Source organism: Hydrogenophaga sp. FG152 (genome assembly GCF_057809615.1).
Window position 1 is genome coordinate 167,311 of sequence record NZ_JBMDKH010000008.1, and the last position, 55,016, is coordinate 222,326.

Genomic DNA, 55,016 nt, shown 5'->3' on the forward strand with positions numbered 1-55,016 from the left:
GGTGGTGATGAGCCAGCACGACACCGCGCGCGGCGCCGCGCTCAACCTCATGCAGTTCTTCGAGCACGAGTCCTGTGGCCAGTGCACGCCCTGCCGCGCCGGCACCACCAAGGCCGTGCAGCTCATGCAGGCGCCGGTGTGGAACGCGCCGCTGCTCGGCGAGCTCTCGCAGGTGATGCGCGACGCCAGCATCTGTGGCCTGGGCCAGGCCGCGCCCAACCCGGTGGACAGCGTGCTGCGGTTCTTTGCCCATGAAGTGAACGCCGGAGGTGCGGCATGAAGACCGACGACCTGCCCCTGGACGCGACGCCGATCGCCTTCACCCTCAACGGCCGCGCGCTGGAAGCCGCGCCCGGCGAGAGCATTCTGAAAGCCGCGCAGCGCGCGGGCGTGGACATCCCGCACCTGTGCCACAAGGACGGCCTGCGCAGCCCCGGCAACTGCCGCGCCTGCGTGGTCGACATCGAAGGCGAGCGCGTGCTTGCGCCCTCGTGCTGTCGCGCGCCCAGCGCCGGCATGGTGGTGCACAGCGACAACGCCCGCGCCAGCGCCGCGCAGAAGACGGTGCTGGAGCTGTTGCTGTCCGACGCGCCCGACACCGCCGCGCTCAAGTTCGACAGCGAGCTGGCGCATTGGGCCGAGGTGGCCGGCGCGTCGCCCGGGCGCTTCCCCGCGCGCGCCGCCGCCGTGCACGACCTGAGCCACCCCGCGATGGCGGTGAACCTCGATGCCTGCATCCAGTGCACGCGCTGCATCCGCGCCTGCCGTGAGACCCAGGGCAACGACGTGCTGGGCCTGGCTTTCAGGGGCGGCCACGCGCAGATCGTGTTCGACCAGAACGACCCCATGGGGGCGAGCACCTGCGTGGCCTGCGGCGAGTGCGTGCAGGCCTGCCCCACGGGCGCCATCGCCCCGGCCAATGGCGCCTTCGCCAAACCCTCGCAGCAGCAGGTCGATTCGGTCTGTCCCTTCTGCGGCGTGGGTTGCCAGCTCACCTACCACGTCAACGACGGCAAGATCGAACACGTCGAAGGCATCGCGGGGCCGGCCAACGAAGGCCGCCTGTGCGTCAAGGGCCGCTTCGGTTTCGACTACGCGCACAGCCCGGAGCGCCTCACGCGCCCGCTGATCCGCCGCGCCGGCGTGCCCAAGGACCCGCACGGCGAGCTGCGCCGCCTCACGCCCGAGCAGGTGCGTGAGCGCTTCCGCGAAGCCAGCTGGGACGAGGCGCTGGACGCCGCCGCCGAAGGCTTCCGCAAAGCCCTGGCCGCCACGCAGGCGCGCGGGCGCCAGGGCCCGGTGGCCGGCTTCGGTTCGGCCAAGGGCACGAACGAAGAGGCCTACCTGTTCCAGAAGCTGATCCGCACCGCGTTCGACACGCACAACGTGGACCACTGCACGCGCCTGTGCCACGCCTCCAGCGTGGCCGCGCTCATGGAAGGCCTGGGCTCGGCGGTGGTCACCAACCCGCTGCGCGACGTGCAGCACGCCGATTTCGTGCTGCTGATCGGCGCCAACCCGGCGCAGAACCACCCGGTGGGCGCGACCTGGATCAAGAACGCGGTGAAGCAGAGCGGCCTGAAGCTGGTGCTGGCCGACCCGCGCCGCACCGAGCTCGCGCGCCACAGCTGGAAGCACCTGGGCTTCAAGTCCGGCACCGACGTGGCCCTGCTCAACGCGCTGCTGCACACCATCGTGTTCGAAGGCCTGACCGACCCGGCCTACATCGAAGCCCACACGCTGGACTTCGCGCAGCTCAAGGCCCACCTGGTGGACTTCTCGCCCGAGGCGATGGCGCCGGTCTGCGGCATCGACGCGGCCACGCTGCGCGAGGTCGCGCGCGCCTACGCCACGGCGAAGAACGCCATGATCCTCTGGGGCATGGGCATCAGCCAGCACACGCACGGCACCGACAACGCGCGCTGCCTGATCGCGCTCGCGCTGGTCACCGGCCAGATCGGCCGCCCCGGCACCGGGCTGCACCCGCTGCGCGGCCAGAACAACGTGCAGGGCGCGAGCGACGCCGGGCTCATCCCCATGGTGCTGCCCGACTACCAGCGCGTGGCCGACGGCCCGGCGCGCGAGAAGGCCGAGCGCCTGTGGAACCTGGCGCCGGGCACGCTGCGCAGCGAAGCCGGCCTCACGGTGGTGGAGATCGTCGACGCGGCCTACCGCAAGGAGATCCGCGCCATGCTGATCCAGGGCGAGAACCCGGCCATGAGCGACCCCGACGCGGCCCACGCGCGCGAAGCGCTCGCGGGGCTGGACCACCTGGTGGTGCAGGACATCTTCCTCACCGAGACCGCCAGCCTGGCCGATGTGGTGCTGCCCGCCACCGCCTGGCCCGAGAAGACCGGCAGCGTGACGAACACCGACCGCTGCGTGCAGCTCGGCCGCAAGGCCGTGCCCGCGCCGGGCGAGGCCCGCGCCGACGCCTGGATCACCGAACAGCTCGCGCGCCGCCTTGGCCTGGGCTGGACCTACGGCGTCGCCGCCGACGGCAGCGGGACGGACGACGCCGCGCAGGGCATCGGCGCGGTGTTCGAGGAAATGCGCGCCCTCATGCCCAGCATCGCCGGCCTGTCGTGGTCGCGCCTGTGCCGCGAGGGCGCGGTCACCCACCCGGTGGTGGACGAAGCCGACCCCGGCCAGCCGGTGGTGTTCACCGACGGCTTCCCCACGCCCAGCGGCCGCGCCTCGCTGGTGGGCGCGGTGCTCACGCCGCCGGCCGAGCAGCCCGACGCCGAATTCCCCATGGTGCTCATCACCGGCCGCCAGCTCGAACACTGGCACACCGGCAGCATGACGCGGCGCAGCGGTGTGCTCGATGCGCTCGAACCCAGCCCCGTGGTGAGCTTGCATCCCGAGACCGCCCAGCGGCTCGGGCTGTGGGCAGGCGCGCAAGCGCAGGTGCGCTCCCGGCGCGGCGAGGTCGCCCTGCCCGTGCGGATCGACGAAGGCATGCCACGCGAGACCGCCTTCATTCCCTTCGCCTACGCCGAGGCCGCCGCCAACCTGCTCACCAACCCCGCCCTGGACCCGGTGGGCAAGATCGCGGAATTGAAGTACTGTGCGGTGGACGTGCGGCCTGTTGTGGCCGCGCGTGATCCGGCCCGGCATTGACCTGCCTCAACGCGGCAGTTTGACGGGACTCCTACGATGAACCCTCCGCCCGACGGGTGGGGCGGTTCACATCTCATGCAAGGAGCGCCACCATGTTCAAGAAAATTCTCGTGCCCACCGACGGTTCCACGCTGGCCGCGCAGGCCACCACGGTCGCGTTGGGGCTGGCCAAGAGCCTGAACGCGCAGATCATCGGCGTCAACGTGATCGACCCGTTCCCGTACATCGGCATCGGAGACGCCTCGGCCGTGGGCCTGCAGGCCTACCTGACCGAAGCCAAGAGCGCGGCCGGCCAGGCGCTGGACGCGGTGCGCCAGGCCTGCGAGGCCCAGGGCGTGGTGTTCGCGGCGGGTGACACCATCGAACGCAACGTGGTCTACGAAGGCATCATCGAAACGGCCGAGGCCGAAGGCTGCGACCTGATCGTGATGGGCTCCCACGGCCGCCAGGGCGTCAAGGCCCTCATTCTGGGCAGCGTGGCGCAGAAGGTGCTGACGCACGCCAAGGTGCCGGTGCTGATCGTCAAGGGCTGAGGGCCGACCGTTCGGCGCCTGCCCATCGGGGTGAACCCTTGGATGGGCCCCCTGCCTGACCCGCTGACAGCGAGTTGACAGCGGGGCTTCCTAGCATCTCTTCCACAGATGGCGCGCCGTGCCGCGCCACACCGGAGGAGACATGCGGCGCAATCAATTCCTCATGGCACTGGGTGGCTGGGCGGCGGCGTCTTGCCTGCCCGCGCGCGCCAGCGGCGCGGATCGCCTGTCCGTGCTGATCCCCGCGAGCGCGGGGGGCGGCTGGGACGCCACCGGCCGCGCGCTCGGTGCGGCGATGGTCGCGACCGGGCGCTACCGCGAGGCCCTCTACGACAACAAGGGCGGCGCCGCGGGCACCCTGGGCCTGGCCGCCTTCCTCCAGGAGGCGCGGGGTCAGCCGAATGCCCTGCTCATCATGGGCGCGGTCATGATCGGTGGCCTGGTGTCGTCGAAGACCCCGCTGCGCCAGCTGCAGCAATGCACGCCGATCGCGCGCCTCACCAGCGAGTACAGCGCCTTCGCCGTGGCGGCCGGCTCCCCGATCCGGTCGCTGGGCGCCGTCGCCGAGCGGCTGCGCCAGGCCCCCGGCAGCGTGCGCTTCGGAGGCGGCTCCAAGGCCTCGACCGAGCACATCGCCGTCTCGATGTTCGCGCGCAGCCTGCGCGTGCCGCCCCGGGAGATCCGCTACCTGCCCCATGGCGGCGGCGCGGACGCGGTGGCCGCCCTGCTCAAGGGCGAGATCGATGTGGTGGGCGGTGGCTACGGGGAACTGGCCCAGGGCATCGCCCGGGGCCAGCTGCGCCTGCTCGGTGTGACCGCGCAACGGCGCCTGCCCGGCTTGCCGGACGTGCCCACGCTCAAGGAGCAGGGGTACGACGTCACCATCGGCAACTGGCGCGGCGTCTACGGCGCGCCCGGCATCAGCGACGCTCAGCGCGCCGCGCTCACGCAGGCGGTGGCCGAGGCCGTGAAGTCGCCGGCCTGGCGGCAGGCCGCCGAGCGCCATGGCTGGACGCCTGCGTTCACCACGGGCCGGGACTTCGAGGCCTTCGTCGAATTCGAGTACGCCGCCACGGCGGCGATTCTGTTCCTGTCGGGCATGTTGTAGCCCGGCGCGCAAGGGGCCCGTTGTGGGGTGTTGACGCGGCGCCGCCCGGTGCCGCGTCTTTTTTTTGGGGGTCAGCGGCGGAATTTGCCGCTGGCGTCCACGATGGACAGGTCGGCGAAGTCCAGCCCGGTGTGGTTGCTCGGGCTGTAGTGCACGGTCAGGCCACCCAGGTCGTAGCTCTTGAGGTTCTCCAGCGCATCTCGCAGGGCCACGGGCGTGGGGTTCGGGCCGGCGCGGCGCAGGCCTTCGGTCAACACCTTGGCGGCGGCGTAGCCTTCCATCATGGCGGGCGACACGCCCGCCAGGCCCTTGGCCTTGGCGAACTCCTGCGCTTCCTTGATCAGACCGTAGGCCACCGAGCGCTCGTTGGGGAACACCTGCGTCACGATCACGCCGCGCGCGTGTTCGCCCAGCAGCTTGATGAAGCCGTCCGAGGCGTTGTTCGAGAGCGTGACCATCTGCGCGCGCGAACCGGCGGCGCGCACCGCCTTGACCGCATTGGCGGTGTTGCCGGCCGAGCCGATCACCATCACCGCCTGCGCGTTGCTCTCGTGGACCCGCTTGGACAGCTCGGTGAAGTCGGGTTTGTCGCGCGGGAACTTTTCATGCAGCACCGGCTTGAGCTTGGCCTTCTCGAAGCCCTTGAGCGCCCCGGCCGCCGAATCGGCGCCGAAGGAATCGTCGGTCTCCAGCACCGCGATGCGCGTGATGCCGATGCTCGCCAGGTGTTCGATGGCCTTGGCGGCCTCGCGCTGGTAGGTGGCGCGCACGTTGAACACCCAGGGGTTGACCGGCTGGTGCAGCGCCATGGCGCCGGTGCTCGGCCCGACCAGCGGCACCTTGAGCTCGGCCAGCATGGGCAGCAGGGCCTGCGAATGCGGCGTGCCGCGGTTCAGGAACAGGGCCAGCACCCGCTGTTTCGTGATCAGTTCGCGCGCCACCTCCACCGTGACCTTGGGGTCGAACTTGTCGTCCACCGTGATCAGTTCGATCTTCTGGCCGTTGACACCGCCGCGCGCGTTGATGGTGTCGAAGTACAGCTGGGCACCCTCATGGTTCTCCTTCACCCCGGCCGCCACCGAGCCTGTGAAGCCCGAGGGCATGCCCACGCGCAACTGGGCCCAGGCGGGGGCCGCAAAAACCAGCAGCCCGGCCAGCCCCCAGGCGGTCCAGACCGGGCTTGAAAACAAGCGAATCCGTTTCATATAGGCGTCTCCTTGGGTGAGCCGAGTCTATGCAGCCCGCGGGCGCGGGAAATTGTGGATATGACTTACCGCACCGATGCTTTGTCACACCCCTCCGTAGAATCTTTGCGTCCCCCTCTGGAGCCCATGCATGTCCGATGCCTTTCTGCCCGCCGATCCACCCGTGGGCGCGATTTCAACCGTGTCCGAGGCCGAAGGGCGCGACCACCCGACGGAAGGCGGCTCCGGGCTGATCCGCATCCGGGGCGCGCGCCAGCACAACCTCAAGAACCTCGACCTCGACATCCGCACCGGTGAGCTCACCGTGGTCACCGGACCCAGCGGCTCGGGCAAGTCCAGCCTGGTGTTCGACACCCTGTTCGCCGAAGGCCAGCGCCGCTACGTCGAGACCTTCAGCGCCTATGCGCGCCAGTTCCTGGACCGCATGGACAAGCCGGCCGTCGACCGGGTGGACGGCGTGCCACCGGCGATCGCGATCGACCAGACCAACCCGGTGCGCTCCTCGCGCTCCACCGTGGGCACCATGACGGAGCTCAACGACCACCTCAAGCTGCTGTTCGCTCGCGGTGCCGACCTGTTCGACCGCGAGACCGCGCTGCCGGTGCGGCACGATTCGCCCGAATCGATCTTTGCCGAGCTCAAGGCGCGCGCGGCCGGTTTCACCGCCGGGCCTGATCCGCGCCTGGTGCTGACCTTCCCGGTGGAGTTGCCGGCCAGCACCACGCCCGAGGAAGTCGAACAATGGCTCTCGGCCAGCGGTTACACCCGCGTGCAGGCCGAGCGGGTGGTGCAGCGGGCCGCGCCGCAGGAGGGCGCGCCCGAAAAGGTCGGCAAGAAGGCCAAGCCGGTCATCGAGTCGGTGAAGGTGCTCGATGTGGTGGCCGACCGCTTCCGCATGAGCTCGGTCGAACCGGCGCGCGCCATGGAGGCGATCGAAGCCGGCCTCAAGCGCGGCGGCGGCAAGCTCATGGTGTATGTGCTGGCCGAAGAGGGCGAGCCCGAGATCTGGCGCTTTTCAACGGGCCTGCACTGCCCGGAAAGCGACATCCGCTACAGCGAACCCACGCCCTCGATGTTCTCGTTCAACTCGGCGGTGGGCGCCTGCGAGGCCTGCCGGGGCTTCGGCCGCGTGATCGGGGTGGACTACGGCCTGGTCATCCCCAACGACAAGCTCACGCTGCGCGCTGGCGCGGTCAAGGTGTTCCAGACACCGGCGTGGAAGGAATGCCAGGACGACATGATGCGGCACGCCGAGGCCGCCGGCATCCCGCGCGACACGCCCTGGGCCAAGCTCACGCCCGAGCAGCAGCACTGGGTGAAGGCCGGTTCGCCCCTGTGGAACGGCAAGTGGAACCAGCAGTGGTACGGCGTGGACCGCTTCTTCGAGTACCTGGAGAGCAAGGCCTACAAGATGCACATCCGCGTGCTCTTGTCCAAGTACCGCAGCTACACCGAGTGCCCGAGCTGCCACGGCGCGCGCCTCAAGACCGACAGCCTGCTCTGGCGCATCGGCAGCAAGGCCCAGGCCGACGCGGTGCTGCCCGCGCAGAAGCGCTACCTGCCGCAGGGCGTGAAGTGGAGCCGAGCGCAGCTCGAAGCCATGCCCGGCCTGTGCCTGCACGACCTGATGCTGATGCCGCTGGACAAGCTGCGCGGTTTCTTCGCCTCGCTCGATGCCACGCTGACCCCGGCCGGCAGCGACACCACCGCCGCCGGTCAGGCGCAGGCATTGCGCCTGCTGTTCGAGGAAATCAACACCCGCATCCGCTACCTGTGCGAGGTCGGCATCGGCTACCTCACGCTGGACCGCCAGAGCCGCACGCTCAGCGGCGGCGAGGTGCAGCGCATCAACCTCACGACCGCGCTGGGCACCTCGCTGGTGAACACCCTGTTCGTGCTCGACGAGCCCAGCATCGGCCTGCACCCGCGCGACATGGCGCGCATCAACGACGCCATGCTGCGCCTGCGCGACGCCGGCAACACGCTGGTGGTGGTGGAGCACGACCCGGCGGTGATGCTCGCGGCCGACCGCCTGATCGACATGGGCCCGGGGCCGGGCGAGCGCGGCGGGCAGATCGTGTTCGACGGCACACCCGAAGCGATCCGCTCGGCCGACACGCTCACCGGTGCCTACCTCGGCTCGCGCAAGACCATCGGCATGGGCTTCAAGCGCATGGTCACCGACAGCACGCCGCGCCTCATCCTCGAGGGCGCGCGCGAACACAACCTCAAGGACGTGTCGGTCGAATTCCCGCTGCAGCGCCTGGTGGTGGTCACCGGCGTGTCAGGCTCGGGCAAGTCCAGCCTGATCCAGGACGTGCTCGCGCCGGCACTCCTGCGCCACTTCGGCAAGTCCACCGAGAGCCCGGGCGCGCACGACCGCCTGCTCGGGGCCGACCACCTGAGCGAGGTCGTGTTCGTCGACCAGTCGCCCATCGGCAAGACGGCGCGCTCCAACCCGGTGAGCTACGTGGGCGCGTGGGACGCGATCCGCTCGCTGTTCGCCGAGGCGCCGCTGTCGCGCCAGCGCAGCTACACGCCGGCCAAGTTCAGCTTCAACAGCGGCGACGGGCGCTGCCCCACCTGCGGCGGCTCGGGTTTCGAGCACGTGGAGATGCAGTTCCTGAGCGACGTGTACCTGCGCTGCCCGGACTGCGACGGCAAACGCTACCGGCCCGAAATCCTGGAAGTGAAGATCCAGCGCGGTGGCCGTTCGCTCAACGTGGCCGACGTGCTGGACCTCACCGTGAGCGAGGCCGCCGCGCTGTTCGCGGGCGACCGCGAGGTCATCCGCGTGCTGCAGCCCATCGTGGACGTGGGCCTGGAGTACGTGAAGCTGGGCCAGCCCGTGCCCACGCTCTCGGGCGGCGAGGCACAGCGCCTCAAGCTCGCGGGCTTCCTGGCCGAGGCCTCGAAGAACAGCAGCGCCAGCCGCCAGGCGGTGGCGCGCAAGGGCACGCTGTTCCTGTTCGACGAGCCCACCACCGGCCTGCACTTCGACGACATCGCCAAGCTCATGCGCAGCCTGCGCAAGCTGCTCGATGCGGGCCACTCGCTGGTGGTGATCGAGCACAACCTGGACGTGATCCGCGCGGCCGACTGGCTGATCGACCTCGGCCCCGAAGGCGGTGACGCTGGCGGACTGATCGTGGCCGAGGGCCCGCCCGAGACGGTGCGCGAGCACGCCGGCAGCCACACCGCGAAAGCGCTGCGCGACTACGCGCTGGCCATGGGCGAGGTGCACGAAGTGCGCGAAAGCCGGGCCCGGGGGCTGCAGCCGGCGCGCGCGCGCGCCGAGGGCGCGCACGCTCATGCGATCCGCATCGTCAACGCCAAGGAACACAACCTCAAGCAGCTCAGCGTGGACATCCCGCGCGGCAAGTTCAACGTCATCTCCGGCGTGAGCGGCTCGGGCAAGTCCACGCTGGCCTTCGACATCCTGTTCAACGAAGGCCAGCGGCGCTACCTGGAAAGCCTGAACGCCTACGCGCGCAGCATCGTGCAACCCGCGGGCCGGCCCGAGGTGGACGCGGTCTACGGCATCCCGCCCACGGTGGCGATCGAGCAGCGCCTCTCGCGCGGCGGCCGCAAGTCCACCGTGGGCACCACCACCGAGGTCTGGCACTTCCTGCGCCTGCTCTACGTGAAGCTGGGCACGCAGCACTGCATGCACGACGGCGCGGCCGTGATGCCGCAGAGCGCCGACAGCATCGCTGCCGCCATCCTGGCGCGCTACAAGGGGCAGCACATCGGCCTGCTCGCGCCGCTGGTGGTCAACCGCAAGGGCGTCTACACCGAGCTGGCGGACTGGGCGCGCCCGCGTGGCCACACCCACCTGCGGGTGGACGGCGAATTCCTGCCCACCACCGGCTTCCCGCGCATCGACCGCTTCAAGGAGCACACCATCGAACTGCCGGTGGCCGACTTCGTGGTGAATGCGGACGACGAGGCCGCGCTGCGCCGCGAGCTGAACAAGGCGCTGGAGATCGGCAAGGGCGTGGTGCACGTGCTCACCCCGCTCGACGGTCTGGCCCAGGCGCTGGCCGACGGCGCGTCCACGCGCGACCTCGGCACGCTGGAGGTGTTCTCCACCACGCGCGCCTGCCCGGTCTGCGCCACCAGCTACCCCGAGCTCGACCCGCGCCTGTTCTCGTACAACAGCAAACACGGCTGGTGCCCGGACTGCGTGGGCACCGGCGTGAAGCTGTCGAAAGACCAGCGCAAGGCGCTGGACGACTCGGTGCGCGACGACAAGGAAAAGGGCCGTGAGCAGAGCTTCGCCGAACCCGAGGTGGACGACCTGGTGGACGAGGCCTGCCCGGCCTGCGCGGGCACGCGCCTGAACCCGCAGGCGCGTGCGGTGCGTTTTGCCGGCGTGGGCATCACCGATGTCGCATGCCTTTCCGTGCGGGAGGTCAGGACCTGGGTGCAAGGCCTGATGAAGGACCTGGCGCTCAGCGCGCGCGAGGCCGACATCGCGCGCGACCTGCTGCCCGAGATCGAAAGCCGCCTGGCCTTCCTGGAAGAGGTGGGCCTGAACTACCTCACGCTGGACCGGGGCGCGCCCACCCTCAGCGGCGGCGAGGCACAGCGCATCCGCCTGGCGGCGCAGCTGGGCAGCAACCTGCAGGGCGTGTGCTACGTGCTCGACGAGCCCACCATCGGCCTGCACGCGCGCGACAACGCCATCCTGCTCAACGCGCTGCACAAGCTCGGCGACCAGGGCAACACCCTGGTGGTGGTGGAGCACGACGAAGACACCATCCGCCGCGCCGACCACATCATCGACATCGGCCCGAGCGCGGGCAAGCGCGGCGGCCGCGTGGTGGCCCAGGGCTCGGTGGACGACCTGTCGGCCAACGCCGACTCGGTGACCGGGCGCTACCTGCTGCACGCCATGAAACACCCGCTGCAGGCGCGTCGCGCCGCGCCCCCGGCCGACGAGGGCGCGCACTGGCTGCGGGTGAGCCGCGCCAACCTGCACAACCTGAACGAGCTCGACGCCGCCGTGCCGCTGCAGCGCCTGGTGGTCATCACCGGCGTGTCGGGCTCGGGCAAGTCCACGCTCGCACGCGACGTGCTGCTGACCAACGTGGCCGCCGCCGTGAGCCAGCGCAGCACCAAGGCCGGGCGCGATGCCATGGACAAGGGCAAGCACCCCGCGTGGAGCGGCTGCGCCGGCCTGAGCGGTTTCGAGACCGTGGACCGCGTGCTCGAAGTCGACCAGACCCCGATTGGCAAGACGCCGCGCAGCTGCCCGGCGACCTACATCGGCTTCTGGGACACGGTGCGCAAGCTGTTCGCCGACACGCTGGAAGCCAAGGCGCGCGGCTACGGCCCGGGCCGCTTCAGCTTCAACACCGGCGAAGGCCGCTGCCCGGCCTGCGAAGGCCAGGGCATGCGCACCATCGAGATGAGCTTCCTGCCCGATGTGAAGGTGCCCTGCGAGGTCTGCCACGGCGCGCGCTTCAACCCCGAGACCCTGGCCGTGACCTGGAAGGGCAAGAGCATCGGCGACGTGCTGCAGATGGAGGTGGACGAGGCGGTGGGTTTCTTCGCCAGCATGCCCAACATCAGCCATCCGCTGCAACTGCTCAAGGACGTGGGCCTGGGCTACCTCACGCTGGGCCAGCCCAGCCCGACGCTCAGCGGCGGCGAGGCGCAGCGCATCAAGCTCGTGACCGAGCTCAGCAAGGTGCGCGACGACGTCACGCGCCGGGGCCAGAAGGCGCCGCACACGCTCTACGTGCTCGACGAACCGACCGTGGGCCTGCACATGGCCGATGTGGAGAAGCTGATCCGCGTGCTGCACCGCCTGGTGGACGGCGGCCACAGCGTGGTGGTGATCGAGCACGACCTGGACGTGATGGCCGAGGCGGACTGGATCATCGACCTCGGGCCCGAAGGCGGCAACGGCGGCGGGCGCATCGTGGCGGCCGCGCCGCCCGACGAGGTGGTGCGCCTGGGCACCCACACCGGGCGCGTGCTGGGGCCGGTGCTGGCGCGGACCTGATGCCCGACAGCCAGGTCATCCACATCCACGCCGAGGCGCCGGCCAAACCGGCGCTCGGCGCGCCGTGCAACGGCTGCGGGGTGTGTTGCCTGGCCGAGCCCTGCCCGCTGGGGCGGGTGATCTCGCGCAAGCGCTTCGGCGCCTGCGACGCGCTGCGCTGGGACGGGGCCTTGGCGGTCTACCGCTGTGGTGCGGTCAGTGACGCGCGCGGTGTGCTGGGCCCGCGCTGGCGCTGGGCGGCGCCGCTGTTTCAGCGGCTGGCGCGGCGCTGGATCGCCGCTGGCGTGGGGTGTGATGCCGCGCTGCAGGCCGAGCGCGGCGACTGAGCGGTCAGCGCGCGAACAGCACCACGATACCCACGGCCAGCAGGGCCACAGCCCCCATCAGCAGGCGCGTGCGCTTGCGCAGCAGGTCCACGGCGCCCACCAGGCGCGCGTTCTGTTCGGCCAGCTCGGTCAGGGTCTGCGCCATCTGGGTCTGCACGGCGGCCTGCTGGTCGATCAGCTGGCGCGCCTCGATCAGGCGGTTCTTGAGCTCGCCCAGGGTGGGCGGGGCTTCGCCCAGGTCCAGCGGGGCCGGCGCGGTCGTGCCGGCCGGTGGTGTCTTCGAGCGGTCCAGCAGCTTGCGCGCGGCGTTGAGCACCGTGGGCGCGTGTTCGATCACGTCCCCCCAGGGGATGACTTTCAGGGCAACCAGCCAGGGAATGGCCATGGGGAGATCCTTTCGCTTGTCGGGTTGGCGTTGAGGTTGGGAGCCGCTCAGCCGCGCGGGGTTCCTTCAGATGGGGCCGAAACGGTCCGTCTCAACAGCCACCAGCCCACACCAGCGACCGACAGCAGCAAGGCCGGGAAGCCGAGCGTGGGCGCCCACTGCAGCGCGGCGGCGCCCAGCGCGGGCGCGAGCACCCCGCCCAGGGTGTAGGACAGCACCAGCACGGCGGTGCTGTTGACCAGCGTGATGCCTTCCTCGCGCGAGCCGATGTCGATCATCGCCAGCGTGTACAGACAACCGCCCGCGCCGCCCCAGAGGAAGGCCACGGGCGCGGCCAGCCAGGGCGTGCCGGCCACGAAGGGGATGACGAGCGTGGCCAGCAGGGTGATCAGGGCGCAGGCCCGCATGATCGCCAGGCGCGCGCGGTGGCCGTCGCCCCAGCGCTGTGCTGGGTGGTGGGCCATGCGGTCGGCCAGCACGCCGGCGGGCAGCATCATGAGCGCGCTGCCCAGGCCGCTGGCCGAGACCAGCAGCGCCGCCACGGTGGCGCCCAGGCCCAGCGCCAAGCCGTAGAGCGGCAGGATGGACGTGAGGCCGCTTTCGAAGAAACCGCCGACGAAGCCCACGGTCATGATCAGCGGGTGCGCCAGCAGCGCGTGCCACACGCCCGACAGGCCCACCTTCGCACTGTGGGTGTCGGCGGCGTCGGGCAGGCGGGGGATCAGCAGGCTCCAGACCAGGCCGATGGCCATGAAACCGAGTGCGATCCACAGGGCCGCGTCGCTGTCGGCGCCGACCCAGGCCAGCATGAGCGGGCCGACCACGAAGGTGATGCCCACCATGGTCTCGAAGATGCCCACATAGCGCCCGCGCTGCCCGGGCGGCGAGAACTCGGCCACCACGGCCTCGGCCAGCACCCAGCGCAGGCCCGAGGCCATGCCGGCGGCGATCTTGAACACGAACCAGAGCCACAGCAGCGGCGTGAAGGCGAAGCCGGCGGTGGCGATCACCGGGATCAGCGCGGCCAGCCACAGCGTGGGCCGCCGGCCCAGGCGCTGCGTGATGGCCGAAGCGAACGGTGTCATGAAGAACACGCCGAGCCAGCCGCTGGCGGCGAACACGCCGGCCAGCGCGGTCGATTCGCCGCCGCCCTTCAGGCGCAACAGCAGCAGCGGTGTGAGCATGAAATAGCCCACCAGCTCGAAGAAGGTGGAGCCGAAGATCGCGACCAGACCGAGCCGCGCCTCGGCGGGCGGGTGGCCGGGCAGGGTGCCGGTGGGTGGCAGCGGGTGCTCGCTCATGCGCCCGCGGCCCGCGCGCCCAGCACCGCGTCGGCCACCTCGGTGAAGCCCGCGCCGCGCTCGCCCGCCGCCACGTAGCGCGGGTGCTGCGTGAGCGCGCCCCAGAAGCGCGCGACGTTGGCCACGCCCACGCTGTGCGGGAAATGGCCGAACATGCGCGCGTCGTTGGTCGAGTCGCCGACGTAGACCCAGCGGTCGATTTCGTCGTCGAGCGCGCGGCCCAGGCGCGAGCGCACGATCCAGCGCGCACCGGCCAGCTTGTCGTGCTCGCCGATCCAGCCGTTGATGTGGATGGAGCTCACCGTGGCGTTGAGGCCCTCGCTTTTCATGAGTTGCACCACCGTGGCGATGTCGGCTTCGCTCAGGTGGGCGAACTCGCTGTGGTCGATCGCGATGTCGGTCTCGCGCCCCGGGCTGTCGGTGGCCAGGCGGGCCTGCGGCAGCTCGGCCAGCACACGCTGCGCGGTGGCCTGCAGCTTCGCGAAATGGGCGGCGCGCGTGGCCGCGTCCTGCAGGTAATCGCGCCTGAGCTCGCCCGAGGCGCCGCGCCACAGCGCCACGGCGCCGTTCTCGGCCACGATGGCGTCCACCGGCCAGGCCAGCGCGAAGGCCTCGCTCCAGCCGGCGGGCCGGCCCGTGATGGCAAACACCGGCAGGCCGGCGGCGCGCAGGCGGTGCAGCGCGTCCAGGGCATCGGGGGTGATCGCGCCCTCGGTCGTGAGGGTGTCGTCGATGTCCGTCAGCACGCCGTGGATGCGGGCGCGGTCCGTGGCGGGCCAGAGGGTGAGGGGATTCATGCGCATGGAAGGCGGGCAGTGTCGCACAGGGCCCCGCGCGCCGCAGGTGCCACCGGCGACGCGCGGCAGGGGGCAGATCGAGGCCGGTGCGGTAGAATCGCGCGATCCGAGGAGCGTTGCAGCGCCCCCACTGAACACTTCAGCAGCGGGGCGTGAGGCTCGGACCATCCATGCAACGACGCTCATCCACATCCCGTGCGATGAGTTCTTTTTGACTCAATGCCAGATGTGGTTTGTCCATCCTTTCCGGAGCGAACCATGAATGCACGTCTGAACAACCCGACCGCCGACAGCGCGATCGCCGACCTTTCCCTGGCCGAGTGGGGCCGCAAGGAAATCCGCATCGCGGAAACCGAAATGCCCGGCCTGATGGCCATCCGTGAGGAATTCGCCGCCGCCAAGCCGCTCAAGGGCGCGCGCATCACGGGCAGCATCCACATGACGATCCAGACCGCGGTGCTGGTCGAAACCCTGCAGGCCCTGGGCGCCAGCGTGCGCTGGGCTTCGTGCAACATCTTCTCCACGCAGGACCATGCCGCCGCCGCGCTGGTCGCGCAGGGCACGCCGGTGTTCGCGCACAAGGGCGAAACCCTGGCCGAGTACTGGGACTTCACCCACCGCATCTTTGAATTCGGCGCCGCCGGCACCGAAGGCGAAGGCCCGAACATGATCCTGGACGACGGCGGCGACGCCACGCTGCTGATGATCCTGGGCCAGAAGGCCGAGAAGGACCCGTCGGTCATCAGCAAGCCGACCAGCGAGGAAGAAACCTGCCTGTTCGCCGCCATCAAGGCCAAGCTCGCGCAGGACTCGACCTGGTACACCCGCAAGGCCAGCCAGATCATCGGCGTGACCGAAGAGACCACCACCGGCGTGCACCGCCTGAAGGAAATGGCTGCCCGGGGTACGTTGCCGTTCCGCGCCATCAACGTCAACGACTCGGTCACCAAGAGCAAGTTCGACAACCTGTACGGCTGCCGCGAATCGCTGGTCGACGGCATCAAGCGCGCCACCGACGTGATGATTGCCGGCAAGGTCGCTGTGGTCGCCGGGTATGGCGATGTGGGCAAGGGCTCGGCCCAGGCACTGCGCGCCCTGTCGGCGCAGGTGTGGGTGACCGAGATCGACCCCATCAACGCCCTGCAGGCCGCGATGGAAGGCTACAAGGTCGTGACCATGGAGTACGCCGCCGACAAGGCCGACATCTTCGTGACCACCACCGGCAACAAGTCCATCATCACGCACGACCACATGGCCGCGATGAAGGACCAGGCCATCGTCTGCAACATCGGCCACTTCGACAACGAGATCGACATCGCCTCGATCGAGAAGTACGAGTGGGAAGAGATCAAGCCGCAGGTCGACCACGTCAAGTTCCCCGACGGCAAGAAGATCATCCTGCTGGCCAAGGGCCGCCTGGTGAACCTGGGCTGCGGCACCGGCCACCCCAGCTTCGTGATGTCGAGCTCGTTCGCGAACCAGACCATTGCCCAGATCGAGCTGTTCACCCAGCCGAAGAAGTACGAAGTGGGCCAGGTCTACGTGCTGCCCAAGCACCTGGACGAGAAGGTCGCGCGCCTGCACCTGAAGAAGGTCGGCGCCATGCTGACCGAGCTGACCGACGAGCAGGCCGCCTACATCGGCGTGAGCAAGGCCGGCCCGTACAAGCCGGACACCTACCGCTACTGAACGCACCCCCGCCGCACTTCGCGCGACCCCCTCAAGGGGGCGATGCCTGCGGCCCGGCAAAGCCGGTTCCGCGGCATCTCTGGATGGCGGGTTGGCGTTTGTGCCGTGATCCTCTTTGATGAGAGCCGATCAACTCATTGTCGAGCGTGGCCTGGCCGCCACCCGTTCGCAGGCCCAGCGGCTCATCGCTGCGGGCGTGCAATGGCGCGCGTCGGGCGGCGACTGGAAAGCGGTCACCAAGAACGGCGAGGAACTGCGCGAGACGGCCGAGCTGCGCCTGCTGGACACGGCGGAGACGCGCTATGTGTCGCGCGGCGGCCTCAAGCTGGAAGGCGCGCTGCGCCACACCGGCCTGGACGTGAGCGGCCTGCGCTGCCTCGATGTGGGGCAGAGCAGTGGCGGTTTCACCGACTGCCTGTTGCAGCGAGGCGCCGCGCGGGTCGTGGGGGTGGACGTGGGCCAGGGCCAGCTGCACCCGCAGCTTCAGGGCGACCCGCGCGTGGTCTGCATCGAGAAGTGCAACGCGCGCGATCTGTCGGCCCAGGGGCTGGCGGAGGCGGGCGGCGCGCCGCCCTTCGATCTGATCGTGGGTGACCTGTCGTTCATCTCGCAGACCCTGGTGTGGCCGGCCCTGGTGCCGCTGCTGGCGCCGGGCGGGCAGATGCTGATGCTGGTCAAGCCGCAGTTCGAGCTGCAGCCCGGGCACATCGGCAAGGGCGGTCTGGTGAAGGACGCGGCGAGTTACGCCATCGTGCGCGATCGCATCGCGCAGGTCTGCGAAGAGCAGGGCCTGCGGATGCGCGACTACGTCGAGAGCGCGATCACCGGGGGTGACGGCAACCGCGAGTTTTTTGTGTATGCGAGCAAGTGATGCAAGGAGGGGACCGTGAGTCTTCCCATCAGCCTGGAATTTTTCCCGACCAAGACGCCCGAAGGCGCGGTCAAGCTGCGCGCGGTGCGCCAGCAGCTGTACGCGCTCAAGCCCGAGTTCTGCTCGGTGACCTTTGGCGCCGGTGGCTCCACGCAGGACGGCACGCTGCAGGCCGTGACCGAGATCATGGGCGAGGGTTGCCCGGCCGCACCGCACCTGAGCTGCATCGGGCAGTCGAGCGCGAGCATCCGCGAACGCCTGGCCGCCTATGCGGCCGCCGGCATCCGCCGCATCGTGGCCCTGCGCGGCGACCTGCCCAGCGGCTACGGCGTGGGTGGCGAATTCCGCTACGCCAGCGACCTGGTGGCCTTCGTGCGCGCCGAGACCGGTGACCGGTTCCACATCGAGGTGGCGGCCTATCCGGAAACGCATCCGCAGGCCCGCTCGCCCGAGGCTGACCTTGAGGCCTTCGCGGCCAAGGTGAAGGCCGGTGCCGACTCGGGCATCACGCAGTACTTCTTCAATGCCGATGCCTATTTCCGCTACCGCGACGAGCTGCGGCGCGTGGGCGTGGACGTCCCGGTGGTGCCGGGCATCATGCCCATCACCAGCTCCACGCAGCTGATGCGCTTCTCCGACGCCTGCGGCGCCGAGATCCCGCGCTGGATCCGCATGCGCCTGCAGGCCTTCGGCGACGACACCGCGTCCATCAAGTCCTTCGGCCTGGACGTGGTGACCGACCTGTGCGAGCGCCTGCGCGGAGGCGGCGTGCCGGGGCTGCACTTCTACACCATGAACCAGAGCGGGGCCACGACGGACATCGTCCAGCGCCTCGGTCTTGCATGAGCCTCAAGCCCGCGGTCACGCTGGCGCTGGCCACCTTGTTGTGGCTCGGCGGCTGCGCGACGCGAGCGCCGGACATGCCCGACCTGGGCAGCGTGCCCGATGCCTCGGCCGACGACGCCGACACCCCGGACGCCAGCGAGAGCGTCATCGCGCGGGGCCTGGCGTCCTGGTACGGCGAGCCTTTCCACGGCCGGCGCACCGCCAGCGGCGAGGTCTACGACATGAACGAACTCACCGCGGCCCACAAGACCCTGCCGTTCGGCACCCGCGTGCGCGTGCGCCACGCCCGCACGGGCAAGGAGGTAACGGTGCGCATCAACGACCGAGGCCCGCACGTGCCGGGTCGCATCATCGACCTCAGCCGCGCGGCCGCGTCGGCGCTGGGCATCGTGCAGGGCGGCGTGGGCCGGGTCGTGCTGTTGCGCGACTGAAGCGCGTGGCTTGACCTGCGTCAAGCAAGCCGCACCAACGGGGCCAGGTCGCCGGCCGGTTTGACGTGGCGCAACGCCGCGCCATGCACGGTCTTCTGTAATGGACGCGGGGATTCTCCCGAGTCAACAACGCAACACAGAAGACCATCATGAATACGCAGCATTTCGCCCTGGCCGCCCTCGCTTCCACCTGCCTGCTCGCCTCGGGCGCCGCCCTGGCGCAGAACGACTTCCAGGCCGGCAGCGTGCTCGTGCGCGCCCGCGCCGTGCACCTGGACAGCGCCAACAAGGACGGCACCGGCCTGGGCCTGGCCATGAACAACAAGGGCTTGCCCGAAGTCGACGTGAGCTACTTCTTCAGCAAGAACCTGGCGGCCGAGCTCATCCTCACCGTGCCGCAGAAGCACACCATCACCTCGAACGGCACCGCCATCGGCACGCTGCGCCACCTGCCGCCCACGCTGACCGTGCAGTACCACTTCGATGCGCCCGGCTTCAAGCCCTATGTGGGCGCGGGCTTCAACTACACGCGCTTCAGCTCGGTGCACCTGCTGGGCGGTGCGGCCGACGTCAAGCGCAACAGCTTCGGCCCGGCGTTGCAGGTGGGGGTGGACATCCCGCTGAGCCAGCAGCTCTACCTGAACGTGGACGTGAAAAAGGTCTTCATCAAGACCGACGTGAGCGCCGGCGGTGTGAAGATCGGCCAGTTCAAGGCCGACCCGGTGCTGGTCGGTGTGGGCCTGGGCTGGCGCTTCTGAGCGCGAGCCTCAGCGCTCGTCGTAGCTCACCACCACGCGGTCGGTGGTGGGCCGCGCCTGGCAGCTCAGCACGAAGCCCTTGTCGGTTTCCCAGGGTTCGAGCGTGAAGTTCTTGTCCATCTGCACCGCGCCTTCCATCACCTTGGCGCGGCAGGTGCAGCACACGCCGCCCCGGCACGACCAGGGCAGGTCCAGCCCGGCGTTCAGGGCCACGTCGAGCACGTGCTCGTCGCGGTTCATGCGCAGCTCGTGCGGCTTGCCATCGAGCACCACGGTGAGCTCGACCTCGCCTTCGGCGCGCACGGCCGGTTGGCCGAGCACGGCGGCCCGGCGCTGGGCCGCCGGCAAGGCCTCAAGCGTGGGCGAGGTGAAGCGCTCGGTGTGCACGCGGTCGGGGCGCACGCCGGCGTCGAGCAAGGCCTTTTCGGTCGCCTCGATCATGGCCTCGGGGCCGCAGATGAAGACCTCGTCCATGCTGCCCACGGGCAGCAGCGTGTCGATCAGCGCGCGCACCTTGTCGGCGTCGATGCGGCCTTCGAGCAGCGGCACCTCCTGCGCCTGGCGCGAGAGGATGTGGATCAGCGTGAGGCGGTCCGCGTAGCGGTCCTTCAGGTCCTGCAGCGCCTCGTTGAACATCACGCTGCCCATGCGGCGGTTGCCGTAGACGAGCGTGAATTTCGAGGTGGGCGATTCTTCCAGCGTGCTGGCGATGAGCGAGAGGATGGGCGTGATGCCCGAGCCAGCCGCGAAACCCACGCGGTGCACCGCGCGCGGCTTGTGGATGGTGAAGCGGCCGTCGGGCGGCATGGCCCTGAGCGTGTCGCCGGCCTTCAGCTGGGTGGCGGCCCAGTTGGAGAACACGCCCCCATCCACGGGGCGGATGCCCAGCGTGAGCTCGCCGCGCTGCGTGAGCAGGCTGCGCGGGCTGCTGATGGAGTAACTGCGGCGCACGTCCTGCCCGTCGATGGTGGCGCGCACGGTGAGGAACTGGCCGGGCTCGAAAGCGAAGGTGGCGCGCTGCTCGGGCGGCACGGCGAAGGTGATGGCCACCGCGCCGGCGGCCTCGGGGTTGATGCGGGCGATCGGGAGTTCGTGGAAGCGGGCGGCGGTGGACATGGCGTCAATACGGTTTGAAGTAGTCGAACGGTTCGAGGCAATCCAGGCAGCGGTACATCGCCTTGCAGGCGGTGGAGCCGAAGGGCGAGGTCTCGGTGGTGTGGGTCGATCCGCATTGCGGGCAGGGCACGGTCTCGCGGCGCAGCGCTTGGCGCGAGAACTTCAGGGGCGCTGCGGTGGAGCCTTGTGGCTCGCTGCCGCATTGCGGCGGCGCGATGCCGTAGGCACGCAGCTTCTCGCGCGCGGCCTCGCTCATCCAGTCGGTGGTCCAGGCCGGGGCGAGCTGCGTGACCACGCGCGCGGTGAGGCCCGCGTTCGCCAGCGCGGCGCGCACGTCGTCCTCGATCTGTCCCATGGCGGGGCAGCCGCTGTAGGTCGGCGTGATCACCACTTCCGGCACGCCATCCGCGCCGGTGCGCACGCCGCGCAGGATGCCGAGCTCGCCCAGGCTGACCACCGGGATCTCCGGGTCGGCCAGGCCGGCGAGCGCGTCATGGATCTCGGTGTGCATGATGGGAACTCACCACACGGCCTGCGGGTGCGCGCGCGCCAGGCTCTGCATCTCGGCGAGCAGAAAACCCATGTGCTCGGAGTGCACGCCGTGTTTGCCCTGCGGCACATAGCCCTGCACGGCGGGGCGCTGCAGCGTGGCCTCGCTCAGCGTGTCGTCCACCAGCGCGTCCCAGTCGGCCTTCAGGCTGGCCACATCGACGCCGGTGCCGTTGTTCACCGCGGCCGTCTCGGCCTCGCTGCCGATCCAGAACTCCTGGCCATAGGGCAGCAGGTGGTTCAGAGCGGCCTGTGCTCGCGCACGCGACTCGTCGGTGCCGTCGCCGAAGCGCACCAGCCAGTCGCTGGCGTGGCGCAGGTGGTAGCGCACTTCTTTCAGCGATTTGGCCGCGATGGCCGCGAGCTGCGCGTCGCCGGACGCCTGCAGCCGGTCCCACACCAGCACCATGAGCGCGCTGTAAAGGAAGTTGCGCGCGATGGTGGTGGCGTAGTCGCGGTCGCCAGCGACGGTGCCCGCCAGCGGGCCGCTGTGCGGCAGCTCCAGCAGCGTGAGGTTGCGGAACTCGTGCGTGTCGCGGAAGTAGGCCAGCGTGTCTTCGGTGACCGCACCTTCGGTGCGTGCGCCTTGCAAATGGGCGAAGCGCCGCGCCAGGGTTGCGTCGGCGTTGATCAGGGCGGCCGCGTGCTGGTAGAGCAGGCGCGCCTGGCCCAGCAGGTCCAGGCTGTTGTTGGCCAGCGCGAGGTCTTCTTCGAGGATGGGCCCGTGGCCGCACCATTCGGCGTTGCGCTGGCCCAGCACCAGCGCGTTGTCGGCCAGGTGCAGCAGGTAGTCGATCGGCGCGGTGGTGTCCATCACATGTGCCCCACTTTGTCGGGGATCTCGTAGAAAGTGGGGTGGCGGTACACCTTGTCGGCGGCCGGGTCGAAGAAGCTGTCCTTGCTGTCGGGCTCGCTGGCCGTGATGCCGCTGCTTTGCACGACCCAGATGCTCACGCCTTCCTGGCGGCGCGTGTAGACGTCGCGCGCCAGGTGCAGCGCGTGCTGCGCGTCGCTGGCGTGCAGGCTGCCGCAGTGCTTGTGCTCCAGGCCCTGCTTGCTGCGCACGAAGACTTCCCAGAGCGGCCATTCCTTGAGTGCGGGGGTGTTCATGCGGCCTCCTTCATGGCACGTTGCTGTTGTTTGCGGGCGTGAGCGAGGGCGGCTTCGCGCACCCAGGCGCCGTCGTTCCAGGCCTTCACGCGGGTGGCCAGGCGTTCCCTGTTGCACGGGCCGTCGCCGTTGACCACGGCCCAGAACTCGTCCCAGTCGATCTGGCCGTAGTCGTGGTGGCCGCGCGCCTCGTTCCACTTCAGCTCCGGATCGGGCAGGGTGACGCCCAGCACCTCGGCCTGCGGCACGGTTGCATCCACGAATTTCTGGCGCAGGTCGTCGTTGCTGATGCGCTTGATGCCCCAGCGCATGCCCTGCACGCTGTTGGGGCTGTCGGCGTCGGGCGGACCGAACATGGCCAGGCACTTCCACCACCAGCGGTTCACCGCGTCCTGCACCATGGCCTTCTGCTCGGCCGTGCCCTGCATCATGGTCATCAGCGACTCGAAGCCCTGGCGCTGGTGGAAGCTTTCTTCCTTGCAGACGCGGATCATGGCGCGCGCATAGGGCCCGAAGCTGCAGCGGCACAGCGGGATCTGGTTCATGATCGCCGCGCCGTCCACCAGCCAGCCGACCACGCCCACGTCGGCCCAGGTCAGCGTGGGGTAGTTGAAGATCGAGCTGTACTTGGCCTTGCCACTGTGCAGCGCGTCGAACATCTGGTCGCGGCTGGTGCCCAGCGTCTCGGCCGCGCTGTAGAGGTACAGGCCGTGGCCGCCTTCGTCCTGCACCTTGGCCACCAGGATCGCCTTGCGCTTGAGGCTGGGCGCGCGCGAGATCCAGTTGCCCTCGGGCAACATGCCCACGATCTCGCTGTGCGCGTGCTGGCTGATCTGCCGCACCAGCGTCTTCCGGTAGGCTTCGGGCATCCAGTCGCGCGGCTCGATCTTGCCGTCGGCGTCGATCACGGCGTCGAAGTGCGCCTGCAGGGCGGTGTCGTGGGGCACGGCCTTGAGCGGGGCACCGGATGGGGCGTCGGCGTCGGGCACATTGAAGGACTGGGTGTACATGCGGAATCTCCTGCGCAATGAGGGTGCGGATCGCAGTATAGTCAATTAGCCGACCGTACGGTCGGCTAATTTCGCAGCGCCCGCCCAACGGTTTCCGGAACGGCGGTGCTGCCTGGCCGAAGAGCGGTCGTCTTCTACATCCGCTTACCCCACGCCTTTGGCCCGCCCCTAGAGTGGAGCGCATGCAACACCTGTCTCTTCCTTCCGAACAACGGCTCGCTGGTGTGGGCTTGATCCTTGGGGTCCTGCTGGCCTTGACCGCTTGCGGCGGTGGTGGGGGCGGTGGCGGCGACGCGGGCGCCAGCGGCGGGGCCGATGCGACGATCGGCGTGCCCTCCCCGCCGAACAGCGCGGGCGGCGCCGGCACGGGCGGCGGTGGGTCGACGCTGGTCGCCCTGGACGCCAGCACCAGCTGCAACCTGCCCGACTTCCGCAACAGCCTGCTGCAACAGATCAACGCGGCGCGGGCCGCGGCGCGCAGCTGCGGCGGCACCGCGATGCCGGCGGTCGCGCCGCTGGCCTGGAACGACGCCCTGTTCTCCGCCGCCGCGCGGCATTCGACCGACATGGCCGTCAACAACTACTTCTCCCACACCGGGCTGGACGGGCGTTCGGCCTCGCAGCGCATCGCCGCCGAGGGCTATGCGTGGTCGTGGGTGGGGGAAAACATCGCGGCGGGGCAGACCTCTGTCTCGACCGTGATGAGCGGCTGGCTCGCCAGCGCCGGCCACTGCGCCAACCTCATGCGCGCCGAGTACCAGCACGTGGGCGTGAGCTGCGTGCAGCGCAGCGGCACCACCTACGGCCGTTACTGGACCATGACCCTGGCCCGGCCGCGCTGAACCCGGCGTTCAGCCGCCCGATTCGAGTGCCTGGGATTTGCCGCGCCCCCGGCCCAGGTGGGCCAGCAGCTGCGGCAAGGCCGCCTGCAGCGTGCCCTTGAGGGTGTGCGGCGGGTTGATCACGAACATGCCGCTGGCCGTCAGGCCCGGGCGGTCGTCGGGACCGTGGGTCGGGTCCTGGCCGATGGCCAGCGTGGCGTTCAGCCAGGGTTTCTGCGCCTGGTTCGACAGGGTGCGCAGGCGCCGCGGCAGATCGTGCGCCTCGGGGCGTGGGATCACCGGGTACCAGACCAGGTAGGTGCCGGTCGGGAAACGCCGGATGAGCTCTTGTATGCAGGCGCTCACTTTGCCGTAATCGCTCTTGATCTCGTAGCTTGGATCGATCAGCACGAGGGCGCGCTTCGAACCGGTCGCCGAGGGCGGTGGCGGCAGCAGCGGCTTGACGCCCTCGAAGCCGTCTTCGCGCACCACCGAGATCTGGCGGCCGGCCTCGAGCTGAGCGATGTTGGCGGACAGGGTGCGGCTGTCGGTGGGGTGCAGCTCGAACAGCTTGAGCCGGTCGCGCGATTCGGCGCGCAGCAGCTGGTGCATGACGAACGGTGAGCCGGGATAGACCCGCAGCGCGCCCGAGGGGTTGAAGCTTGCGACCAGATCCAGGTAGTCGTCGATGGCAGGCGCCACGGCCTCGGTCGACGGTCCGTCGGCCGCGCGCAGCGCGCCCATGAGCTTGACGACGCCGTCCTTGGCCTCGCCGCCGGTCTCGGTGTAGTCACCGTCGAGCCGGTACAGGCCGGCGCCCGCGTGGGTGTCGATCAGCGTCAGACCCGCCTCCTTCTGCATCAGATGGCGCAGCGTGGCGATGAGGGTGATGTGCTTGAGCACGTCGGCGTGGTTGCCGGCGTGGAAGGCGTGTCGGTAGCTGAACATGCCCTGATGGTAGCCGTTTGCCCTCTGCGCCCGACCATCGGGGACGGGCGGTTTGCCATCCGGGGCCGGAATTTCGTACAATCGAGGGCTTCGCAGCGATTTGCTGGCTCCGCGGCGAAGCATTCAAAACCCACCTAAGAGCGTTCCGACAGAGAACGACCGACCGTGGAAAAGAGCCGCCAAACCAACTCTTCAAGAGAAAACTCATGACCAAAACGTTCAGCGCCAAACCCGCTGACGTGACGCACGAGTGGTTTGTGATTGACGCGACCGACAAGGTCCTCGGACGAGTAGCCAGTGAAGTTGCTCTCCGTTTGCGCGGCAAACACAAGGCCATTTACACGCCTCACGTCGATACCGGTGACTTCATCGTCATCATCAACGCAGCCAAACTCCGCGTCACGGGCAACAAGGCCCTCGACAAGGTGTACTACCGTCACTCGGGTTTCCCGGGCGGTATCTATGGCACCAACTTCCGCGACATGCAGGCCAAGCACCCTGGCCGCGCGCTCGAGAAGGCCGTCAAGGGCATGCTGCCCAAGGGCCCGCTCGGCTACGCCATGATCAAGAAGCTCAAGGTGTACGGCGGTGCAGAGCACCCGCACACCGCCCAACAGCCGCAAGTGCTGGAACTCTAAAGGAGCCTTGAGATGATTGGTGAATGGAACAACGGAACCGGCCGTCGCAAATCCAGCGTCGCCCGCGTGTTTCTGAAAAAAGGCAGCGGCAAGATCACGGTCAATGGCAAGGACATCCAGGCCTACTTCGGCCGTGAGACCTCGATCATGATCGCCAAGCAGCCCCTGGTGCTGACCAACCACGCCGAGACCTTCGACGTGCAGGTCAACGTGCACGGTGGTGGCGAATCCGGCCAGGCCGGCGCCGTGCGCCACGGCATCACCCGCGCCCTGATCGACTACGACGCGACGCTCAAGTCGGGTCTGTCGCAAGCCGGCTTCGTGACGCGCGACGCCCGCGAAGTGGAACGGAAAAAGGTCGGTCTGCGCTCTGCGCGCCGCCGCAAGCAGTTCAGCAAGCGCTAAGCACGCTGCCCATGCTCCGGAAACCGCCTGCAAGTTCAAACTTGGGGCGGTTTTTGCTTTCTGGGGCCTGGTTGCGTTTGCTTGCAGTTGGAGAGGTTTGAATGCGTTTTCGCCTGTTGCGGAGAAGGCTGACGGTCAGTGCGCCCCGGGTCTCGGTGCGCAGCAGCCTGCCATGGCCTTTCCGCTGGGTGCTGGGCGCACTGGTGCTGGGGTTTTCGGGCGCGCTGGCGGTCTGGGCCTTCGAGTTCGGCAAGGACATCGCCGGGCTCGATCGCAATGCCCAGCAGGAGCTTGCGCAACTGCGCCGCGAGGTGCAGATCCTGCGCACCGACCTGAGCGAGGCCCAGTCGGTGGCCAACACCTCGGACAGCCTGCTGATCGCCGAGCGCAGCACCCAGGAGCAGCTGATGATGCAGATCCGGCAACTGCAGGCCGACAACGAGCTGCTGCGCAGCGACCTGGGCTTCTTCGAGCGCCTGATCCCCGGCTCCGGCAACGATGCGCTGAGCATCCGCGGCCTGCAGGCCGAGCGCCTGTCGCCCACCCAGCTCAAATGGCAGGTGCTCATGATCCAGGCCAGCAAGAACGCGCCCGACTTCAAGGGCGCGCTGGAGGTCACGCTCACCGGCACGCTGGCGGGCAAGCCCTGGGGCGCCAAGTCCGCGCCCGCGCCGCAGCCGGTGCTGATCAAGGGCTACCTGCGCATGGAAGGCGTGGTGGACGTGCCCGCGCAGGCCGTGGTAGAAAATGTGACGGCCAAGATCCTGCAGGGCAGTTCGGTCAGGTCCATGCAATCCTTCAACCTGTAACCATCGCGGTCCGCCGTCGGGAGAGAGCTTCATGTTTGCCAAGAAAAAACAACCCCCCATCAAGAGCCTCATCGCCCAGGGCACCCGCATCGAAGGCAATGTGTTCTTCCACGACGGCCTGCGCATCGACGGCGAGGTGATCGGCGACTTGCGCGCGAGCGACGAGAAGCCCAGCATCCTCGTGGTCAGCGAGGTGGCCACCGTGACGGGGCAGATCCATGCCGATCACGTGATCATCAATGGCAACGTCAAGGGCCCGGTGCTCGCGTTCGAGCTGCTGGAACTGCAACCCAAAGCCCACATCGAGGGCGATGTGTCCTACAAGGCGCTTGAAATGCACCAGGGCGCCACGATCTCCGGACAGCTCAAGCCCATGGTCGGCGGCATCGAGGACAAACCCACACTGAAGCTGGCGGCAAACAACGGGTGAGCACATACCCGAGCGATTTGATTTAGTATCACTCGGACATGCGGGTGTACCGCACCCACCCCACATTTCCGTCAAGAGGTATCCCATGAGCGCAGTCGCCGAAAACATCCAGACCGACATGCCGGCACCGCTGGTCTTCACCGACAGCGCAGCGGCCAAGGTGGCCGAGCTGGTGGCCGAAGAGGGCAATCCCGATCTCAAGCTGCGCGTGTTCGTGCAGGGCGGGGGGTGCTCGGGTTTCCAGTACGGCTTCACCTTCGACGAAATCGTCAACGAAGACGACACCACCATGACCAAGAACGGTGTCTCCCTGCTGATCGACGCGATGAGCTACCAGTACCTGGTCGGTGCCGAGATCGACTACAAGGAAGACCTCGAAGGCGCGCAATTCGTGATCAAGAACCCCAACGCCACCACCACCTGCGGTTGCGGTTCGAGCTTCAGCGTCTGACCGACGGCGTTTTCTCGCGCCAATGAAAAAGGGAGCCGCTGGCTCCCTTTTTTTGTGGGGTGTCGAGACCGGGTCGCTTATTGGGCGCTCGCCTGCTGGATGCTGGCGGCGGCATTGAGCTGCATGCGCTGCAGCTGGGCCACGGCGTCGAAACGCTGGCGCAGGGCGGCTGGCACGGGGATGGACTCGCTCTGGCGCGCGATGGCCAGAGGGTCCACGTGCACGCCGTTGTCGCGGAACTCCAGGTGCAGGTGCGGGCCTGTGGAGGCGCCCGTGGTGCCGACCGCACCGATGAAGTCACCTTGGTTCACGCGCTGGCCCTTGCGCACGCCGATGCGGCTCAGGTGGGCGTAGACGGTGACCTGGTTGCTGCGGTGCTTGATGTAGATGACATTGCCATAGCCGCGCTGCTCGCCCGCGAACTCGACCGTGCCGTCGCCGATGGTGCGCACCGGCGTGCCGGTGGGGGCGGCGTAGTCCACGCCCATGTGGGCCTTGCGGCCGCCCGTGATGGGGTGGAAGCGCATGCCGTAGCCGCTGCTCACGCGCGAGAACTCCAGCGGGGAGGCCAGGTAGAAGCGGCGCGAGCTCTGGCCGTCGAAACCGTAGTAGCCGCCTTTGTGGCCTGCTTCTTCGAACCAGACGGCCTGGTGTTCCTTGCCTTCGTTGACGAACTCGGCGCTCAGGATCCGGCCGGTGCGCAGGCTCTCGCCATCGGCTTCCAGGCTTTCGTAGACCACGCTGAAGCGGTCGCCCTGGCGCAGGTCGCGGCGGAAGTCGATGCTGCTGGAGAACATCTCGGCCAGCTGGATGGCGACCGAGTCGGGGATGCCGGCCGCGTCGGTGGCGGCAAACAGCGAACTGCGAATCACGCCGCTGGCCAGCCGGGACGAGGCGGTCAGCGCGCCTTGTTCCAGGCGCGAGCCGAGCGTGCCCTGGGCGTCCTTTTCGACGACGAGGCGGGTGAAGCTGCGTTCGTCGGCGGAGAGCCAGCGCGCGGTCAGGCGCAGCAGTTCCTGCTTCTCGTTGGCTTCGACGCTCACCAGGCGGCCGGCACGGCCCAGCAGCTGGCGCGCGATGGCGTCGTTGCGCAGGAAGGTCTGGGCTTGCGAATCGGCCACGCCCAGGCGCTGCAGCAGGCTCTGGGAGGTGTCGTCGCGGCGGGTGGTCTCGCTGCGGAACAGCACCAGCGGCGTGGCGGGTTGGGCTGCGAGGAGGCTGTGGATGTCTTGCTGCGTGGGGGCGTCGAGGGCTTCGACGACCTGGCGCACGGGCAGGTCGGCGGCGTCGGGGGCCAGCGGCGCGATGCCGAAGGCGGTGACGCCCGTGCCCAGCAGCAACACACCGAGGCCACCCATGATGCGTCGGGGATGCCGGGCGAGGCTTTGGCTCGTGGCATCAGCGAGACTGGCCAGCGTGTGAAGTAGCGAACGGGTCAAAATCGTTGTTTCCGGTAAGGCCGGCCCCAGTGGTTGGGGCCGCGCGCACAAAAAAAGAGCGGTTGAGGCGGAACAAGTTCACTCAAGCGCTCATGCGGTGACGAACTGGCTTGATATCGTGCAAAAAGCGGGCCAACTAAAATCCGTCATTCGCGCCCGGTATTTTAGCCAGCGCACCGTCCTTCGCATCTGAAAAAACCCCTATGACCGCCTCCAGAAACGACGCCGAAAGTTCTCAGAAATCCGTGCCGCTGACGGACGGTGTTCAGGAAGCCCTCAGCGTCACGCTGCGGGGTTGCGAAGAATTGATACCTCAGGCCGACTGGGTCAAAAAATTGTCACAGTCGGAAACCACCGGTCGGCCGCTGCGCATCAAGTTGGGGCTGGACCCTACGGCGCCCGACATCCACATCGGCCACACGGTGGTGCTGAACAAGATGCGCCAGTTGCAGGACCTGGGGCATCAGGTGATCTTCCTGATCGGGGACTTCACGAGCCTGATCGGCGACCCCTCGGGCCGCAACAACACGCGCCCGCCGCTGACCCCGGAGCAGATCAAGGCCAATGCCGAGACCTACTACAAGCAGGCCAGCCTGGTGCTGGACCCGGCGCGCACCGAGATTCGCTACAACAGCGAGTGGAGCCTGCCGCTGGGCTCGATGGGCATGATCCAGCTGGCGGCCAAGTACACGGTGGCGCGCATGATGGAGCGCAACGATTTCCACGACCGTTTCAAGGCCGGCACGCCGATCAGCGTGCACGAGTTCCTGTACCCGCTGATGCAGGGTTACGACTCGGTGGCGTTGCAGAGCGATCTGGAGCTGGGTGGCACGGATCAGAAGTTCAACCTGCTGATGGGCCGCCATCTGCAGGCCGAGTACGGTCAGGAGCCGCAGTGCATCCTGACCATGCCGCTGCTCGAAGGCCTGGACGGCGTGGACAAGATGTCCAAGAGCAAGAACAACTACATCGGCATCACCGAGGATGCGAATTCGATGTTCGCGAAAGTGCTGAGCATTTCGGACACGCTGATGTGGCGCTGGTACACGCTGTTGTCGTTCCAGTCGATGGCGCACATCGAGTCGCTGAAGCAGGCGATCGAGCAGGGTGCGAACCCCAAGGACGCGAAGGTGGCGCTGGCCAAGGAGATCACCACGCGCTTCCACAGCGCGGCGGCGGCGGACGCGGCGGAGCAGGACTTCATCAACCGCAGCAAGGGCGGTGTGCCGGACGAGATCCCCGAGGTGTCGTTGTCGGGCGCGCCGCTGGGGATCGCGCCGCTGCTGAAGTCAGCGGGTCTGGCGCCCTCCAACAGTGAGGCCAACCGCCTGATCGAGGGCGGGGGGGTTCGTGTGGATGGCTCTGTGGTGAGTGATAAGGGCCTGAAGCTGCCTGCCGGGACTTTTGTGGTCCAGGTGGGGAAACGGAAGTTTGCTCGCGTGTCTCTGAGCTAAGACCTTTCCGTTTTCTGCCTCGCGGGCTCGGGGCGCCTGGGCGCTCTGCTCCGCGGGTGTCCCCCGAACCGGCTTCGCCGGTTCTCCTCCTTTACCCCGCTGCGCAGAACGCCCAGTCCCCCCGAGCCGAGACGGGTTTGTCTCGCGTTCCTTCTTTTGTGTGCTTGCGTGGTGCGCCTGAGTGCGTGGGGGTGGAGGGCGCAGCGACGTAAAGGAGGAGGGGCGGCGAAGCCGTCCCGGGGGACAGTCGCGGAGCCCTCCGCCCCCACGCGCTCAGGCCGAGAGAAGAAGCCAAAAAAGCAAAAGACTCAGCGAGCCCCAGCCTTCTCCAGCATCGCAACCATGGCCGAGTGCCCACGAGACCGCGCCAAAGCCAAAGGCGTCTGCCCCGCCCGGTCCGCCAGCTGCAAACCAGCCCCCGCGTCGATCAGCGCCTTGAGCGTGGCCTGGTGGCGCGCACCTCCGTCGCCCAGCACGATGGACTCGATCGTCGCCGTCCAGTGCAGGTTGTTCACATGGTCCAGCGGCGCGCCGGCGGCAATGAGCTGACGCACCACACCGTCGTGACCCAAGTGTGCCGCCGCGATCAAGGCCGTGCCGTCGTAGCGGCTGGTCGTCTGCTTCGCGCTCGCGCCCAGTTGCAGCAGCAGCTTCAGCGTCTCCTCATCGTCCGCCACCGAAGCGATCGTCACGGCGTCGTAGCGGTCGTTCTCCAGCCGGTTGATGTCGGCACCGGCCTTCACCAGCGCGCGGATCGCCTCGCGTTGCCGCGCGAAGGTCGCCACGTGCAAAGGCGTGCGGCCGCGCGTGTCGGTGGCGTTGAGCGCCGCGCCTTGGGCCACCAGGCGCGCGATCTTCGCGGCGTCGCCCTGGTGTGCCGCCGCGTGCAGGCCGCTGTAGGCCGAGGCCTCGCTGGCGCTGGGCGCCACCTGGGCCCAGGCCGGTGCCGAGGCGATCGCCGTCAACAGGCTGGTGATCGTCAGCAACGTGCGGCGTTTCACTTCAGTTGGTCCTTGACCTTGTCGAGCGCGGCGATGGCGCACTGCTCGTCCAGGTGGCCGCCGGGCGCGCCGCCCACGCCCACGGCGCCGATCACCTCATTGCCCACCTTCACCGGCACGCCACCGCCCAGCAGCAGGTAGCCGGGGATGTCCGTCAGGTTGGCCGCCGCCGGGTTCTTCTGCGCGCCTTCCATGATGGCCAGCGTGTTGTTCTTCGCCGACGCCGAAGTAAAGGCCTTCAGGCGGCTGGCTTCCAGCGTGTGCGGGCCGGCGTTGTCGGCGCGCATGACGGCGCGCACGCCACCGGCACGGTCCACCACCGTGGCCGCCACGTTGTAGCCGGCGGTGCTGCAGGCCGCGACGGTGGCACTGGCGATCTGGGTGGCGAGTTCGAGCGACATGTTCTTTTCCACACGCACGCTCTGCGCGCTGGCCAGGGCGGCGGCGCTGAGGGAAACGGCGAGGATGGACGCTTTGACGAGGGCTTGCATGGTGTTCTCCGGGTTTTGTGAAACGGTTCGATCAACCGTGGGAGAACTGTAGAAATCCGCGCCCGAAACGGCCATTCGGGCGCCTACGCGCGGCCCTCCGTAGAACTACGCAGTACCGTTGCCGTTGCCGCCGCCCGGGCCGGCCGTGTCCTGGGCGTCCACCAGCGCGGCGTAGTGCCGGATCAGCTGCGCCAGCGAGGGCGCCTGCAGCTTGGCGAACAGGTTGGCACGGTGGGTTTCCACTGTGCGCGGCGACAGGCCGAGCGCGCGGCCGATCTCCTTGTTGGTCAGGCCCTCGACGATCAGGCCCAGCACCTCGCGCTCGCGCTCGGAGAGCTGCGCATAACGCTCGCGCGCGGCGCGGTCGGCCTCGTTGCGCTGGCGCGAGCGCACGTGCTGGCGCACCGCGTTCTGCAAGGCTTCGAGCAGCACCTCGTCGTTCACCGGCTTTTCCAGGAACTCGGCCGCACCGGCCTTGAACGCGCGCCGGCACATGTCCACCGTGCCATGGCCGGTGAGCATGATCACCGGCTGGTCCACGCCCTGCGCCACCAGGGTGTCGAGCACGCTCAGCCCGCTGATGCCGGGCATGCGCACGTCGAGCACGATGGCGCCGATGCCCTCGCGGTCGAAATCGCTCAGAAAGGCCTGCGGGTCACCCCAGGGCTGCACGCGCAGGCCCACGGTGCCGATCAGCAGGCCCAGGCTGTCGCGCACCGCCTGGTCGTCGTCGATCAGGTGCACCGTGGGCGAGAGGGTGTCGGGCGAGTGGCTCATGGGAGACCGTCCGCGAGTGGCAGTTGCAGCCGGAACACCGCGCCCCGCTCGGGCGCGTTGGCCGCGTCCAGCGTGCCGCCCATGCCATTGGCCAGGGTTTCGCACAGGCTCAGGCCCAGGCCGAGTCCGTCCTTGCGCGTGGAGTAAAACGGCTCGAACAGGCGCGGCAGCACCTCGGGCGGGATGCCCGGGCCGTTGTCGGCCACGGTGATCTCGCCCCGGCGGTCCTTGGCCGACACCGTGAGCGTGAGCCGCCGTTGCGCGGCAGGCACCTGCTCCAGCGCCTGCAGCGCATTGAGGATCAGGTTGTGCACGATCTGGTCCAGCGCCACCGGGTCGGCCAGCACCGTCACCGCCTGCGCGGCGTCGAGCGCCGGCACCACATCGCGCCGCTGGCACTCGGGCTCCAGCAGGTAGAGCGCGCGGCGCACGGCCTCCACCGCCGCCACGGGCTGGTGCTGGCCGCTGCGGTCGGGCCGCTCCACGGTCTGGCGCAGGCGGCCCACCACCTCGGCCGCGCGGCGCGCCTGCGCCGCGGCCTGCAGCATGGCGCTGCGCGCGGTGGCGAGTTCGGGCGGGTCTTCGTTGAGCAGGCGCTGCGCGGCCTGGGTGTTGGCGAGCACGGCGGTCAGCGGCTGGTTCAGTTCGTGCGCCATGCCGGCGGCGAGTTCACCCAGCGTGTTCAGCCGCGCCACCTGGCCCAGGCGCAGCAGCTCCTCGGCGCGGCGGCGCGCGCTGCGCTGGCGTTGCAGGTGGTGCAGCGCCGCCAGCAGCGCCGTCACGCCCAGCACCCAGGCCAGCATCAGCCCCCAGGGCAGCTGGCTCCAGCCCACCGAAAGGGTGGCGACCACGTCGAAGGGTTGGCTCTCGGCCGCCAGCAGCTTGTGAAAGGCGAAGTGCCAGCCGCGCGTGGGCCGCTCGTCCAGGGCGGCGCCGGGTTGCACCACGTAGCGCTGGCCCTCGTGTTCCAGGGTCACGCGCACCGGGCTGGTGTCGGCCTGCATGGGCCACTCGGACCAGGGCACCATGGCGCGCACGTCGATCGTCAGCGCGTAGCTGGTGGGCGTGGCGGCCAGCACCACCTGGTAGCGTCCGGCGGGCAGGTCCAACCCGCCCAGTGCGGCGCGGCGCGCCTGGCGCGAGCGCGTCTCGGCCTGCTTGAGCTGCGGATCGTTCCAGCGCTGGTCGGGGTCGCGGCGCTGCACGCTGAGGATCTGCGGGTAGAGCACCGGCAGGCGTTGCTCGGGCGAAGAGGCGCCGCTGCTGCTGTCGGGCACGGGTTGCAGCAGCGCCAGCGTGGCCAGCATCGCGTCGTGCTGCACCACCTGCTGGCTCAGCAGCCGGTGGACGATGCGCGCGTCGGTCTCGAACAGCGCGCGCTGTTCATCGAGCGACAGGCGCGCCAGCAACACCGCGCCCGCCAGGGACAGCAGGATTCCGCCGCTCACCCACCACTTCAAGCGTTGCCATGACTGCCACATGCGGCGGATTCTGGCATGCCCGCAGCCGGCACAATGGCGGCATGCGTTTTGTCCCCGCCCATTTCCTTACCCCCCAGCGCCTGCTGATGGCCTCGGTCGTGGTCGCGGTGGTCACCATCGCGCTCAAGACGTTGGCCTGGGTCGTCACCGATTCGGTGGGCCTGCTGTCCGATGCCATGGAGTCGCTGGTGAACCTGGCCAGCGCGGTCTTTGGCCTGGTGATGGTGACCATCGCCGCCAGGCCCGCCGACGAAGACCATCCCTATGGTCACCACAAGGCCGAGTACTTTTCATCGGGCTTCGAAGGCATCCTCATCATCGCGGCGGCGCTCGGCATCATCTGGGCCGCCGGGCACCGACTGCTCGATCCGCAACCCATCGAGCGGGTCGGCTGGGGTCTGGCCTTGTCGATGGCGAGCTCCGGACTGAACGGTCTGCTGGCGTGGGTGATGTTTCGGGCCGCGAAGGAGCATCGCTCGATCGCGCTGGATGCCGATGCCAGACACCTCGTGACGGATGTGTGGACTTCCGCCGGCGTGGTGGTCGGCATCGCGCTGGTTCACTTCAGTGGCTGGCTGTGGCTCGATCCCCTCGTGGCCATGGCGGTTGCGGCCAATATCCTCAAGGAGGGTGTTCACCTCATGTGGCGGTCGTCCCAGGGTCTGATGGACGAAGCGGTTGAGCCCGAGGTGATGGCCACGATTCAGCAGGCGCTGGACGGCTTTGCATCCACGCGCGGCGAGGCCGCGATCATCCGCTTCGACCACGTGAGCTCGCGCAAGGCGGGACAGCGCCGTTTCGTGGACCTCCACATGCACATGCCGGCCAGCTGGTCCCTCGGGCGCGCCGCTGCGGTGCGCACGAGCGTGGAACAGGCGCTCATGAGCGCGGTGCCTGGCTTGCGTGCCTCCATCCAGTTGCTGCCGAGCGACGTGGAAGCCCACTTTGACGACCAGAAGGACCTGATTTGATTTCGCTGTTGCAGCGCGTGAGCGAAGCGCGTGTGGACATTGACGGCCAGACCGTGGGCGCCATCGGCCCGGGCCTGCTCCTGCTGCTGTGCGCGGAGCCCGAGGATACCGAGGCGGTGGGCGAGAAGCTGCTGTCCAAGGTGTTGAAGCTGCGCATCTTCAGCGACGAGGCCGGCAAGATGAACCGCAGCGTGCAGGACATCGGCGGCGGCCTGCTGGTGGTGAGCCAGTTCACCCTCGCGGCCGACACGAAGAGCGGCAACCGCCCAGGCTTCACCGGCGCGGCACCGCCCGCCTTGGGCGAGGCGCTCTACGAGGCCTTCGTGAAGGCGGCGCGCGTGCAGCACCCGCTGGTGCAGACCGGCCGCTTCGGGGCCGACATGAAGGTGCACCTGGTCAATGACGGTCCGGTGACCATCCCGCTGCGGATGACTGCCTAGGCGTAAGGGTTCGGCTGGCCCAGGCCCGCGAGGATTTCGGTCTCGCGCGCTTCCATCTCCTCGGCGTCTTGCTCGCCGGTTTCGTGGTCCCAGCCCTGCGCGTGCAAGGTGCCGTGCACCAGCAGATGGGCGTAGTGCTCGGCCAGGGGCTTCTTCAGTTCGGCCGCTTCGCGCGCGACCACGGGGGCGCAGAGCACGAGGTCGGCCATCACCACCGGCTCGGTGGCGTAGTCGAAGGTGAGCACGTTGGTGGCGTAGTCGCGGCCGCGGTAGCCGCGGTTGAGCGCCTGGCCTTCTTCGGCGTCGACGATGCGCACGGTGATCTCGGCATCGGCGTCCAGCGCGTGGCGGATGCAGCGGGTCACCCAATGGCGGGGCAGGGCGGCGCGGTGCGCGGCGGCGTCGGCGAGCTCACCGAACTGCAGGGACAGGCTCAGGGCGGGCAGGCGGGCCATCAGCGTTTGGCCGGTTGGGCGAAGCAGTTGGCGAGCAGGATCTGGTCCTGCGCGTTGGGGTCGGCGGCGATGGCGCTCAATTCACCCTTCATGCCCTGTGTGTACCAGCTCAGGCGCGACTGGTCGTCGAGCGCGAAGAAGCGCACGCCAGTGGTGGCGCGGCGGCCCTGCAGCATCAGCGTCCGGTCGTTGTGGTGCAGCGCCGCGAAGGTGGTGCCGTTGCTCAGGTTCAGGTAGGCCAGTTCGATCTCGCGCCCGCCGTCGCACTTGTAGCGCACGGCCTGGCTGCTGAAGATCAGTTGCGGTTGTTGAACGGCCATGGGAGCGGGAGGAGAGACCTGGGCGGTGGCGTCCAGGGCCAGCATGGCCAAAAGGCCAAAGCTGGTGAGCAGGGTGCGTGGGCGCATGGGAAAAAGGGCGTGTCAGTTGGCGGTGCGGCGCGTGCGCTTCGCGGGCGCGATCGTGGGCAGGGCATCGTCGCGATTGATCGGTCGCGCGTCGTAGGCGTCCACGATGCGCGCCACCAGGGGGTGGCGCACCACGTCGGCGCTGGACAGGCGGGTGAATGCGATGCCCTGCACGCGCTTCAACACGCGCTCGGCATCGATCAGGCCGCTGAGCTGGGTGCGGGGCAGGTCGATCTGGCTCACGTCGCCCGTGACCACGGCCTTGCTGCCAAAGCCGATGCGCGTGAGGAACATCTTCATCTGCTCCACGGTGGTGTTCTGCGCCTCGTCCAGGATCACGAAGGCGTGGTTGAGCGTGCGCCCGCGCATGAAGGCCAGGGGCGCGATCTCGATCTGCTGGCGCTCGAAGGCCTTCTGAACCTTGTCCGCGCCCATCAGGTCGTAGAGCGCGTCGTACAGCGGGCGCAGGTAGGGGTCCACCTTCTGGCCAAGGTCGCCGGGCAGGAAGCCGAGCTTCTCGCCCGCCTCCACCGCCGGGCGCGTGAGCACGATGCGCTGCACCGCGCTGCGCTCCAGCGCATCGACCGCGCAGGCCACAGCCAGGTAGGTCTTGCCGGTGCCGGCCGGGCCGATGCCGAAGGTGATGTCGTGCGTAGCCATGTTTTCCAGGTAGCGCGCCTGGTTGGGCGTGCGCCCGCGCACCTCGCCGCGCCGGGTCTGCATGGCCAGCGCGCCGTCGCCGGGCTCGGCCAGGGCGGTGTCGCCGCTGAGCATGAGCTGCACCTGTTCGGCCGGAATCGGCTTCTTCGCCATCTCGTACAGCGCCTGCAGCGTTTCCAGCGCCTGGGTGGCCTTGGCCTTGGGCCCCTCGATGCGGAACTGCTCGAAACGGTGCGCCACCTTGACCTGCAAAGCGGCCTCGATGCTGCGGATGTGGCTGTCCATGGGGCCGCACAGGTGCGCCATGCGGGTGTTGTCCGGTGGGGAGAAGGTGTGCCTGAGAATCAAACCGATAATCCAGTGAGTTGATGGCCCCCAACCCTGGCGGTGCCAGGCCCCCCGAGGGGGGTGCAGTCGTTCTTGGGGGCGGCCCCGCGAACGACTGGAAAGGAATTTCCCGATGATAGGCAAGTTGACCGGTACGCTGCTGGAAAAAAATCCGCCCCAGATCCTGCTGGACTGCCATGGCGTGGGTTACGAGGTGGATGTGCCCATGAGCACCTTCTACAACCTGCCCGCCACCGGCGAGAAGGTGGCCCTGCTCACGCACTTCGTGGTGCGCGAGGATGCCCAGATCCTCTATGGCTTCGGCACCTCCTCGGAACGCGAGGCGTTCCGCCAGCTCATCAAGATCAGCGGCGTGGGCCCGCGCACCGCGCTGTCGGTGCTCTCGGGCATGAGCGTGACCGACCTGGCGCAGGCGGTGAGCGCGCAGGAAACCGGCCGCATCGTCAAGGTGCCCGGCATCGGCAAGAAGACCGCCGAGCGCCTGCTGCTCGAACTCAAGGGCAAGCTCGGCGCCGACCTGAACCTGCCCGGCGCCGGCCCGGCCCAGAGCGACGTGCAGAGCGACATCCAGCAGGCGCTGATGGCCCTGGGCTACAGCGACAAGGACGCCACGGCCGCGCTCAAGGCCCTGCCCAAGGACGTGAGTGTGAGCGAAGGCATCAAGCTCGCGCTCAAAGCGCTGGCCAAATAAACCATGAGCATCCAGACCGACGATTTCACCCCCGCGCCGCGCGTGGTGTCCGCCGCGCCCGCCTCGCCCAAGGAAGAGGCGATCGAGCGCGCGCTGCGCCCCAAACTGCTCGACGAGTACGTGGGCCAGACCAAGGTGCGCGAGCAGCTGGAGATCTTCATCGGCGCGGCCAAGAAGCGCAGCGAGGCGCTGGACCACGTGCTGCTGTTCGGCCCGCCAGGGCTGGGCAAGACCACGCTCTCGCACATCATCGCGCAGGAGCTTGGCGTGAACCTGCGCCAGACCAGCGGTCCGGTGCTGGAAAAACCCAAGGACCTGGCCGCGCTGCTGACCAACCTCGAGGCCAACGACGTGCTCTTCATCGACGAGATCCACCGGCTCAGCCCGGTCGTCGAGGAAATCCTGTACCCGGCGCTGGAGGACTACCAGATCGACATCATGATTGGCGAAGGCCCGGCCGCGCGCAGCATCAAGCTGGACCTGCAGCCCTTCACCCTCGTGGGCGCGACCACGCGCGCGGGCATGCTCACCAACCCGCTGCGCGACCGCTTCGGCATCGTCGCGCGGCTGGAGTTCTACACCGCCGAGGAACTCGCGCGCATTGTCAAGCGCAGCGCCGGTCTGCTGAACGCACCCATGGACCCCGAAGGCGGTTTCGAGATCGCGCGCCGCTCGCGCGGCACGCCGCGCATTGCCAACCGCCTGCTGCGCCGTGTGCGCGACTTCGCCGAGGTCAAGGGCCGCGGCACCATCACGCAGGACATCGCCAACCGCGCGCTGGCCATGCTGGACGTGGACCCGCAGGGCTTCGACCTCATGGACCGCAAGCTGCTCGAAGCCGTGATCCACCGCTTCGACGGTGGGCCGGTCGGGCTGGACAACATCGCGGCCAGCATCGGCGAGGAGCGCGACACCATCGAGGACGTGATCGAGCCCTACCTGATCCAGCAGGGCTTCCTGCAGCGCACGCCGCGCGGGCGCATCGCCACGCTGGCGGCCTACCGCCATCTGGGCGTGGCGCCGCCGAGCAACGCCGGCGAGCTCTTCGCCGACTGAAGGCGTGCCGGCACACAGCCAGGAGTTCCGCGCGAGCTGGCGCGGCAGCGCGGCCTGGGTGGCGGCGCTCGTGGCCCTCATGGCCGCGGGTTTCGCGGCGGGCGCTGTGGCTTCCCCGCGCGGCACCTGGCTGCTGGGCGCGCTGGCGCTCTTCTTCGGGGCGATGGCCTGGCTGCTGCTGCAGCCCCTCTTGAGCGCGCACCCCATCCTGCGCGTCGGCCCCGAGGGCATCGGCGGCTACCTGCTCAAGGGGCAGACCATTCCCTGGAGCGACATCGCCGATGTGGAGCACCTCTCGGTACAGGGCCAGCACCAGATCCAGATCCAGCTGCGCGAGGGCGCGGTTTCGCAGGCCGCAACCGCAGGCCTGTTCCGCAGGGGGCTCAAGCGCGTGATCGCGTTGGCGCCGCTGCGCCGCACCGAGCGCCAGCCCGCCGTGCAGGCGGCGCTGCAGGGTTTTCAGCGTTACGCCACCGGCCAGGCCCGCGCGGCCCTGAGCGAGCGGCTGGATGCCTGGCAGGCGCACGAGGCGTTCGAGGAGCGCCTGCGCACCCTCACCCCCACGCCCTGGGCGCTGTACGCGGTGATCGCCGTCAACGTGGTGGTGTGGGTGCTCAACCTGTTCGACGGCATGAGCCCCACCAAGCCCACTTCGGCCGAGCTGTTTGCCTGGGGCGCCAACTCGGCCACGGCCGTGGTGCGCGATGGCGAGTACTGGCGCCTGCTCAGCGCCACCGCGCTGCACGGCGGCGCGCTGCACCTGGGCCTGAACATGTTCGCGCTGTGGGATACCGGGCGGCGGGTGTGCCGCTGGTTCGGCAACGGCCAGTTCCTGCTGATCTACCTCGCGGCAGGGCTCGCGGGCAGCGCGCTCAGCCTTCACTTCTCCTCGCAGCACGCGGTGTCGGTGGGGGCTTCGGGCGCGGTGTTCGGCGTGCTGGGGGCGTTGATGGTCGGCGTCTACCAGCACCGTGCGAGCGTGCCCAAGGCCATGGCGACGCAGCTGCTGACCAGCCAGGGCCTGTTCGTGGCGATCATGCTGGGGCAGGGTTTTGCCCGTCCGGGCATCGACAACGCGGCCCACGTGGGTGGCCTGGTGATGGGGGCCCTGCTGGCCTGGCTGCTGGTGGAGCTGGTCGACGAGCGCGCCTCGCGTGGTCTGCGCCAGCGCCGCCAGGTGATGGCCGTGGCCGCCACGGTGCTGCTGGTGGGCGCGCTGGTGGGGCTGGCCAAGCCCGGCGTGGACCACCGGCAGTTGTTGGGCTCGCAATCGCTGCTGGCTGACCTGTTGCCCCGCCTGAGGGCCGCCGAGACCGCGCTGCAGCAGGACGCCAGGGACCACAAGGACGGGCGCCTGAGCCGGGCGCAATTCGTCGACGCGATGGCGCAGCGCCACATCCCGGCGTACCGGGCGATGGGCGAAGAACTCGCCGCGCTTGGCCCCCAACCCCCTATGCCCACGATCGCGGACATCCGCGAGCTTCACGGCCTCGTGCTGGAGGTCATGACGCTGGAGGTCGGCAAGCACCGGGGCACCGTCGATGCCGCGCAGGCCGACGCCAGGCTCGGGCAGCTGTCGGACCGGATGGTCAGTGTGGGTGCCCGTCTGCGAGCGAAGAGCGCGCCGCCGGCCAGGCCGTGAGCGAGGCCGGTTCGGCACCGGCGCGCCGGCCGCGCAGCATGCCCGCCACGATCAGCGCCTGCGCCGCGTAGTAGGTGCTCAGCACCCACACCTGCGACATCGGCAGCGGCGACACGAAGCGGTTGGTCGCCAGCAGCGAGTCGCTCAGCATGAAGAAACCCGAACCCAGCGCCACGGCCAGCGCCGCGCGGTCGCGCTGCACGCTGGCGCGGCCGATGGCCTGCGCTGCCATCAGCGCGATCACCAGCACGTAGGCCGCCACCGGGGCGCGCAGGCCGGCCGGCAGGCCGCCCAGCCACAGGAAGCCGTACATCGCCACGCCCAGGCCCAGCGTGGCCACCAGGGCGCGGCGGCTCGGGAACCAGGGCAGGCCCTGGTGGAACAGCGCGATGTAGGCCAGGTGGGCCAGCAGGAAAGCCACCAGCCCCGGGATGAAGTAGCCCGGGAACATCAGGAAGGCGTCTCCCGCCAAGGAAAAGGCCAGCGCGGCGAGCAGCAGGGCGTCCGCGCGCCGCACGCCGCCCGCGGCGCGCGCATGCGCCCACACCACCGCCATCGCGATCAGCATGGCCAGCGGCTTGAAGACCCGGTGCAGATCCACCCAGCCCAGCGCGGCGGTGGCCATGGCCAGGGCGCCGCATTCGATCAGCAGCGCCTCGCCCATGCCAATGCGCCCCTGCATCACCGCGCCGATGGCCCACAGCGCCACCAGCAGCACGCTGAACACCACGGCGCTGCGCGAGAGCGGCCAGGCGTCGGCGAACCACAGGAAGCCCCCCACGCCCACGAGCAGGGCCACGAACTGCGCGCCCGCGAACCAGCGCACCGTGGGGCTCATGGGCGGCGCATAGCGCTGCACGCTGGCGAGGTCGAACGCGGGTGAGGGAAAGCGCTCGGCCACGTCGGCCGGCCGCCAGCCTGGTGGCTTGAACCACACGCGCAGCTTGTCGGCCCAGCGCCGGGTGTGCCAGCTGTCGCGCAGCAGGCCCCAGTACACCTCGCCGTTGGCCCACAGCGGGTCCCAGCTCTGCAAAGGCTTGCGCGTGCCGTAGACGCACTTCTCATCCTCTTCCTTGAAGCTGCCGAACAGGCGGTCCCACACGATCAGGATGCCGCCGTAGTTGCGGTCGAGGTAGCGGTCGTTCACCGCGTGGTGCACGCGGTGGTTGGAGGGGCTGCAGAACCAGCGATCGAACCAGCCCAGCTTGCCGACCTGCTCGGTGTGCACCCAGAACTGGTAGAGCAGGTCGATGAGCGCGACCACGCCGAACACCAGCGGCGGCACGCCGGCCACCGCCATGGGCAGGTAGAAGATCCAGCCCAGCAGCGCGCCCGAACTGGTCTGGCGCAGCGCGGTGGAGAGGTTGTAGTCCTGGCTCTGGTGGTGCACCACGTGCGCGGCCCAGAAGACGGCGCTCTCGTGCCCGGCGCGGTGCAGCCAGTAGTAGCAGAAGTCGTAGAACACCAGCGCGGTCAGCCAGCCGGCCCAACTGGTCCAGAACGGGTGGTCGGGCCAGATCGCGACAGCCGAGTACACGGCGGTGTAGAGGCCCACGCGCAGCAGCCGGGTGAACACCGCGCTGATCTGGCTGAGCATGCCCAGGCCGATGCTGCTGATGGCATCGTCGAGCCGGTAGGTGTTGTGCCGGCGTCGGCGGCCGATGGCGTACTCGATCGCGATCAGTGCGAAGAACACCGGCGTGGCCAGCACGATGATCTGGCTCGGGCTCATGGAAGGCGCGCAAAGCGGAAGCGGGACATGCGCGCATTGTGGGCAGAAGCCGGTGTTTTCACCCTTGGCATCAACCCGCATGCCCGTGCCAGAATCGCGGGCATGTCCAGCAACCCGCCGCCCACCGCGACCGCCCCGGAGAGTGCCACCACCGCGCTGTACCGCGCCGCGCTGGGGCCGGTGAACACGGGGCACTACCTGGCCGTCTTCGAGCGTTTCGACGACGCCGGTCGCGCCAGCCCGGTCTGGAACCCGGTGGCCGGCCTGCTCACCCTGAACTGGCTGGTGTTCCGCCAGCTCTGGGGCGCGGCGCTGGTGTACCTGGCCTGCGCCCAGGGGCTGGCGCTGCTGGTGCTGGTGGCGGCCCGGCGCTTCCTGCAGTGGCCGCCGTCGGTGGAATGGGGCGTGCTGCTCACGCTGCTGTTGCTGAGCATCGCGATCCCCGGCGCCTACGGCAACGCCTTGCTGCACGCCGACACCCGCCGCCGCATGACGCGCGCCGTGCGCGAAGCCCGCACCGTGCGCGAGGCCTGCGCGGCGCTGGAAAAACGGGCGAGTTCGAAGCGGCGCCTGGGGGCGCTGGTGGTGGTCAATCTGCTGCTGGCCGGTGCGCTGGGAGCGGGCTGGCTGGGCGGCGGGCTCCAGCAAGGCCTGCCGGCGCCGGCAGCCCAACTCCTCGAAGCGCCGGCACCGGCCGCTCCAGCCGCACCCGCCACGCCCGCCGCCGAACCCGAGCCGGTCGAACAAGCGGTGGCCGCCGCACCGCCAGCCGCGCCGGAACCGGTGCCCGAACCCGCGCCGGTGATCGTGACGCCACCGACGCTGCCGGCCTTGCCATCCTCCGTCGCGGACAGCCCGCCGGCCGAGCCACCCGTGGAGGCCAAGGCCGCACCGTCCGAGCCCGCGAAGGTGGTGATCGCCAAGGTCGTGGCCCCCAAGGCAACGGGGGCAGCGGCGGTGGTGCCGCAGGCCCATGGCATCAATGTCGGCCTGTTCGCCGACCCGGCCAACGCCGACAAGGCCCACGCGCGCCTGGTAGAAGCCGGTTTCCCGGCGATCCTGCAGAAGGTCGAATCGCCCAAGGGCGAGCTCACCCGGGTTCGCGTCGGGCCGTTTGCCAGCCGTGCCACGGCCGATGAAGCGGCAGCGCGCATCCGCGCCCTGGGGCTGGACGCGGTGGTGTTCGCGCCCTGAGCTGGCGAGGCTGGGTCAGCCCAGCGCGCCGCGCGTGTCCACGGCGATCAGGCGCTCCACCTTGCCCTCGGACAGGCCGCCGCGCACGCCGAACATGAGGTCGTGCAGGTTGACCGTGGGGTCGCAATGGCCAGGCACGAGCCAGACCGTGTCGCCCAGGTCGGGCAGGGCCTGGCCGGCGTGGGCCGCGCGCAGGATGCCGTGCTCGTCTCCGCCATTGGCGAACACCAGGCCCGGTGGGCTCCACACCGCGGGCAGGCCGCTGTCGATGGCGTGGCTCTTGTGGCCTGCGTCGCACACCGCGTGCTGGGCGCCCCGGCTCATCACCTGCGCCTTGAGGAACAGCGCATGCTCGAACACCGGGGCCAGCGGCGCGCTTTCGTTGCGGGCGTAGTCGGCGTCCATGAACAGGTAGGAGCCCACCTGCAGCTCGCCCCAGACGTGGCTGGCCGTCTCCAGGGAGAAGGTGCCCGTGCCCGCGCCGGTGATCAGCGGCACCGTGAAACCTGCGGCCTGCAGCCGCTCGCGCGTGAGCGCGGCGGCCCAGGCCGCCTCGCCGATGGCCTTGGCCCTCTCGGCCGGGTCGCGCCGGTGCTGCGCGCCGCCGTGGTACGCCTGCAGGCCGGCGAAGCGCAACACCGGGTGCTGGGCGATCAGGCGGGCCAGGTCCACGGCCGGTTCGCCCGGCGGCACGCCGCAGCGGCCCTGGCCGACGTCGATCTCCACGAACACGTCGATGCGGTTCTCACCGCCCACGCTGGCGGCCTCCAGCGCCTGCGCCAGGCGCAGCACGCCGGCCGCGCTGTCCACCGCGAGGGCGAACCGCGTGTCGGGCAGGGTGCGCACCGCCTGGGCCAGCCGCTGCAGCTTGGGCAGGGCGATCACCTCGTTGCTGATGTAGATGTCGGTCACGCCGCCGCGGGCCAGCGTCAGGGCCTCGTCGGTCTTCTGCACGCAGACCCCCACCGCGCCATGGGCCATCTGCAGCCGGGCGAGTTCGGCGCTCTTGTGCATCTTGGCGTGCGGCCGCAGCCGCAGGCCGTGGGCCCGCGCGTAGGCCGCCATGTGAGCGAGGTTGCGCTCCATGGCGTCGAGGTCGACCACCAGGGCGGGGGTGTCGAGCTGCGCCACATCCTGGCCGATCAGGGCCTGGGCGTTCTGCCAGCGCGAGCTGCGCGCAGGGTCAAGTTGCACGTTCATCGAGGGGGGCCCCGGATTGCAGGTGGTTGGTGTCGGCCCAGCCCACCAGGCTCAGGCCCTCGGGCGACCACAGCAGGCGGTTGATGGCGGTGTTGGGCAATTCCCAGCTGCGCGGCGCGGTGAGTTCCAGGCGCGTGGCGGCGCGGTAGAGGATGTCGAGCACGCCGCCGTGCGCGACCATCAGCACCTGTTCCCCCGGGTGGCGAGAGGCCAGTTCGAGCACGGTGGGGATCACGCGGCGCTGCAGCTGTTCCAGCGATTCGCCGCCAGCGGGGGCGAAATCGGGCATGCGCTTGCGCCAGGCCAGGGCCTCGGTCGGCCAGCGCTGTTCGAGCTCGGCCCAGGTCTGGCCTTCGAAACGCCCGAAATGGCGCTCGCGCAGGCCCTGGTGGGGCGTCACGCTCAGGTTCTTGACGCGGGCGACCGCCTGCGCGGTCTCGAAGGCGCGGCCGAGGTCGCTCGCGTAGACGGCGGCAATCGGTTCGTCGCGCAGCGCTTCGGCCAGCTGGGCGGCCTGCCAGCGGCCGCGCTCGTTGAGGGCGATGTCGGTGTGGCCCTGGATGCGCGTGTCGCGGTTCCAGGCGGTTTCACCATGGCGCACGGCCAGGATGCGGGTGACTTGCAAAGGGGGGTCCTTGAACGCGGGCGAAAGACTGCAACTGTACCGGGGGCGCCACTGTCGCGCGTGCCGAAACGTCAGGAAAACCGGGGTTTGCGAGACAATTCGTTGCATGACGCCGCCGCCGTCCCCGCTCGACGGGGATTTTTCCACGCTCTTCAATTTCCTGCCGATCGGGGCCTACCGAAGTTCACCCGAGGGGCGGATGCTGCGGGCGAACCAGGCACTGGTGTCGCTCAACGGCTACGCGTCGGAGCGGGAGATGCTGGCGTCGGTGAACGACATCGCCCAGGAGTGGTACGTCGATCCTACCCGCCGGGCCGAATTCAAGCGCCAGCTCGAACGCGATGGCTTTGTGCGCGGCTTCATTTCCGAAATCCACCGCCACAAGACGCGCGAGCGCGTCTGGATCAGCGAGAACGCGCACGGCGTGCGCGATGCGGCGGGCGTGTTGCAGTACTACGAAGGTACGGTGGAGGACATCACCGACCGCATGCGCGACCAGAAAGCCCTGCGCGAGAGCGAGGAGCAGTTGCGCCTGATCACCGCCCAGGTGCCTGGCGCCGTGTTCGCCGTGTACGTGCGCAACGACGGCGGGCGCGAGTACCGTTTCCTGAGTGCCGGCATTCGCGACATCTACGGCTTCGAGGCCGACGACCTGATGCGCAACCCCGCCTTGCTCGAGCGCTACTTTCACCCGGAAGACCAGGCCATGCTGGAGCGCGACCGCCAGGCCATTCTGGCCGGGCAGTCCACCCTGGAAACCGAGTTCCGGGTCGTGCTGCCCGACGGCACCATCAAATGGATCTGCAACCGCTCGTGCGCGGTGTCGGCCGACGCCACCGGCTTCCTGCGCGTGGGTGTGCTGTTCGACATCACCGACCGGAAGGAGGCCGAGGCCGCGCTGCACGCCAGCGAGGCGCTGTGGAAGCTGGCGCTGGAGAGCGCGGGCGACGGTGTCTGGGACTGGAACCTGACCACCGGCGAAGAGTTCTTCTCGCCTGGCATCAAGGCGATGTTCGGCTACGACGACGAGGACATCGCCAACATGTCGGCCGAGCTCGATGCGCGCACCCACCCAGACGATGTGCCGCAGATGCTGGCTGACCGGCAGGCGCATTTCGAGGGCCAAACCCCGGTGTACCGCAACGAACACCGAATCCGCTGCAAGGACGGCCGCTGGAAATGGGTGCTCTCCCGGGGCATGGTGATCGCGCGCGACGAGACCGGGCAGCCGACCCGCATGATCGGCACGCACACCGACATCACCGAGCACAAGCAGGCCGAGGCGCAACACCGCGCGCTCGAAGCGCAGTTGCGCGAGTCGCAGAAGATGGAGGCCATCGGCACCCTGGCCGGCGGCGTGGCGCACGATTTCAACAACCTGCTCGCCGCCATCCTGGGCAACCTCGTGCTGGCGCGCGAAGACCTGGGTGAGCAGCACCCGGCGCAGGAGAGCCTGACCGAGATCAACCGCGCCGCCATCCGCGCGCGCCAGCTGGTGCAGCAGATCCTCACCTTCAGCCGGCGCCAGACGCAGGAAATGGTGCGCCAGCCGCTCACCCCGCTGGTGGAGGAGGCACTGGGCCTGATGCGCTCGCTGCTGCCCGCCAGCCTCAAGCTCGTGGCTCGCCTGCCCGCCGCGGGGCTGCCGGTGCTGGCCGATGCGACCCAGATGCAGCAGGTGCTCATGAACCTGTGCACCAACGCCTGGCAGGCCATGGAAGGCCGTTCGGGCGACATCACCGTGGCGCTGCGCGATGTGCGGCTGGACGCCTCGCAAGGCCTGCAGCTGGGCGGCCTGGCCGGCGGCGCCTACGCCTGCCTGAGCGTGGCCGACAACGGCCCCGGCATGGACGAGGCCACGCAGCAACGCATCTTCGAGCCCTTCTTCACCACCAAGGCGCCCGGTGCGGGCACCGGCCTGGGCCTGGCGGTGGTGCATGGCATCGTCAAGGCCCACCGGGGGGTGATCGCGCTGCACAGCCGCCCCGGGGAGGGCGCGCGCTTCGACGTCTACCTGCCCCTGGCCGCCGGGGCCGCCGACGAGGCGCCCGCGCCTGCACCCGTCACCGTGGCCACGGCTGCCGCGCCGGTGGCGCCCGGCAAACACGTGATCTACATCGACGACTACGAGGCCCTGGTGTTTCTGGTCGGGCGCCTGCTGCGCAAGCAGGGCTACCGCACCAGCACCTTCGAATCGGGCGAGGCGGCGATCGCCTGGCTGCGCGAGCACCCCGACGAACCGGTGGACCTGGTCGTGACCGACCAGAACATGCCGGGCATCTCGGGGGTGGACGTGGCGCGCGAGGCGCGCCAGCTGCGCCCGGGCCTGCGCGTGGCCATCGTCTCGGGGCACGTCAACGACAAGCTGATCGCCGAGGCGACCGAGGCTGGCGTGAGCGACGTGATGGGCAAGCAGGACAGCATGGACGCCCTGGGCGAGGCGATCCGCGAACTGCTGGAGCGCGCGACCCGCTGAGCCACGCCGGGCCGCCCGCCGGTCAGCGGGGCACTTCGATGTTGACCTGGCGCGGGCCTTCCGGCGGTGCCGGGAAGTCGCGCAGTGCGGCGTCCAGCATGGCCGACCACAGGCCGTTGGTGCTGTTCCAGCGGCCATCGTGCGCGGCGCGCGTCTCGTACACCACCTTGCCACTGGCGGCGTGGCGGATCACCAGCGACACCTCGCGCTTGTAGTACGGCGACTCCATGCGCGGGTACATCGGCATCCAGATGATTTGGCCACGACCGGTCACCACGTAGTCGCGCCCGGGCATGGCATAACCGAAGCCGGGGCCGAAGCCGCCGCCCCAATAGCCACCCCAGTAGCCGTCGTAAGGGCTTTCCCAGGGCGCGCGCGGCAGGCGCAGCGTGCTGGCGTCCACCTGCACCAGCCAGGGGGATGCCGTGCCTTCGGCTGCGCGGGTCCAGCCCACCTTCACCAGGGCCTGCTGGGCGAGGCGCTCCAGTTCGTCCTGGCCGGTGGCGATCTTGCCTTCGCGCTGCGAGGGCAGGCGCTCGAAGCGGTAGATCTGCGGCGCCTGCGGAATCGTCACCGGCGTGCCGGGCTTGCCCGCCTGGTCGGCCCAGCGCGCAAAACTCTGCACCTCGTTGTCCACCAGGTACACGCTGGCGCAACCGCTGAGCACCAGCAGGGCGGTGGCGGCGCCCCACACCTTGAAGGGGCGCAAGAGCTGTTGAATGGTCATGAAACCTCCTGAATGGCCTTGGCGGGCGCCCGAGGAGAAAACTCAGTGCGCCGCGGCAATCGGTATGACTGCGGCGGGCGCCGAAGCGTTCCCCTGAGGTGCGGGCCAGTCCGTTTCAGGGGGCAAGGCGCGTGCCGCCCCGGGCAGCGGCTCGTCGTCGAAAGCCTTGTCGCCGTCCTCGCTGGCCTCGCCCGTGGCCTGGATGGTTTCAAAAGGAAACAGCGAGCGGTCCATCAGGTGGCTGGGCACGATGTTCTGCAAGGCGGTGAACATGTTCTCGATCCGGCCCGGGAAACGCTTCTCCCAGTCCTTGAGCATCAGGCCCACCTGTTTGCGCTGCAGGTTTTCCTGGCTGCCGCACAGCGTGCACGGGATGATGGGGAATTCGCGCAGTTCGGCCCAGCGGCTGAGGTCCTTCTCGGCCACATAGGCCATGGGGCGGATCACCACGTGCCGGCCGTCGTCGCTCACCAGCTTAGGGGGCATGCCCTTAAGCTTGGCGCCGAAGAACATGTTGAGCAGCAGGGTCTGCAGGATGTCGTCGCGGTGGTGGCCCAGCGCGATCTTGGTCGCGCCGAGCTCGCTGGCCACGCGGTAGAGGATGCCCCGGCGCAGGCGGCTGCACAGGCTGCACATCGTCTTGCCCTCGGGGATCACGCGCTTGACGATGGAGTACGTGTCCTGGTTCTCGATGTGGAACTTCACGCCCAGTTTCGTGAGGTAGGCGGGCAGGATGTCGGCCGGAAAACCGGGCTGCTTCTGGTCGAGGTTGACCACGATCAGTTCAAAACTGACGGGCGCGCGCGCCTGCAGCTTCTGCAGGATGTCGAGCATGCCGTAGCTGTCCTTGCCGCCCGAGAGGCAGACCATCACGCGGTCGCCTTCCTCGATCATGTTGTAGTCCACGATCGCGCGGCCGACCTCGCGGCACAGGCGTTTTTCGAGTTTGTGGTTTTCGAGTTCGGTGTTCATCAGCGGTCCTCATGCCGGAGGCGTGATTGTGCGCCATCGGCCGCGCGGCCCCGGGTTGGGGCTTCGCTCACATTGCCCCAGGTGGGCGAGCTGCACGTCCGCGCGCTGGTGCTGCGCGACAAGCCGGTGCAGCGCATGGCGCAAGGGTTTCTCGATCTGGCGCGCGGATTCCTTCAGACCCAGCGGGACCCGCGCTCGGCGATGCCGCCGGTCGCGGCAGACGGTGACGAAGTGCGCAAGCCGGTGGCTTGAGGGGCGTCAAGCTCCGCCGGCACCGGTGTCCAGCAGGTACCCCTGGTTGCGCACCGCGCGCAGTGGCAGGTGCAGGCCGCATTCGCGCACCACCTTGCTGCGCAGGCGGCTGATGATGACCTCGAGGCGGTGGCGGTCCAATTCGTCGGGATGCAGCCCCATGGCCAGCGCCAGGTCGATCGGGCGGCACACGGCGCCGGTCTTGTCCATGAGCTGCCGCAGAACCTGGCCTTCGTTGACCGATAGGCGCAGGCGCGCGCCGTTGGGTGCGATCAGGTGCCCGCTGAGTTCGTCGGTGGACCAGCCTCCGGAGGCCGCCGCGGGCACCGGTGCTGCGGCCTTGAGCGCGGCAAAGCGAGCGCCCAGGCGCCGCAAAACAAGCGCAAGTTCGTCCATGTCCACCGGTTTCACGAGGTAGGCATCGGCTCCTTCAGCCAGACCCTGCAACCGGTCGTCGCGCAGGCCTCGCGCGGTGAGGAACACGATGCCGATCTGCGCATCGTGGGCGCGCAGGTACCTGCAGACCGACAGGCCGTCCTCACCGGGCAGACCGATGTCCAGCACCACGATGGCGCGTGGGCGCGTGGCGAGGTGGCGGTACAGCGCGGGCGCGGCCTCGAAGGTCTCGACGGAAAACCCCATGTGACCGAGCTGGAAGGCCATCTCCTGGCGCAGGACGGCCTCATCCTCGACCAGCGCCACGGTGTACGAATCTTTTTGCATGCAGGCAGTCGACGAAAATTGGCCGCGATGCTAACAAGAACTTGCTGCCTTCTTCTGTTTGTGTGTCTGTGGTGGGTCACCCCCTTGGCGTCGGCCGCCGGGCCGGCCGCGGTGGCGCTGGCGCCGGGGCAGCAGACGCTCTCGCTGGCGGGCCAGCTCCAGGCCAGCGCCCCCGGTGTCGCCTATGCCAGCCCTGAGGCGGCGCTGGCGGGCTACCGGGCCGGCGATTTCCAGCCCGTGCCGGGCCACCTGGGGCGCGGTTACGGCAAAGCGCCGGTGTGGCTGGCGTTGACCTTGGACCTGAATGCCCTGGGCATCGAACCCGCCGTGCTGGAGGTCGGCCCGGCCTTCCTCGACCGTGTCACGGGCTGGCTGGCCGTCGACGGCGGGCGCTTGCAGCCCCTGGGCAACGCGGGCGATCAGGTGCCGCCGGACCAGACACCCCTGCGCGGGCTCAAACCCGCCTTCTTCGTGCACCCGCCGCACGGGCCGGCCACGGTGCTGCTGCGGCTGGACACCACCAGCACGCAAGTCGCCATGGTCACGCTCCACCGGCTGGAGGGCTATCTCGCGCGCACAGCCATCGAACATCTGGTGCTGGGTGGCGCGCTGGCGATCGGCCTGACGCTGGTGCTGGTCGCACTGGGTCAGTACGCCACGCAGCGCAAGCCGGTCTACCTGCTCTGGCTCGCTTACGTCGGCGCCACCACCGGCGTCTGGTTCTGTGTCGACGGTCTGGCCTACCGCCACCTGCCTTGGCGCGACCTGTCGCAGGTCAACACGCTTACCAGCGCGCTGGCGATCCTGTCGCTGGCGTTTCCGTTGCTGCTGATCACGCGCCTGTTCGACCTGCGGCGGTGGGTGCACCTTGTCCTGGCAGCCTGGGGCTGGCTGCTGATCGGCGCCACGGCTCTGGGCGTGCTGTTCGGCTCGCTGCAAGTGCCGGGGCTGATGCACTTGCTGAGTTCACCGCTGCTGCTGGCGGCGGCCGGCGTGATCGTGCAGCAGATGCTGCGCGGTGAGCGGTTGGTGCGCCGCTACGGTCTGCCGTTGCTGGTCCTCGCGTTGCTGTCGTTGCACAACCTGGGCGCCAATCTCGGTTGGTTCTCCTACGGCTACGTCGCCCTCTACGGCTGGCAGGTGGCCGGCCTTTGCAACCTGATCCTGCTGCAGTGGGGTTTCATCGATCAGGTGCGGCGCCGCAACCGGCACCTCGAAGCCGAGCGGCATGCGCTCAACGACCAGCTGTCGCAACAGAACCAGGTGCTGGAGGCGCGCGTGGCCGACCGCACGCAGGAACTGCAGGCCGCGCTGACGCAGGTGCAGCAGGCCGAGACCCGCCAGCGCCAGCTCTTGAGCATGGCCTCGCACGAGTTCCGCACGCCGTCGGCGGTGATCAAGGCTTCGCTCGACTCGCTGCGTTACCTGCGGGACCAGATCCCCGCCGACGTGGCGCAGCGCCTGGCCAACATGCGCCAGGCCAGTCAGCGGTTGATCGAGCTGGCCAACGACCTGATCCGGCAGGACCGGTTGCAGGACCGGCTGGTCGACCCGGCTTTGCGCGAACGGCTGGAGCTGGGTGGGTTGCTGCGCGAACTGGTGGCGCAGTACCCGCACGCTGGCTGGCTGCGGATCGCGCCCACGTCGCCCTGCTGGGTGGATGCGGATCCCGCGTTGCTCAAGATCGCGTTGAACAACCTCGTGCACAACGCCGAGCGGCATGGCCAGGGCGCGGCGCACGGCGTGGAGGTGCGCCTGAGCGTCACGCCCGACCAGGCCCACGTGGCGGTGGCCGATCGGGGCCCCGGTGTGCCGCAGGCCGACCGGGATCGCATCTTCGAGCGCTACGTCAGCGCCGCCGCCGACCCGGGCTCCGGCCTGGGCCTGCCCATCGTCCGTGACATTGCGCACACACATGGCGGCGGCGTTGCGGTGCACGGTGCGCACCCCTCGGGCTGTGTTTTCGTGTTCAGCCTGCCCTGCCGCACGAGGGAGAACGCCGCCGCAGGTTGACAAGGGCACGGCCACGGGGGGACGGAGGCTCTCGGAAACGAGAGTTTCGGGTGAGCTTGCGGGCAAGGCGGCTGCGCAGAATTCGCGTCGTTTTCCCTTCAGACCACAACGCAACTGCCATGCCCCGCACCAACCACGCACGCCGCCGCGCCGGCTTTCCGCGCACCGCCTTGTCTCTCGCCGCCTGCAGCCTGCTGGGCGGCTTCTCTCCGGCCGCCCTGGCCAGTTGCCCGGCCAACCAGGTTTCTTCGGCCTACTCGGTCGCCTCGGGGAGCACCGTGGCCTGCGTCGAACTCGTGGACAGCCTCATCACCGGCGTTGCCCACGCCGATGCGGCCATCAGCAACCAGGGCACCGTCACCGGCGGCCTGTACGTCACGGGCAATGTGTTGTGGAACTCGACGTTCGGCAACACCTTCGGCATTCGCGGTCTGCCCGGCAGCGCCTTCGGCGCCATCGTGATTGCCGACGGCGCCCGGTTGCAGTACAGCGCCAGCGCGGGTGCGGCAGCCACCCACCAGCAGTACGCGCTCGCGTTCTACGGAAGCCAGGCGACCCTGATCGACAACGCCGGCACGCTCGGTGGCAGCACCGGTTCGGGTGGGGTCGTTCCGGGCTCCATCATCGGGCTTCGGCTCGACAGCGCGACCTCGGTCGGCACCGTCCTCAACCGCGCCACGGGCACCATCCTCGGAGAGAGCAGCCCGGCGGTCCAGGTGATCTCCGGGTCGACCATCTCGACGTTCAACAACGACGGCCACATCGAAGCCAGTTACGACGCCGCCGTGCTCATCAACGGCAGCGGCAGCCGCATCACCACCTTCAACAACACCGGCACCTTGCGTGGCGCGATCAAGTCCGAATCGGGCGGGTTGCTGTCCACGCTGAACAACAGCGGCACGATCCAGCCCGGTCTGCTGGGCGATGCGATTCTGATCGAAGCCTCGGCCGCGGCGGGCACCGTCATCAACAACAGCGGCGCCTTGTTGGGCAAAGTCAAGCTCAATGCCGCCAGCACCCTCAACCTCGACGGCAACACCGCGCGCGTCTCCGGTGCCGTGAGCGGCGGTGCGCTGTCGGTCGTCAATGTCAACGGCCGCTTCACGAGCGAAAACACCTTCTCCGTGGGCCGCCTCAACGTCGCGTCGGGCGGCGCATTCGCCCTGGGCCACGCCGTCACCACCCAAAATGGCTTCACCAACGAAGGCACGGTGTCCGTCGCGCCCGCCGCGACGACGACCATCAACGGCAACTACACGCAGCTCGCCAACGGCGCCCTGAGAACCACGGTCACCGACGACACCACTTACGGCAAGCTGGTGGTCAATGGCACCGCCAACCTGCCGAGCAACGCGCGCATCGACGTCAACGTCACCAACCCGAACTTCAACTTCACCGCGGCCGGCCTGTCTGGCGTGCTCAGTGCCACCACGCTCAACAGCGACGGCAGCTTCTCGGTGACCGACAACTCGCTGCTGTTCGACTTCCGTGCCATCAAGACCGGCAACGCGGTGGACCTCGTCCTGCAGGCTGCGCAGGCCAGTGGTGGTAGTGGTGGTAGTGGTGGTAGTGGTGGTAGCGGTGGTAGTGGTGGCTCGACCCAGGTCGTCAACGCAGTGGTCTCCACCAGCAACCACCCCGGTCTGGGCGCGGCGCGGGTGATCGATGCCGTCATCGCCGCCAACCCCGGCAGCGAACTGGCCAGCGCCTTCGTTCCGCTCACCACGCAGCAAGAGGTCTCCGATGCCGTGAGCCAGACACTGCCCCTGCTCACCGGCGGCTCGATGATGGCGGCCAACGCCGCCTTCTCCGGCATCAACCGCGTGGTGCAGGCGCGCATCGAAACCAACCGCGGCCTGTCCTCGGGAGACACCTTCCTCGGCGACGGCAAGGTCTGGATGAAACCCTTCGGCTCCTGGGCCGACCAGGACAACATCGCGGGCGTCTCGGGCTACAAGGCCAGCACCTCCGGCTTCGCCCTGGGCGCAGACGGCACAGTGTCACCCCACACCCGCATGGGCGCGGCCTTTGCTTACGCCAACAGCAGCACCGACAGCCGCTCGGTAGTGGCCCCGCAGCGAAACAGCGTCGACGTGTTCCAGCTCATCGCCTACGG

52 protein-coding genes and 1 riboswitch (2 of these 53 only partly in view) are annotated in these 55,016 nt (G+C 69.1%); of the genes, 28 read left to right on the forward strand and 24 right to left on the reverse strand.

Annotated elements, in window-relative coordinates:
- From ACODTB_RS11980 to ACODTB_RS11995, 4 genes are all read left to right on the forward strand, one after another.
- On the forward strand, positions 1 to 280 hold the end of the coding sequence (locus ACODTB_RS11980; RefSeq protein WP_291120542.1) for an NADH-ubiquinone oxidoreductase-F iron-sulfur binding region domain-containing protein. Its footprint begins 1,487 nt before the window's first position; only the last 280 of its 1,767 coding nucleotides appear in the window; the start codon falls outside the window, past its left edge; the stop codon is at positions 278 to 280.
- A complete protein-coding gene (locus ACODTB_RS11985) occupies positions 277 to 3,123 on the forward strand; it encodes a molybdopterin-dependent oxidoreductase (RefSeq protein ID WP_291120540.1) in 2,847 nt (948 codons plus the stop codon). The genes ACODTB_RS11980 and ACODTB_RS11985 overlap by 4 nt, the downstream gene beginning before the upstream one ends.
- Positions 3,124 to 3,215: 92 nt before the next feature.
- Positions 3,216 to 3,656, forward strand: a complete 441-nt coding sequence (locus ACODTB_RS11990; protein WP_291120538.1) for a universal stress protein — start codon at positions 3,216 to 3,218, stop codon at positions 3,654 to 3,656.
- Positions 3,657 to 3,798: 142 nt separating this feature from the next.
- Entirely contained in the window at positions 3,799 to 4,764 is a 966-nt protein-coding gene (locus ACODTB_RS11995) for a Bug family tripartite tricarboxylate transporter substrate binding protein (protein ID WP_488929364.1), read from the forward strand.
- 71 nt (positions 4,765 to 4,835) lie between these two features.
- Here the strand turns inward: ACODTB_RS11995 and ACODTB_RS12000 are convergent, their stop codons facing one another.
- Positions 4,836 to 5,969, reverse strand: a complete 1,134-nt coding sequence (locus ACODTB_RS12000) for an ABC transporter substrate-binding protein (protein WP_291121300.1) — start codon at positions 5,967 to 5,969, stop codon at positions 4,836 to 4,838.
- Positions 5,970 to 6,099: 130 nt separating this feature from the next.
- On the opposite strand from ACODTB_RS12000, the gene uvrA reads away from it, so the two are divergent.
- Together uvrA and ACODTB_RS12010 are read left to right on the forward strand one after the other, a co-directional pair.
- A complete protein-coding gene (gene uvrA, locus ACODTB_RS12005) occupies positions 6,100 to 11,982 on the forward strand; it encodes an excinuclease ABC subunit UvrA (RefSeq protein WP_291121302.1) in 5,883 nt (1,960 codons plus the stop codon).
- Complete coding sequence (locus tag ACODTB_RS12010; protein ID WP_291121304.1) at positions 11,982 to 12,308, forward strand: hypothetical protein; 327 nt, start codon at positions 11,982 to 11,984, stop codon at positions 12,306 to 12,308. The genes uvrA and ACODTB_RS12010 overlap by 1 nt, the downstream gene beginning before the upstream one ends.
- 4 nt (positions 12,309 to 12,312) lie before the next feature.
- Here ACODTB_RS12010 and ACODTB_RS12015 read toward each other — a convergent pair whose 3' ends face one another.
- From ACODTB_RS12015 to ACODTB_RS12025, 3 genes are read right to left on the reverse strand one after another with little or no spacing between them, the layout of a single operon-like run.
- The gene (locus tag ACODTB_RS12015) at positions 12,313 to 12,693 is read right to left on the reverse strand and encodes a hypothetical protein (protein ID WP_291121306.1); all 381 of its coding nucleotides are present in this window, start codon (positions 12,691 to 12,693) and stop codon (positions 12,313 to 12,315) included.
- Positions 12,694 to 12,740: 47 nt separating this feature from the next.
- Complete coding sequence (locus tag ACODTB_RS12020; protein WP_291121308.1) at positions 12,741 to 13,994, reverse strand: MFS transporter; 1,254 nt, start codon at positions 13,992 to 13,994, stop codon at positions 12,741 to 12,743.
- Positions 13,991 to 14,791 (reverse strand): HAD-IIB family hydrolase, encoded by an 801-nt coding sequence (locus ACODTB_RS12025; protein WP_291121345.1) that lies wholly within the window; start codon positions 14,789 to 14,791, stop codon positions 13,991 to 13,993. Before ACODTB_RS12025 ends, ACODTB_RS12020 begins: the two co-directional genes overlap by 4 nt.
- Before the next feature lie 102 nt (positions 14,792 to 14,893).
- Positions 14,894 to 14,982, forward strand: a riboswitch (S-adenosyl-L-homocysteine riboswitch).
- Positions 14,983 to 15,049: 67 nt separating this feature from the next.
- On the opposite strand from ACODTB_RS12025, the gene ahcY reads away from it, so the two are divergent.
- From ahcY to ACODTB_RS12050, 5 genes are all read left to right on the forward strand, one after another.
- A complete protein-coding gene (gene ahcY / locus ACODTB_RS12030; protein ID WP_291121310.1) occupies positions 15,050 to 16,480 on the forward strand; it encodes an adenosylhomocysteinase in 1,431 nt (476 codons plus the stop codon).
- A 118-nt stretch (positions 16,481 to 16,598) separates the two neighbouring features.
- Entirely contained in the window at positions 16,599 to 17,351 is a 753-nt protein-coding gene (locus ACODTB_RS12035; RefSeq protein WP_291121312.1) for a TlyA family RNA methyltransferase, read from the forward strand.
- Between the two features lie 15 nt (positions 17,352 to 17,366).
- Positions 17,367 to 18,197: a methylenetetrahydrofolate reductase [NAD(P)H] gene (metF, locus tag ACODTB_RS12040; protein WP_291121314.1), complete on the forward strand. Its 831-nt coding sequence runs from the start codon at positions 17,367 to 17,369 to the stop codon at positions 18,195 to 18,197.
- Positions 18,194 to 18,628, forward strand: coding sequence for a septal ring lytic transglycosylase RlpA family protein (locus ACODTB_RS12045; RefSeq protein WP_291121316.1), 435 nt, complete (start codon positions 18,194 to 18,196; stop codon positions 18,626 to 18,628). The genes metF and ACODTB_RS12045 overlap by 4 nt, the downstream gene beginning before the upstream one ends.
- A gap of 149 nt (positions 18,629 to 18,777) precedes the next feature.
- Positions 18,778 to 19,386 carry an OmpW/AlkL family protein gene (locus ACODTB_RS12050; protein ID WP_291121318.1) on the forward strand — a complete coding sequence of 203 codons (609 nt, stop codon included), beginning with the start codon at positions 18,778 to 18,780 and terminating at the stop codon, positions 19,384 to 19,386.
- Positions 19,387 to 19,395: 9 nt separating this feature from the next.
- Here ACODTB_RS12050 and ACODTB_RS12055 read toward each other — a convergent pair whose 3' ends face one another.
- From ACODTB_RS12055 to paaA, 5 genes are read right to left on the reverse strand one after another with little or no spacing between them, the layout of a single operon-like run.
- Complete coding sequence (locus ACODTB_RS12055; RefSeq protein WP_291121320.1) at positions 19,396 to 20,502, reverse strand: 2Fe-2S iron-sulfur cluster-binding protein; 1,107 nt, start codon at positions 20,500 to 20,502, stop codon at positions 19,396 to 19,398.
- Positions 20,503 to 20,506: 4 nt separating this feature from the next.
- The gene (gene paaD, locus ACODTB_RS12060; RefSeq protein ID WP_291121321.1) at positions 20,507 to 21,013 is read right to left on the reverse strand and encodes a 1,2-phenylacetyl-CoA epoxidase subunit PaaD; all 507 of its coding nucleotides are present in this window, start codon (positions 21,011 to 21,013) and stop codon (positions 20,507 to 20,509) included.
- A 9-nt stretch (positions 21,014 to 21,022) separates the two neighbouring features.
- Positions 21,023 to 21,865, reverse strand: a complete 843-nt coding sequence (paaC, locus tag ACODTB_RS12065) for a 1,2-phenylacetyl-CoA epoxidase subunit PaaC (protein ID WP_291121323.1) — start codon at positions 21,863 to 21,865, stop codon at positions 21,023 to 21,025.
- Entirely contained in the window at positions 21,865 to 22,161 is a 297-nt protein-coding gene (paaB, locus tag ACODTB_RS12070; protein WP_291121326.1) for a 1,2-phenylacetyl-CoA epoxidase subunit PaaB, read from the reverse strand. The genes paaC and paaB overlap by 1 nt, the downstream gene beginning before the upstream one ends.
- Complete coding sequence (gene paaA, locus ACODTB_RS12075) at positions 22,158 to 23,171, reverse strand: 1,2-phenylacetyl-CoA epoxidase subunit PaaA (protein WP_488929365.1); 1,014 nt, start codon at positions 23,169 to 23,171, stop codon at positions 22,158 to 22,160. The genes paaB and paaA overlap by 4 nt, the downstream gene beginning before the upstream one ends.
- 182 nt (positions 23,172 to 23,353) lie before the next feature.
- Between paaA and ACODTB_RS12080 the strand changes: the two genes are divergently transcribed.
- On the forward strand, positions 23,354 to 24,013 hold the full coding sequence (locus ACODTB_RS12080; protein ID WP_291121330.1) for a CAP domain-containing protein: 660 nt from the start codon (positions 23,354 to 23,356) through the stop codon (positions 24,011 to 24,013).
- Between the two features lie 9 nt (positions 24,014 to 24,022).
- Here the strand turns inward: ACODTB_RS12080 and ACODTB_RS12085 are convergent, their stop codons facing one another.
- The gene (locus ACODTB_RS12085) at positions 24,023 to 24,940 is read right to left on the reverse strand and encodes a 23S rRNA (adenine(2030)-N(6))-methyltransferase RlmJ (RefSeq protein WP_291121332.1); all 918 of its coding nucleotides are present in this window, start codon (positions 24,938 to 24,940) and stop codon (positions 24,023 to 24,025) included.
- A gap of 206 nt (positions 24,941 to 25,146) precedes the next feature.
- Here ACODTB_RS12085 and rplM point away from each other — a divergent pair, with 206 nt between their 5' ends.
- From rplM to erpA, 5 genes are all read left to right on the forward strand, one after another.
- Positions 25,147 to 25,578, forward strand: a complete 432-nt coding sequence (gene rplM, locus ACODTB_RS12090; protein WP_291121334.1) for a 50S ribosomal protein L13 — start codon at positions 25,147 to 25,149, stop codon at positions 25,576 to 25,578.
- 12 nt (positions 25,579 to 25,590) lie between these two features.
- Positions 25,591 to 25,983 carry a 30S ribosomal protein S9 gene (gene rpsI, locus ACODTB_RS12095; protein WP_291121336.1) on the forward strand — a complete coding sequence of 131 codons (393 nt, stop codon included), beginning with the start codon at positions 25,591 to 25,593 and terminating at the stop codon, positions 25,981 to 25,983.
- Positions 25,984 to 26,084: 101 nt separating this feature from the next.
- Positions 26,085 to 26,792, forward strand: a complete 708-nt coding sequence (locus ACODTB_RS12100; protein ID WP_291121338.1) for a DUF6776 family protein — start codon at positions 26,085 to 26,087, stop codon at positions 26,790 to 26,792.
- A 31-nt stretch (positions 26,793 to 26,823) separates the two neighbouring features.
- A complete protein-coding gene (locus tag ACODTB_RS12105) occupies positions 26,824 to 27,222 on the forward strand; it encodes a bactofilin family protein (RefSeq protein ID WP_291121339.1) in 399 nt (132 codons plus the stop codon).
- Between the two features lie 85 nt (positions 27,223 to 27,307).
- Positions 27,308 to 27,673 (forward strand): iron-sulfur cluster insertion protein ErpA, encoded by a 366-nt coding sequence (gene erpA, locus ACODTB_RS12110; RefSeq protein ID WP_204732818.1) that lies wholly within the window; start codon positions 27,308 to 27,310, stop codon positions 27,671 to 27,673.
- A gap of 77 nt (positions 27,674 to 27,750) precedes the next feature.
- On the opposite strand, the gene ACODTB_RS12115 is transcribed toward erpA, so the two are convergent.
- Positions 27,751 to 29,112, reverse strand: a complete 1,362-nt coding sequence (locus tag ACODTB_RS12115) for a M23 family metallopeptidase (RefSeq protein ID WP_488929366.1) — start codon at positions 29,110 to 29,112, stop codon at positions 27,751 to 27,753.
- A gap of 203 nt (positions 29,113 to 29,315) precedes the next feature.
- Here ACODTB_RS12115 and tyrS point away from each other — a divergent pair, with 203 nt between their 5' ends.
- A complete protein-coding gene (tyrS, locus tag ACODTB_RS12120; protein WP_291121343.1) occupies positions 29,316 to 30,566 on the forward strand; it encodes a tyrosine--tRNA ligase in 1,251 nt (416 codons plus the stop codon).
- A 308-nt stretch (positions 30,567 to 30,874) separates the two neighbouring features.
- Here tyrS and ACODTB_RS12125 read toward each other — a convergent pair whose 3' ends face one another.
- The 4 genes from ACODTB_RS12125 to ACODTB_RS12140 all read right to left on the reverse strand — a co-directional run bounded on the left by ACODTB_RS12125 (position 30,875) and on the right by ACODTB_RS12140 (position 34,316).
- Positions 30,875 to 31,567 carry an ankyrin repeat domain-containing protein gene (locus tag ACODTB_RS12125; protein WP_291120971.1) on the reverse strand — a complete coding sequence of 231 codons (693 nt, stop codon included), beginning with the start codon at positions 31,565 to 31,567 and terminating at the stop codon, positions 30,875 to 30,877.
- The gene (locus ACODTB_RS12130) at positions 31,564 to 32,058 is read right to left on the reverse strand and encodes a GlcG/HbpS family heme-binding protein (RefSeq protein WP_291120972.1); all 495 of its coding nucleotides are present in this window, start codon (positions 32,056 to 32,058) and stop codon (positions 31,564 to 31,566) included. Before ACODTB_RS12130 ends, ACODTB_RS12125 begins: the two co-directional genes overlap by 4 nt.
- A gap of 105 nt (positions 32,059 to 32,163) precedes the next feature.
- Complete coding sequence (locus tag ACODTB_RS12135; RefSeq protein ID WP_291120974.1) at positions 32,164 to 32,835, reverse strand: response regulator transcription factor; 672 nt, start codon at positions 32,833 to 32,835, stop codon at positions 32,164 to 32,166.
- Complete coding sequence (locus tag ACODTB_RS12140; protein ID WP_291120975.1) at positions 32,832 to 34,316, reverse strand: sensor histidine kinase; 1,485 nt, start codon at positions 34,314 to 34,316, stop codon at positions 32,832 to 32,834. Before ACODTB_RS12140 ends, ACODTB_RS12135 begins: the two co-directional genes overlap by 4 nt.
- A 41-nt stretch (positions 34,317 to 34,357) precedes the next feature.
- Here ACODTB_RS12140 and ACODTB_RS12145 point away from each other — a divergent pair, with 41 nt between their 5' ends.
- Both ACODTB_RS12145 and dtd read left to right on the forward strand, forming a co-directional pair.
- The gene (locus ACODTB_RS12145; protein WP_291120977.1) at positions 34,358 to 35,287 is read left to right on the forward strand and encodes a cation diffusion facilitator family transporter; all 930 of its coding nucleotides are present in this window, start codon (positions 34,358 to 34,360) and stop codon (positions 35,285 to 35,287) included.
- On the forward strand, positions 35,284 to 35,727 hold the full coding sequence (gene dtd, locus ACODTB_RS12150; protein ID WP_291120979.1) for a D-aminoacyl-tRNA deacylase: 444 nt from the start codon (positions 35,284 to 35,286) through the stop codon (positions 35,725 to 35,727). Before ACODTB_RS12145 ends, dtd begins: the two co-directional genes overlap by 4 nt.
- Here the strand turns inward: dtd and ybeY are convergent.
- Genes ybeY through ACODTB_RS12165 form a run of 3 tightly spaced genes read right to left on the reverse strand, consistent with a single transcriptional unit; the run spans position 35,724 to position 37,597 of the window.
- Positions 35,724 to 36,182, reverse strand: coding sequence for an rRNA maturation RNase YbeY (gene ybeY / locus ACODTB_RS12155; RefSeq protein ID WP_291120981.1), 459 nt, complete (start codon positions 36,180 to 36,182; stop codon positions 35,724 to 35,726). The two genes, dtd and ybeY, sit on opposite strands and share 4 nt — an antisense overlap.
- Positions 36,182 to 36,589 (reverse strand): MliC family protein, encoded by a 408-nt coding sequence (locus ACODTB_RS12160; RefSeq protein ID WP_291120983.1) that lies wholly within the window; start codon positions 36,587 to 36,589, stop codon positions 36,182 to 36,184. The genes ybeY and ACODTB_RS12160 overlap by 1 nt, the downstream gene beginning before the upstream one ends.
- Positions 36,590 to 36,604: 15 nt before the next feature.
- The gene (locus ACODTB_RS12165; RefSeq protein ID WP_291120985.1) at positions 36,605 to 37,597 is read right to left on the reverse strand and encodes a PhoH family protein; all 993 of its coding nucleotides are present in this window, start codon (positions 37,595 to 37,597) and stop codon (positions 36,605 to 36,607) included.
- Positions 37,598 to 37,709: 112 nt separating this feature from the next.
- On the opposite strand from ACODTB_RS12165, the gene ruvA reads away from it, so the two are divergent.
- Genes ruvA through ACODTB_RS12180 form a run of 3 tightly spaced genes read left to right on the forward strand, consistent with a single transcriptional unit; the run spans position 37,710 to position 40,986 of the window.
- Positions 37,710 to 38,288: a Holliday junction branch migration protein RuvA gene (gene ruvA, locus ACODTB_RS12170; RefSeq protein WP_291120987.1), complete on the forward strand. Its 579-nt coding sequence runs from the start codon at positions 37,710 to 37,712 to the stop codon at positions 38,286 to 38,288.
- Between the two features lie 3 nt (positions 38,289 to 38,291).
- Positions 38,292 to 39,344: a Holliday junction branch migration DNA helicase RuvB gene (gene ruvB, locus ACODTB_RS12175; protein WP_291120989.1), complete on the forward strand. Its 1,053-nt coding sequence runs from the start codon at positions 38,292 to 38,294 to the stop codon at positions 39,342 to 39,344.
- Positions 39,345 to 39,348: 4 nt separating this feature from the next.
- The gene (locus ACODTB_RS12180) at positions 39,349 to 40,986 is read left to right on the forward strand and encodes a rhomboid family intramembrane serine protease (protein WP_291120991.1); all 1,638 of its coding nucleotides are present in this window, start codon (positions 39,349 to 39,351) and stop codon (positions 40,984 to 40,986) included.
- Here the strand turns inward: ACODTB_RS12180 and ACODTB_RS12185 are convergent.
- Positions 40,934 to 42,718 (reverse strand): lysoplasmalogenase family protein, encoded by a 1,785-nt coding sequence (locus ACODTB_RS12185; RefSeq protein ID WP_291120993.1) that lies wholly within the window; start codon positions 42,716 to 42,718, stop codon positions 40,934 to 40,936. The genes ACODTB_RS12180 and ACODTB_RS12185 overlap by 53 nt on opposite strands.
- A gap of 102 nt (positions 42,719 to 42,820) precedes the next feature.
- On the opposite strand from ACODTB_RS12185, the gene ACODTB_RS12190 reads away from it, so the two are divergent.
- On the forward strand, positions 42,821 to 43,912 hold the full coding sequence (locus ACODTB_RS12190) for an SPOR domain-containing protein (protein WP_291120995.1): 1,092 nt from the start codon (positions 42,821 to 42,823) through the stop codon (positions 43,910 to 43,912).
- 15 nt (positions 43,913 to 43,927) lie between these two features.
- On the opposite strand, the gene ACODTB_RS12195 is transcribed toward ACODTB_RS12190, so the two are convergent.
- Entirely contained in the window at positions 43,928 to 45,112 is a 1,185-nt protein-coding gene (locus tag ACODTB_RS12195; protein ID WP_291120997.1) for a DSD1 family PLP-dependent enzyme, read from the reverse strand.
- Positions 45,096 to 45,737, reverse strand: a complete 642-nt coding sequence (locus tag ACODTB_RS12200; protein ID WP_291120998.1) for a histidine phosphatase family protein — start codon at positions 45,735 to 45,737, stop codon at positions 45,096 to 45,098. Before ACODTB_RS12200 ends, ACODTB_RS12195 begins: the two co-directional genes overlap by 17 nt.
- Positions 45,738 to 45,843: 106 nt before the next feature.
- Between ACODTB_RS12200 and ACODTB_RS12205 the strand changes: the two genes are divergently transcribed.
- The gene (locus tag ACODTB_RS12205) at positions 45,844 to 48,213 is read left to right on the forward strand and encodes a hybrid sensor histidine kinase/response regulator (protein WP_291121000.1); all 2,370 of its coding nucleotides are present in this window, start codon (positions 45,844 to 45,846) and stop codon (positions 48,211 to 48,213) included.
- Positions 48,214 to 48,235: 22 nt separating this feature from the next.
- On the opposite strand, the gene ACODTB_RS12210 is transcribed toward ACODTB_RS12205, so the two are convergent.
- Both ACODTB_RS12210 and ttcA read right to left on the reverse strand, forming a co-directional pair.
- Positions 48,236 to 48,940: a DUF4136 domain-containing protein gene (locus ACODTB_RS12210; RefSeq protein WP_291121002.1), complete on the reverse strand. Its 705-nt coding sequence runs from the start codon at positions 48,938 to 48,940 to the stop codon at positions 48,236 to 48,238.
- A gap of 42 nt (positions 48,941 to 48,982) precedes the next feature.
- The gene (ttcA, locus tag ACODTB_RS12215) at positions 48,983 to 49,912 is read right to left on the reverse strand and encodes a tRNA 2-thiocytidine(32) synthetase TtcA (RefSeq protein WP_291121003.1); all 930 of its coding nucleotides are present in this window, start codon (positions 49,910 to 49,912) and stop codon (positions 48,983 to 48,985) included.
- Between the two features lie 81 nt (positions 49,913 to 49,993).
- Between ttcA and ACODTB_RS12220 the strand changes: the two genes are divergently transcribed.
- Entirely contained in the window at positions 49,994 to 50,164 is a 171-nt protein-coding gene (locus ACODTB_RS12220) for a hypothetical protein (RefSeq protein WP_291121005.1), read from the forward strand.
- Positions 50,165 to 50,170: 6 nt separating this feature from the next.
- Here the strand turns inward: ACODTB_RS12220 and ACODTB_RS12225 are convergent, their stop codons facing one another.
- Positions 50,171 to 50,887: a response regulator transcription factor gene (locus tag ACODTB_RS12225; protein ID WP_291121006.1), complete on the reverse strand. Its 717-nt coding sequence runs from the start codon at positions 50,885 to 50,887 to the stop codon at positions 50,171 to 50,173.
- Positions 50,888 to 50,971: 84 nt separating this feature from the next.
- Here ACODTB_RS12225 and ACODTB_RS12230 point away from each other — a divergent pair, with 84 nt between their 5' ends.
- On the forward strand, positions 50,972 to 52,900 hold the full coding sequence (locus tag ACODTB_RS12230) for a sensor histidine kinase (RefSeq protein ID WP_291121008.1): 1,929 nt from the start codon (positions 50,972 to 50,974) through the stop codon (positions 52,898 to 52,900).
- Between the two features lie 119 nt (positions 52,901 to 53,019).
- Positions 53,020 to 55,016, forward strand: the 5' portion of a protein-coding gene (locus ACODTB_RS12235) for an autotransporter family protein (protein ID WP_291121009.1). Its footprint extends 595 nt past the window's final position; the window shows 1,997 of its 2,592 coding nt (coding positions 1–1,997); its start codon is at positions 53,020 to 53,022; its stop codon lies beyond the right edge, outside the window.

What these genes read in the sequence shown, in the direction of transcription:
- paaD (WP_291121321.1), bottom strand. Translation starts at nt 21,013, where the DNA reads ATGCACACCGAGATCCATGACGCGCTCGCCGGCCTGGCCGACCCGGAG.
- ACODTB_RS12080 (WP_291121330.1), top strand. Translation starts at nt 23,354, where the DNA reads ATGCAACACCTGTCTCTTCCTTCCGAACAACGGCTCGCTGGTGTGGGC.
- ACODTB_RS12160 (WP_291120983.1), bottom strand. Translation starts at nt 36,589, where the DNA reads ATGCGCCCACGCACCCTGCTCACCAGCTTTGGCCTTTTGGCCATGCTG.
- paaC (WP_291121323.1), bottom strand. Translation starts at nt 21,865, where the DNA reads ATGGACACCACCGCGCCGATCGACTACCTGCTGCACCTGGCCGACAAC.
- ACODTB_RS12145 (WP_291120977.1), top strand. Translation starts at nt 34,358, where the DNA reads ATGCGTTTTGTCCCCGCCCATTTCCTTACCCCCCAGCGCCTGCTGATG.
- ACODTB_RS12130 (WP_291120972.1), bottom strand. Translation starts at nt 32,058, where the DNA reads ATGCAAGCCCTCGTCAAAGCGTCCATCCTCGCCGTTTCCCTCAGCGCC.
- uvrA (WP_291121302.1), top strand. Translation starts at nt 6,100, where the DNA reads ATGTCCGATGCCTTTCTGCCCGCCGATCCACCCGTGGGCGCGATTTCA.
- ACODTB_RS12135 (WP_291120974.1), bottom strand. Translation starts at nt 32,835, where the DNA reads ATGAGCCACTCGCCCGACACCCTCTCGCCCACGGTGCACCTGATCGAC.
- ACODTB_RS12045 (WP_291121316.1), top strand. Translation starts at nt 18,194, where the DNA reads ATGAGCCTCAAGCCCGCGGTCACGCTGGCGCTGGCCACCTTGTTGTGG.
- ACODTB_RS12185 (WP_291120993.1), bottom strand. Translation starts at nt 42,718, where the DNA reads ATGAGCCCGAGCCAGATCATCGTGCTGGCCACGCCGGTGTTCTTCGCA.
- ACODTB_RS12055 (WP_291121320.1), bottom strand. Translation starts at nt 20,502, where the DNA reads ATGTCCACCGCCGCCCGCTTCCACGAACTCCCGATCGCCCGCATCAAC.
- paaA (WP_488929365.1), bottom strand. Translation starts at nt 23,171, where the DNA reads ATGTACACCCAGTCCTTCAATGTGCCCGACGCCGACGCCCCATCCGGT.
- ACODTB_RS11990 (WP_291120538.1), top strand. Translation starts at nt 3,216, where the DNA reads ATGTTCAAGAAAATTCTCGTGCCCACCGACGGTTCCACGCTGGCCGCG.
- rplM (WP_291121334.1), top strand. Translation starts at nt 25,147, where the DNA reads ATGACCAAAACGTTCAGCGCCAAACCCGCTGACGTGACGCACGAGTGG.
- erpA (WP_204732818.1), top strand. Translation starts at nt 27,308, where the DNA reads ATGAGCGCAGTCGCCGAAAACATCCAGACCGACATGCCGGCACCGCTG.
- ACODTB_RS12190 (WP_291120995.1), top strand. Translation starts at nt 42,821, where the DNA reads ATGTCCAGCAACCCGCCGCCCACCGCGACCGCCCCGGAGAGTGCCACC.
- ACODTB_RS12085 (WP_291121332.1), bottom strand. Translation starts at nt 24,940, where the DNA reads ATGTTCAGCTACCGACACGCCTTCCACGCCGGCAACCACGCCGACGTG.
- ACODTB_RS12035 (WP_291121312.1), top strand. Translation starts at nt 16,599, where the DNA reads ATGAGAGCCGATCAACTCATTGTCGAGCGTGGCCTGGCCGCCACCCGT.
- ACODTB_RS12205 (WP_291121000.1), top strand. Translation starts at nt 45,844, where the DNA reads ATGACGCCGCCGCCGTCCCCGCTCGACGGGGATTTTTCCACGCTCTTC.
- ACODTB_RS12210 (WP_291121002.1), bottom strand. Translation starts at nt 48,940, where the DNA reads ATGACCATTCAACAGCTCTTGCGCCCCTTCAAGGTGTGGGGCGCCGCC.
- ACODTB_RS12140 (WP_291120975.1), bottom strand. Translation starts at nt 34,316, where the DNA reads ATGTGGCAGTCATGGCAACGCTTGAAGTGGTGGGTGAGCGGCGGAATC.
- ACODTB_RS12225 (WP_291121006.1), bottom strand. Translation starts at nt 50,887, where the DNA reads ATGCAAAAAGATTCGTACACCGTGGCGCTGGTCGAGGATGAGGCCGTC.
- ACODTB_RS12000 (WP_291121300.1), bottom strand. Translation starts at nt 5,969, where the DNA reads ATGAAACGGATTCGCTTGTTTTCAAGCCCGGTCTGGACCGCCTGGGGG.
- ttcA (WP_291121003.1), bottom strand. Translation starts at nt 49,912, where the DNA reads ATGAACACCGAACTCGAAAACCACAAACTCGAAAAACGCCTGTGCCGC.
- ACODTB_RS11995 (WP_488929364.1), top strand. Translation starts at nt 3,799, where the DNA reads ATGCGGCGCAATCAATTCCTCATGGCACTGGGTGGCTGGGCGGCGGCG.
- ACODTB_RS12010 (WP_291121304.1), top strand. Translation starts at nt 11,982, where the DNA reads ATGCCCGACAGCCAGGTCATCCACATCCACGCCGAGGCGCCGGCCAAA.
- tyrS (WP_291121343.1), top strand. Translation starts at nt 29,316, where the DNA reads ATGACCGCCTCCAGAAACGACGCCGAAAGTTCTCAGAAATCCGTGCCG.
- ACODTB_RS12050 (WP_291121318.1), top strand. Translation starts at nt 18,778, where the DNA reads ATGAATACGCAGCATTTCGCCCTGGCCGCCCTCGCTTCCACCTGCCTG.
- paaB (WP_291121326.1), bottom strand. Translation starts at nt 22,161, where the DNA reads ATGAACACCCCCGCACTCAAGGAATGGCCGCTCTGGGAAGTCTTCGTG.
- ACODTB_RS12100 (WP_291121338.1), top strand. Translation starts at nt 26,085, where the DNA reads ATGCGTTTTCGCCTGTTGCGGAGAAGGCTGACGGTCAGTGCGCCCCGG.
- ybeY (WP_291120981.1), bottom strand. Translation starts at nt 36,182, where the DNA reads ATGGCCCGCCTGCCCGCCCTGAGCCTGTCCCTGCAGTTCGGTGAGCTC.
- ACODTB_RS12105 (WP_291121339.1), top strand. Translation starts at nt 26,824, where the DNA reads ATGTTTGCCAAGAAAAAACAACCCCCCATCAAGAGCCTCATCGCCCAG.
- ACODTB_RS11985 (WP_291120540.1), top strand. Translation starts at nt 277, where the DNA reads ATGAAGACCGACGACCTGCCCCTGGACGCGACGCCGATCGCCTTCACC.
- ACODTB_RS12015 (WP_291121306.1), bottom strand. Translation starts at nt 12,693, where the DNA reads ATGGCCATTCCCTGGCTGGTTGCCCTGAAAGTCATCCCCTGGGGGGAC.
- ACODTB_RS12020 (WP_291121308.1), bottom strand. Translation starts at nt 13,994, where the DNA reads ATGAGCGAGCACCCGCTGCCACCCACCGGCACCCTGCCCGGCCACCCG.
- ACODTB_RS12025 (WP_291121345.1), bottom strand. Translation starts at nt 14,791, where the DNA reads ATGAATCCCCTCACCCTCTGGCCCGCCACGGACCGCGCCCGCATCCAC.
- ruvA (WP_291120987.1), top strand. Translation starts at nt 37,710, where the DNA reads ATGATAGGCAAGTTGACCGGTACGCTGCTGGAAAAAAATCCGCCCCAG.
- ahcY (WP_291121310.1), top strand. Translation starts at nt 15,050, where the DNA reads ATGAATGCACGTCTGAACAACCCGACCGCCGACAGCGCGATCGCCGAC.
- rpsI (WP_291121336.1), top strand. Translation starts at nt 25,591, where the DNA reads ATGATTGGTGAATGGAACAACGGAACCGGCCGTCGCAAATCCAGCGTC.
- ruvB (WP_291120989.1), top strand. Translation starts at nt 38,292, where the DNA reads ATGAGCATCCAGACCGACGATTTCACCCCCGCGCCGCGCGTGGTGTCC.
- ACODTB_RS12195 (WP_291120997.1), bottom strand. Translation starts at nt 45,112, where the DNA reads ATGAACGTGCAACTTGACCCTGCGCGCAGCTCGCGCTGGCAGAACGCC.